The sequence below is a fragment of the Actinoplanes sp. GCM10030250 genome, assembly GCF_042666575.1.
In the GTDB taxonomy this organism is placed as follows: Bacteria; Actinomycetota; Actinomycetes; order Mycobacteriales; family Micromonosporaceae; genus Actinoplanes.
In genome coordinates this window covers 170,171-226,264 of sequence record NZ_JBHTDO010000001.1, presented here as the reverse complement: position 1 = coordinate 226,264, position 56,094 = coordinate 170,171, and the positions used below count along the sequence as shown (strand labels likewise).

At 70.8% G+C, this 56,094-nt stretch carries 55 protein-coding genes and 1 riboswitch (1 of these 56 running past the window's edge); of the genes, 21 read left to right on the top strand and 34 right to left on the bottom strand.

The annotated features are described in order from the left end of the window. The 4 genes from ACFQV6_RS01080 to ACFQV6_RS01065 all read left to right on the top strand — a co-directional run. On the top strand, window positions 1–503 hold the end of the coding sequence (locus tag ACFQV6_RS01080; protein ID WP_378025357.1) for an 8-amino-7-oxononanoate synthase. 631 nt of this gene lie to the left of the window's left edge; only the last 503 of its 1,134 coding nucleotides appear in the window; the start codon falls outside the window, past its left edge; its stop codon occupies window positions 501–503. A 404-nt stretch (window positions 504–907) separates the two neighbouring features. Then, window positions 908–1,618, top strand: a complete 711-nt coding sequence (gene bioD / locus ACFQV6_RS01075; protein ID WP_378025760.1) for a dethiobiotin synthase — start codon at window positions 908–910, stop codon at window positions 1,616–1,618. 211 nt (window positions 1,619–1,829) lie between these two features. Beyond that, complete coding sequence (locus ACFQV6_RS01070; protein WP_378025356.1) at window positions 1,830–2,585, top strand: ROK family protein; 756 nt, start codon at window positions 1,830–1,832, stop codon at window positions 2,583–2,585. Then, window positions 2,585–3,301 (top strand): HAD family hydrolase, encoded by a 717-nt coding sequence (locus ACFQV6_RS01065; RefSeq protein WP_378025355.1) that lies wholly within the window; start codon window positions 2,585–2,587, stop codon window positions 3,299–3,301. The genes ACFQV6_RS01070 and ACFQV6_RS01065 overlap by 1 nt, the downstream gene beginning before the upstream one ends. 225 nt (window positions 3,302–3,526) lie before the next feature. Here ACFQV6_RS01065 and ACFQV6_RS01060 read toward each other — a convergent pair whose 3' ends face one another. Further along, window positions 3,527–4,162, bottom strand: coding sequence for a class I SAM-dependent methyltransferase (locus ACFQV6_RS01060; protein WP_378025354.1), 636 nt, complete (start codon window positions 4,160–4,162; stop codon window positions 3,527–3,529). Window positions 4,163–4,251: 89 nt separating this feature from the next. Between ACFQV6_RS01060 and ACFQV6_RS01055 the strand changes: the two genes are divergently transcribed. Next, on the top strand, window positions 4,252–7,281 hold the full coding sequence (locus ACFQV6_RS01055) for a putative bifunctional diguanylate cyclase/phosphodiesterase (RefSeq protein ID WP_378025353.1): 3,030 nt from the start codon (window positions 4,252–4,254) through the stop codon (window positions 7,279–7,281). 152 nt (window positions 7,282–7,433) lie between these two features. Here ACFQV6_RS01055 and ACFQV6_RS01050 read toward each other — a convergent pair whose 3' ends face one another. From ACFQV6_RS01050 to ACFQV6_RS01040, 3 genes are all read right to left on the bottom strand, one after another. Beyond that, the gene (locus tag ACFQV6_RS01050; RefSeq protein WP_378025352.1) at window positions 7,434–8,510 is read right to left on the bottom strand and encodes an NAD-dependent epimerase/dehydratase family protein; all 1,077 of its coding nucleotides are present in this window, start codon (window positions 8,508–8,510) and stop codon (window positions 7,434–7,436) included. A gap of 161 nt (window positions 8,511–8,671) precedes the next feature. Next, complete coding sequence (locus ACFQV6_RS01045) at window positions 8,672–9,082, bottom strand: hypothetical protein (RefSeq protein WP_378025351.1); 411 nt, start codon at window positions 9,080–9,082, stop codon at window positions 8,672–8,674. After that, on the bottom strand, window positions 9,079–9,429 hold the full coding sequence (locus ACFQV6_RS01040; protein WP_378025350.1) for an Lsr2 family protein: 351 nt from the start codon (window positions 9,427–9,429) through the stop codon (window positions 9,079–9,081). The genes ACFQV6_RS01045 and ACFQV6_RS01040 overlap by 4 nt, the downstream gene beginning before the upstream one ends. A 708-nt stretch (window positions 9,430–10,137) precedes the next feature. On the opposite strand from ACFQV6_RS01040, the gene ACFQV6_RS01035 reads away from it, so the two are divergent. The 3 genes from ACFQV6_RS01035 (at window position 10,138) to ACFQV6_RS01025 (ending at window position 12,260) form a co-directional block, all read left to right on the top strand. Then, complete coding sequence (locus ACFQV6_RS01035) at window positions 10,138–10,689, top strand: hypothetical protein (RefSeq protein ID WP_378025349.1); 552 nt, start codon at window positions 10,138–10,140, stop codon at window positions 10,687–10,689. Between the two features lie 483 nt (window positions 10,690–11,172). Next, on the top strand, window positions 11,173–11,898 hold the full coding sequence (locus ACFQV6_RS01030) for a HipA family kinase (protein ID WP_378025348.1): 726 nt from the start codon (window positions 11,173–11,175) through the stop codon (window positions 11,896–11,898). Next, window positions 11,895–12,260: a DUF3037 domain-containing protein gene (locus tag ACFQV6_RS01025; protein ID WP_378025347.1), complete on the top strand. Its 366-nt coding sequence runs from the start codon at window positions 11,895–11,897 to the stop codon at window positions 12,258–12,260. The genes ACFQV6_RS01030 and ACFQV6_RS01025 overlap by 4 nt, the downstream gene beginning before the upstream one ends. Window positions 12,261–12,302: 42 nt before the next feature. Here ACFQV6_RS01025 and ACFQV6_RS01020 read toward each other — a convergent pair whose 3' ends face one another. Together ACFQV6_RS01020 and ACFQV6_RS01015 are read right to left on the bottom strand one after the other, a co-directional pair. Further along, window positions 12,303–13,340, bottom strand: a complete 1,038-nt coding sequence (locus tag ACFQV6_RS01020; RefSeq protein ID WP_378025346.1) for a transglutaminase domain-containing protein — start codon at window positions 13,338–13,340, stop codon at window positions 12,303–12,305. A 5-nt stretch (window positions 13,341–13,345) separates the two neighbouring features. Next, a complete protein-coding gene (locus tag ACFQV6_RS01015; protein WP_378025345.1) occupies window positions 13,346–14,179 on the bottom strand; it encodes a MerR family transcriptional regulator in 834 nt (277 codons plus the stop codon). 87 nt (window positions 14,180–14,266) lie between these two features. Between ACFQV6_RS01015 and ACFQV6_RS01010 the strand changes: the two genes are divergently transcribed. Together ACFQV6_RS01010 and ACFQV6_RS01005 are read left to right on the top strand one after the other, a co-directional pair. Continuing rightward, on the top strand, window positions 14,267–15,334 hold the full coding sequence (locus ACFQV6_RS01010; protein WP_378025344.1) for an ATP-dependent DNA ligase: 1,068 nt from the start codon (window positions 14,267–14,269) through the stop codon (window positions 15,332–15,334). Window positions 15,335–15,366: 32 nt separating this feature from the next. After that, a complete protein-coding gene (locus ACFQV6_RS01005) occupies window positions 15,367–16,935 on the top strand; it encodes an alpha/beta hydrolase (RefSeq protein WP_378025759.1) in 1,569 nt (522 codons plus the stop codon). Here the strand turns inward: ACFQV6_RS01005 and ACFQV6_RS01000 are convergent. Further along, window positions 16,886–17,344 carry a potassium channel family protein gene (locus ACFQV6_RS01000; protein WP_378025343.1) on the bottom strand — a complete coding sequence of 153 codons (459 nt, stop codon included), beginning with the start codon at window positions 17,342–17,344 and terminating at the stop codon, window positions 16,886–16,888. The two genes, ACFQV6_RS01005 and ACFQV6_RS01000, sit on opposite strands and share 50 nt — an antisense overlap. A 56-nt stretch (window positions 17,345–17,400) precedes the next feature. On the opposite strand from ACFQV6_RS01000, the gene ACFQV6_RS00995 reads away from it, so the two are divergent. Continuing rightward, entirely contained in the window at window positions 17,401–17,856 is a 456-nt protein-coding gene (locus ACFQV6_RS00995) for a GNAT family N-acetyltransferase (RefSeq protein WP_378025342.1), read from the top strand. A gap of 18 nt (window positions 17,857–17,874) precedes the next feature. Here ACFQV6_RS00995 and ligD read toward each other — a convergent pair whose 3' ends face one another. The 3 genes from ligD to ACFQV6_RS00980 all read right to left on the bottom strand — a co-directional run bounded on the left by ligD (window position 17,875) and on the right by ACFQV6_RS00980 (window position 20,088). Next, window positions 17,875–18,900 carry a non-homologous end-joining DNA ligase gene (ligD, locus tag ACFQV6_RS00990; RefSeq protein ID WP_378025341.1) on the bottom strand — a complete coding sequence of 342 codons (1,026 nt, stop codon included), beginning with the start codon at window positions 18,898–18,900 and terminating at the stop codon, window positions 17,875–17,877. Between the two features lie 72 nt (window positions 18,901–18,972). Beyond that, a complete protein-coding gene (locus ACFQV6_RS00985) occupies window positions 18,973–19,500 on the bottom strand; it encodes an LPXTG cell wall anchor domain-containing protein (protein ID WP_378025340.1) in 528 nt (175 codons plus the stop codon). A 99-nt stretch (window positions 19,501–19,599) separates the two neighbouring features. Further along, window positions 19,600–20,088 (bottom strand): hypothetical protein, encoded by a 489-nt coding sequence (locus ACFQV6_RS00980; RefSeq protein ID WP_378025339.1) that lies wholly within the window; start codon window positions 20,086–20,088, stop codon window positions 19,600–19,602. A 62-nt stretch (window positions 20,089–20,150) separates the two neighbouring features. Here ACFQV6_RS00980 and msrB point away from each other — a divergent pair, with 62 nt between their 5' ends. Further along, entirely contained in the window at window positions 20,151–20,555 is a 405-nt protein-coding gene (msrB, locus tag ACFQV6_RS00975) for a peptide-methionine (R)-S-oxide reductase MsrB (protein WP_378025338.1), read from the top strand. Here msrB and ACFQV6_RS00970 read toward each other — a convergent pair. The 6 genes from ACFQV6_RS00970 to ACFQV6_RS00945 all read right to left on the bottom strand — a co-directional run bounded on the left by ACFQV6_RS00970 (window position 20,533) and on the right by ACFQV6_RS00945 (window position 26,304). Next, window positions 20,533–22,914 carry a hypothetical protein gene (locus ACFQV6_RS00970; RefSeq protein WP_378025337.1) on the bottom strand — a complete coding sequence of 794 codons (2,382 nt, stop codon included), beginning with the start codon at window positions 22,912–22,914 and terminating at the stop codon, window positions 20,533–20,535. The two genes, msrB and ACFQV6_RS00970, sit on opposite strands and share 23 nt — an antisense overlap. Continuing rightward, entirely contained in the window at window positions 22,914–23,894 is a 981-nt protein-coding gene (locus tag ACFQV6_RS00965) for a glycosyltransferase family 2 protein (protein WP_378025336.1), read from the bottom strand. Before ACFQV6_RS00965 ends, ACFQV6_RS00970 begins: the two co-directional genes overlap by 1 nt. A 159-nt stretch (window positions 23,895–24,053) precedes the next feature. Further along, window positions 24,054–24,533 carry a dihydrofolate reductase gene (locus ACFQV6_RS00960; protein WP_378025335.1) on the bottom strand — a complete coding sequence of 160 codons (480 nt, stop codon included), beginning with the start codon at window positions 24,531–24,533 and terminating at the stop codon, window positions 24,054–24,056. Continuing rightward, window positions 24,530–25,327 (bottom strand): thymidylate synthase, encoded by a 798-nt coding sequence (locus tag ACFQV6_RS00955; protein ID WP_378025334.1) that lies wholly within the window; start codon window positions 25,325–25,327, stop codon window positions 24,530–24,532. The genes ACFQV6_RS00960 and ACFQV6_RS00955 overlap by 4 nt, the downstream gene beginning before the upstream one ends. A 28-nt stretch (window positions 25,328–25,355) precedes the next feature. After that, window positions 25,356–25,961, bottom strand: coding sequence for an NAD(P)H:quinone oxidoreductase (gene wrbA, locus ACFQV6_RS00950; RefSeq protein WP_378025333.1), 606 nt, complete (start codon window positions 25,959–25,961; stop codon window positions 25,356–25,358). Window positions 25,962–26,028: 67 nt separating this feature from the next. Continuing rightward, window positions 26,029–26,304, bottom strand: coding sequence for an isoamylase early set domain-containing protein (locus tag ACFQV6_RS00945; protein WP_378025332.1), 276 nt, complete (start codon window positions 26,302–26,304; stop codon window positions 26,029–26,031). 81 nt (window positions 26,305–26,385) lie between these two features. On the opposite strand from ACFQV6_RS00945, the gene ACFQV6_RS00940 reads away from it, so the two are divergent. Beyond that, window positions 26,386–26,829, top strand: coding sequence for a GNAT family N-acetyltransferase (locus ACFQV6_RS00940; RefSeq protein ID WP_378025331.1), 444 nt, complete (start codon window positions 26,386–26,388; stop codon window positions 26,827–26,829). Window positions 26,830–26,835: 6 nt separating this feature from the next. On the opposite strand, the gene hemQ is transcribed toward ACFQV6_RS00940, so the two are convergent. The 3 genes from hemQ to hemE form a co-directional block, all read right to left on the bottom strand. Further along, complete coding sequence (gene hemQ / locus ACFQV6_RS00935) at window positions 26,836–27,543, bottom strand: hydrogen peroxide-dependent heme synthase (protein ID WP_378025330.1); 708 nt, start codon at window positions 27,541–27,543, stop codon at window positions 26,836–26,838. Further along, the gene (gene hemG / locus ACFQV6_RS00930; RefSeq protein ID WP_378025329.1) at window positions 27,543–28,931 is read right to left on the bottom strand and encodes a protoporphyrinogen oxidase; all 1,389 of its coding nucleotides are present in this window, start codon (window positions 28,929–28,931) and stop codon (window positions 27,543–27,545) included. The genes hemQ and hemG overlap by 1 nt, the downstream gene beginning before the upstream one ends. Before the next feature lie 64 nt (window positions 28,932–28,995). Further along, window positions 28,996–30,030, bottom strand: coding sequence for a uroporphyrinogen decarboxylase (hemE, locus tag ACFQV6_RS00925; protein WP_378025328.1), 1,035 nt, complete (start codon window positions 30,028–30,030; stop codon window positions 28,996–28,998). Window positions 30,031–30,112: 82 nt separating this feature from the next. Here hemE and ACFQV6_RS00920 point away from each other — a divergent pair, with 82 nt between their 5' ends. Then, window positions 30,113–30,685, top strand: coding sequence for a DUF3000 domain-containing protein (locus tag ACFQV6_RS00920; RefSeq protein WP_378025327.1), 573 nt, complete (start codon window positions 30,113–30,115; stop codon window positions 30,683–30,685). A 461-nt stretch (window positions 30,686–31,146) separates the two neighbouring features. Here ACFQV6_RS00920 and ACFQV6_RS00915 read toward each other — a convergent pair whose 3' ends face one another. Further along, a complete protein-coding gene (locus ACFQV6_RS00915; RefSeq protein ID WP_378025326.1) occupies window positions 31,147–32,268 on the bottom strand; it encodes a trypsin-like peptidase domain-containing protein in 1,122 nt (373 codons plus the stop codon). 144 nt (window positions 32,269–32,412) lie between these two features. On the opposite strand from ACFQV6_RS00915, the gene ACFQV6_RS00910 reads away from it, so the two are divergent. The 3 genes from ACFQV6_RS00910 (at window position 32,413) to ACFQV6_RS00900 (ending at window position 37,161) form a co-directional block, all read left to right on the top strand. Then, the gene (locus ACFQV6_RS00910; RefSeq protein ID WP_378025325.1) at window positions 32,413–33,708 is read left to right on the top strand and encodes an HRDC domain-containing protein; all 1,296 of its coding nucleotides are present in this window, start codon (window positions 32,413–32,415) and stop codon (window positions 33,706–33,708) included. Between the two features lie 199 nt (window positions 33,709–33,907). Next, complete coding sequence (locus ACFQV6_RS00905; RefSeq protein ID WP_378025324.1) at window positions 33,908–35,104, top strand: thiolase family protein; 1,197 nt, start codon at window positions 33,908–33,910, stop codon at window positions 35,102–35,104. After that, a complete protein-coding gene (locus tag ACFQV6_RS00900) occupies window positions 35,101–37,161 on the top strand; it encodes a 3-hydroxyacyl-CoA dehydrogenase NAD-binding domain-containing protein (protein ID WP_378025323.1) in 2,061 nt (686 codons plus the stop codon). The genes ACFQV6_RS00905 and ACFQV6_RS00900 overlap by 4 nt, the downstream gene beginning before the upstream one ends. Here the strand turns inward: ACFQV6_RS00900 and ACFQV6_RS00895 are convergent. Genes ACFQV6_RS00895 through dxs form a run of 6 tightly spaced genes read right to left on the bottom strand, consistent with a single transcriptional unit; the run spans window position 37,158 to window position 45,134 of the window. After that, on the bottom strand, window positions 37,158–38,402 hold the full coding sequence (locus tag ACFQV6_RS00895; RefSeq protein ID WP_378025322.1) for a sensor histidine kinase: 1,245 nt from the start codon (window positions 38,400–38,402) through the stop codon (window positions 37,158–37,160). The two genes, ACFQV6_RS00900 and ACFQV6_RS00895, sit on opposite strands and share 4 nt — an antisense overlap. Further along, a complete protein-coding gene (locus tag ACFQV6_RS00890) occupies window positions 38,399–39,073 on the bottom strand; it encodes a response regulator transcription factor (protein WP_378025321.1) in 675 nt (224 codons plus the stop codon). The genes ACFQV6_RS00895 and ACFQV6_RS00890 overlap by 4 nt, the downstream gene beginning before the upstream one ends. Before the next feature lie 40 nt (window positions 39,074–39,113). Beyond that, window positions 39,114–40,409, bottom strand: coding sequence for a PQQ-binding-like beta-propeller repeat protein (locus tag ACFQV6_RS00885; RefSeq protein WP_378025320.1), 1,296 nt, complete (start codon window positions 40,407–40,409; stop codon window positions 39,114–39,116). 34 nt (window positions 40,410–40,443) lie between these two features. After that, window positions 40,444–41,799, bottom strand: coding sequence for a PQQ-binding-like beta-propeller repeat protein (locus tag ACFQV6_RS00880; protein ID WP_378025319.1), 1,356 nt, complete (start codon window positions 41,797–41,799; stop codon window positions 40,444–40,446). A gap of 23 nt (window positions 41,800–41,822) precedes the next feature. Further along, window positions 41,823–43,148 carry a PQQ-binding-like beta-propeller repeat protein gene (locus ACFQV6_RS00875; RefSeq protein WP_378025318.1) on the bottom strand — a complete coding sequence of 442 codons (1,326 nt, stop codon included), beginning with the start codon at window positions 43,146–43,148 and terminating at the stop codon, window positions 41,823–41,825. Between the two features lie 54 nt (window positions 43,149–43,202). After that, window positions 43,203–45,134: a 1-deoxy-D-xylulose-5-phosphate synthase gene (gene dxs / locus ACFQV6_RS00870; protein ID WP_378025317.1), complete on the bottom strand. Its 1,932-nt coding sequence runs from the start codon at window positions 45,132–45,134 to the stop codon at window positions 43,203–43,205. A 229-nt stretch (window positions 45,135–45,363) separates the two neighbouring features. Beyond that, window positions 45,364–45,447, top strand: a riboswitch (ZMP/ZTP riboswitch). Between the two features lie 11 nt (window positions 45,448–45,458). Between dxs and ACFQV6_RS00865 the strand changes: the two genes are divergently transcribed. Further along, a complete protein-coding gene (locus tag ACFQV6_RS00865; protein WP_378025316.1) occupies window positions 45,459–46,319 on the top strand; it encodes a bifunctional 5,10-methylenetetrahydrofolate dehydrogenase/5,10-methenyltetrahydrofolate cyclohydrolase in 861 nt (286 codons plus the stop codon). Between the two features lie 278 nt (window positions 46,320–46,597). On the opposite strand, the gene ACFQV6_RS00860 is transcribed toward ACFQV6_RS00865, so the two are convergent. Beyond that, window positions 46,598–47,872 carry a class I SAM-dependent RNA methyltransferase gene (locus ACFQV6_RS00860; protein ID WP_378025315.1) on the bottom strand — a complete coding sequence of 425 codons (1,275 nt, stop codon included), beginning with the start codon at window positions 47,870–47,872 and terminating at the stop codon, window positions 46,598–46,600. Continuing rightward, window positions 47,869–49,899, bottom strand: a complete 2,031-nt coding sequence (locus ACFQV6_RS00855) for an APC family permease (RefSeq protein WP_378025314.1) — start codon at window positions 49,897–49,899, stop codon at window positions 47,869–47,871. The genes ACFQV6_RS00860 and ACFQV6_RS00855 overlap by 4 nt, the downstream gene beginning before the upstream one ends. 206 nt (window positions 49,900–50,105) lie before the next feature. Here ACFQV6_RS00855 and ACFQV6_RS00850 point away from each other — a divergent pair, with 206 nt between their 5' ends. Beyond that, complete coding sequence (locus ACFQV6_RS00850) at window positions 50,106–50,771, top strand: potassium channel family protein (protein WP_378025313.1); 666 nt, start codon at window positions 50,106–50,108, stop codon at window positions 50,769–50,771. After that, the gene (locus tag ACFQV6_RS00845; RefSeq protein ID WP_378025758.1) at window positions 50,768–51,436 is read left to right on the top strand and encodes a potassium channel family protein; all 669 of its coding nucleotides are present in this window, start codon (window positions 50,768–50,770) and stop codon (window positions 51,434–51,436) included. The genes ACFQV6_RS00850 and ACFQV6_RS00845 overlap by 4 nt, the downstream gene beginning before the upstream one ends. On the opposite strand, the gene ACFQV6_RS00840 is transcribed toward ACFQV6_RS00845, so the two are convergent. The 4 genes from ACFQV6_RS00840 to dut all read right to left on the bottom strand — a co-directional run bounded on the left by ACFQV6_RS00840 (window position 51,433) and on the right by dut (window position 53,949). After that, on the bottom strand, window positions 51,433–52,332 hold the full coding sequence (locus ACFQV6_RS00840) for a DUF3159 domain-containing protein (protein ID WP_378025312.1): 900 nt from the start codon (window positions 52,330–52,332) through the stop codon (window positions 51,433–51,435). The two genes, ACFQV6_RS00845 and ACFQV6_RS00840, sit on opposite strands and share 4 nt — an antisense overlap. Then, entirely contained in the window at window positions 52,329–52,706 is a 378-nt protein-coding gene (locus tag ACFQV6_RS00835) for an OB-fold nucleic acid binding domain-containing protein (RefSeq protein ID WP_378025311.1), read from the bottom strand. Before ACFQV6_RS00835 ends, ACFQV6_RS00840 begins: the two co-directional genes overlap by 4 nt. Before the next feature lie 117 nt (window positions 52,707–52,823). After that, the gene (locus tag ACFQV6_RS00830; RefSeq protein WP_378025310.1) at window positions 52,824–53,465 is read right to left on the bottom strand and encodes a DUF3710 domain-containing protein; all 642 of its coding nucleotides are present in this window, start codon (window positions 53,463–53,465) and stop codon (window positions 52,824–52,826) included. Then, entirely contained in the window at window positions 53,452–53,949 is a 498-nt protein-coding gene (gene dut / locus ACFQV6_RS00825; protein WP_378025309.1) for a dUTP diphosphatase, read from the bottom strand. The genes ACFQV6_RS00830 and dut overlap by 14 nt, the downstream gene beginning before the upstream one ends. A gap of 93 nt (window positions 53,950–54,042) precedes the next feature. Here dut and ACFQV6_RS00820 point away from each other — a divergent pair, with 93 nt between their 5' ends. Further along, window positions 54,043–54,555, top strand: a complete 513-nt coding sequence (locus ACFQV6_RS00820; protein WP_378025308.1) for a DUF3093 domain-containing protein — start codon at window positions 54,043–54,045, stop codon at window positions 54,553–54,555. Here the strand turns inward: ACFQV6_RS00820 and ACFQV6_RS00815 are convergent. Next, window positions 54,521–55,405, bottom strand: a complete 885-nt coding sequence (locus ACFQV6_RS00815) for a hypothetical protein (protein WP_378025307.1) — start codon at window positions 55,403–55,405, stop codon at window positions 54,521–54,523. The two genes, ACFQV6_RS00820 and ACFQV6_RS00815, sit on opposite strands and share 35 nt — an antisense overlap. A 145-nt stretch (window positions 55,406–55,550) precedes the next feature. Next, entirely contained in the window at window positions 55,551–55,847 is a 297-nt protein-coding gene (locus ACFQV6_RS00810) for a DUF4193 domain-containing protein (protein WP_378025306.1), read from the bottom strand. Between the last annotated feature and the right edge of the window lie 247 nt (window positions 55,848–56,094).

Here is a 56,094-nt window from a genome sequence, read left to right as displayed (position 1 = left end):
TCGCCGCCGCCGGCCTGAGCGGGCAGCCCGACGTGCTCGTCACCGCGACCCTCTCCAAGTCGCTCGGCGGCGCCGGCGGCGTGGTGGCCGGCCCGGCGCCGTTCCTGGCGCACCTGGTCGACACCGGCCGCACCTTCATCTATGACACCGCGCCGCCACCGGCCGTCGTCGCCGGCGTGCTCGCCGCGCTCGGCGTGGCCAGGGCCGCCGACGACCGGCGGGCCGTGCTGAGCAGCCGCGGCACCGAGATCGCCGGCAGACTGCGCGAGGCCGGGTTCCCGGTCTCCCCACCGGCCGCCGGAGTGCTCTCCGTTCCCGCACCGGGTCCGGAGGCCGCCCTCGCGTGGGCCACCGACTGCCGCGACCGTGGTGTCGCGGTGGGCTGCTTCCGTCCGCCGTCGACGCCGGACGGCAGCTCGCGACTGCGACTGACCCTGAACGCGGGCGTTCCCGCGGCCGACTTCGCCCGGGCCCTGAACGTGATCGTGGAGTGCGCACCATGACCGCCGACCCCCCTGAGGTGTCCTACTCCTACTACGCCGGGGTCTCGATGGTCCCGCCACCCCGAGGCGCGGGCAGCCGCGGGCACGGCCTGCCCCTCGGGCCACCACCACGCCGATCCGCGAGCGCCGACCCCCTCCGGGGCCGGGGCAGCGGCAGGACGCTGCCGTCCGCCACCGCGCCGGCCACCGAGCCTCCCCTCGACCCGCCCGTCGCTCCCCCGGCCGAGCCGCCGTTCGAGCCGGTCATCCCCCCGGTGGAGGTCCCGGCCGAGCCGCTCGCCGAGCCCATCGTCGAGTCCGAGGTCGACGGCGAGGCCCTGGCCGCGGAGATCGACACCGAGCTCGCCGCCCAGTCCGCGAGCCAGCCCTCGCCCAGCCGCCCCGATCCGAACGAGTGGCACGGCATCGTCCTGGTCACCGGCACCGACACCGGTGTCGGCAAGACGATCGCGACCGCCGCGATGGCCGCCGCCGCACAGGCCGCCGGTCTTCGCGTCGCCGTGATCAAACCCGGTCAGACCGGCACCCTCACCGGCGAGCCCACCGACGTCGAGGTGATCACCCGCCTCGCCGGGCCCGCCACCGTGCGCACCCTCGCCGAATACCCCGAGCCGCTGGCGCCCCTGGCCGCGGCGAAAGTCGCCGAGCTGCCCCCGCTCGACCTCTTCGACGTCGTCGACGCGATCCGGGCGGAAGCCGAGAAACACGACCTGGTTCTCGTCGAGGGCGCCGGCGGCCTGCTGGTCCCGATGGGCCTCCGCCCCTCCGGCGAGGCGTGGACCTTCGCCGACCTGGCCACCACCCTCGGCGCCAACATGATCGTGGTGGCCCGCGCCGGCCTCGGCACGCTCAACCACACCGCGCTGACCATGGAGGCCCTGCACCGCCGCGGCGTACCGGCCCGGGTGATCATCGGCGCCTGGCCGGCCGACCCGGAACTCGTCCACTGGTCCAACCTCAGCGAACTCGTCCCCCACCTGGTCGGCGCCTTGCCCTCGGGCGCCGGTTCGATGGACCCCGGCGTGTTCCGCCGCTCCGCGCCCGGCTGGCTGACCCCCGCCCTGCACGGCGTCCTCGACAACTGGCGCGTCTGGGCCGAGGAAGCCGGCTACTGAGCCCAGCAACTGGGGCCAGCAACTGGGGCCAGCTCCTTGAGGCCAGCAACTGGGCCAGCTCCTGAGGCCAGCAACTGGGGCCAGCTCCTGAGGCCAGCTTGGGAAACCGCCACGCAAACCGAGGCAGCGCCCCACGAACCAGGGCAGCGCCCGCACGCCACACCCGGCACAATTGCTGTGCCGGGAGGTGGTCCACATGCAGACTGGCGGCGTGGCTTTCACCCTGACGATCGACTGTGGCGGCGGCGGCATCAAAGGCTCGGTGCTCGACGAGGCCGGCACGATGCGGGCGCACCCGATCCGGGTCCCGACACCGTATCCGCTTCCACCCGACCTCTTCGTCAAAACGCTCGTGAACCTCGGTGAACAGCTGCCGAACGCCGACCGCGTCACCGTCGGCATGCCCGGGATGATCAGGCACGGCGTTGTCGTCGCCACCCCGCACTACGTGACCCGCAGCGGCCCGCGCACCAAGGTCGATCCGGAGCTGGTCGAGGCGTGGCGGGGGTTCGACGCGCGGACCGCCCTGGCCGAGGCGTTCGGCCTGCCCACGCTGGTGCTCAACGACGCCGAGGTGCACGGCTGCGGCGTCGTCGCGGGGACCGGCTGCGAGCTTGTCCTGACCCTCGGCACCGGCCTGGGCTGCGCGCTCTTCGACGGCGGCGAGCTCGCACCGCACCTGGAGATGTCGCAGGCGCCGGTGCGGTGGGGCATGTCCTACGACACGTACATCGGTGAGCACGAACGCCGCCGCCTCGGCGACGCGCTCTGGTCGCGCCGGGTCCGCAACGTCATCGACGGCCTGCGGCCGGTCTTCCTCTGGGACCGGGTCTATCTGGGCGGCGGCAACTCCCGGCTGATCACGCCGGCCCAGCTGGCCCGGATGGGCGACGACGTCGTGGTCGTGCCGAACACCGCGGGCATCGTCGGCGGCGTGCGCGCCTGGACGCTGGGTCAGGTCCGCTGATGCCGGCCCGCCCCGAGGCCGTGCTCCTCGATTTCGGCGGTGTGCTCGCCGACGCCCCGTTTCGCGCCGATCCGCCGGAGCTGGTGCTGCGCCTCTACAACCAGATCAAAGGCCTGATCACTCCCGGTCAGATTCAGCGGTCGCTGGTTGAGGGCGCCGCCGCCTACGCGCGCTGGCGCGACGAGGACTGGCCCGACGAGATGCCGCAGGCCGAGGTCTGGGAACGCTTCGTGATCACCGATTGGCCGCCGCTGGCCCAGGCCCGGGTGCGCGGCGTGATTCCCAAGCTCAGCTACGACTGGGCGTGGCGCGAGAAATGGGCGCTGCGGCCGGGCATCACCGAGGCGCTCACCGCGTTCGCCGAGGCCGGCATCCCACTCGCCGTCGTCAGCAACACCCTCTGCGGCGCCGCGCACCGCGATTACCTGGCAAAATCCGGTGTCGGCCGCCTTTTCGCCGCGCAGATCTACAGCGACGAGGCAGGCGTACGCAAACCCAACCCGCAGATGATCTGGGCCGCCACCGACGCCCTCGGCGTCTCACCCGCGGGCTGCTGGTTCGTCGGCGACAGCCGCCGCCGCGACGTCCTCTGCGCGCGCCGCGCCGACGTCGGTACCGCGATCCTGATGCCCTCCAGCCGCGCCGACGCCGGCAACGACTGGCCAGAACCGGACATCACCGTTGCCGACGGTCACGCTCTCCGCGCCCTGATCTAACTGCTTCATCGTACGGTCGACGCAAAGTCACCACCTCCGGCTCGGGCCGGCCAGTCGTCCCTCCCGGCCGTCGCCCGCCGCCGGCTCATGAACCCACCCCGCCGCACAAGACCCCCCGCCGGCTCATGAACGCACCCCGCCGCACAAGACCCCCCGCCGGCTCATGAACGCACCCCGCCGCACGAGACGGCCCGCCGGCTCATGAACCCACCTCGCCGCACGAGATCAGCGGGGAGCGGTCACCTGCCACACCGTCGTGCGCCGAACCGGAACGCTCTCCAGCTCCTCGGAAACCGGCACCTCGTAAACCGCCCTCTCGATCAGCCCCTCCGGCAGGTACGCCCGCCCCGGATCGCCGACCAGAACGAGCGACCCCCGCCCGGCCGCCCGGTGCAGGAACGGCAGGACCCGCCCGGCCATCTCCCGGCTGTAGAAGACGTCACCGGCCAGAACGACCCCGTACTTGTCGTCGGTGTCGAGCAGATCAGCCTCGACCGTCTCCACCTTCACCCCGTTCGCCTCGGCGTTGGCCCGAGCCGCCGCCAGCGAGTACGGGTCGATGTCGTTGGCGATGACCGGCGCCGCCCCGGCTCGGGCCGCCGCGACCGCCACCAGTCCCGATCCGGTGGCCAGGTCGAGCACGCTGCGCCCGGCAACCAGGTCGGGGTCGTCGAGCAGGTGACGGGCCAGCGCCTGCCCGCCCGCCCAGGCGAACGCCCAGAACGGGGGCGGCTGCGGCGTACCGGACGCCTCGGTGGCCTCCCAGAGGGCGATCGGTTCCCGGGCCTGGCTCAGCAGGAGCTCCGGGACGAAGGGCACGGGCGCCAGGGTGGTGTGGGCGCGGACGAAGTCGAGTGGCACCACCCGATTGTGCCGCTTTCGCTCAGATCAGCGGCTCCCGGGCCGATCAGGCCGACATCGGGGTACCTCGGGAGGGGAGCACAAGCAGGATGCCGACACGGTGGCCCGCCGCCCTCTTCGGAGCCTGGATGGCGGTTCTCGCCGTGACTGTGGCGTGGCTGCCGGGCCTGGAGATACCCCTGCGCCTGGTGGCCGGCGTGACCGCGGTCGCGGTCGTCGCCGCCGGGATCCGCCGCAGCCGGCCGGACGACGCACGTCCCTGGTGGCTGCTCGCCGCCGCGGTCGCGCTCTCGGCAGCGGGTGGCGGCACCGCCGAGGCGCCCTCCTGGATCACCAACTGGCTGACCTGGCTGGAACCGGCCGGTACCGCGCTCCTGCTCCTCGCCTACCCGGTGCTGGCCGTCGCGCTCGCCGGTTTCGTGAGCCGCCGCACCAGCTCGGTACGCGACTGGGCGGGCCTCTTCGACGCACTCACCGTCACGGCCGGTGTCGCACTGCTGATCTGGACCTTCGTGATCGGCCCGCGGATGGACGGCTCGGCCGGCGAGGGCTGGATCGGCCTGGCGTTGCCGGTGGCCGACCTGCTCTGCCTCGGCCTGCTGATCCGGCTCGCCACCATGCCCGGCCGGCTGGTGGCGCCCGGTCACTGGCTGGGTGCCGGGGTGTTCGCGATGCTCGTCGCCGACGTGGCCGGCCTGCAGGTCCTGGGCCACCTGGCGTTCTACACCGCCGCCGGCCTGGCCGCGCTGATCCCGTCGATGGCCGAGCTGACCCGGCCCTCCGAGGTGCCACCGGCCGAGACCAGCCGGAGCAGGCTGGCCCTGCTCGGCCTGGCCGCGCTCGTGGCGCCGACCGTGCTCGTGGTCAAGATGTTCCGGGACGGGCAGGTGGCCGGCCTGACCTCGGTGGCCGCGCTCAGCACGGTGATGCTGCTGCTGGTGCTGGCCCGGATGGCCGGGATCATGGCGAGCCACCGGCAGGCGATGGCCCGTGAACGGGCGCTGCGCGAGGCTTCGGCCGCGCTGGTCTCGGCGGTCGACACCGAGAGCGTCGGGCTGGCGGTACGCACCGCCGTGGCCCAGCTGCTCCCCGCCGACGTGCCGCACGGTGTGGTGCTCGCGATCGCCATCGCGCAGATGGAGCCGCAGGGGCACGAGGCCGCCTCGCAGGCCGCCGTTGACCGCGCCACGGGTACCGCCGCCCGGCTGGTGACCACCCGTGACGTCGACTGGGCGGTAGCCGTACGCCTGACCCAGTTCACCGAGACCCTGCGCTGCCCGATGGTCCTCAAGGACCGCCCCGGCGGCGACCCGCTCGTCGGTGTCCTGCACGTCGGCGCACCCACCTGGGCCCTGCTGGAGTTGCAGCGCTCGGTCGAGGTGCTGGCCGGCCAGGTGGCGCTGGCGCTGGAGCGGATCGCGCTGGGTCACGAGGTCGCCCGGCGCAACAGCGAGACCTACTTCCGTACGCTGATCCAGAACACCGCCGACGTCATCCTGATCGTCGACGACACGGACCAGATCCGTTATGCGAGCCCGTCCGCGCTCGATGTCTTCGGCGGCGACCCGACCGGTGCCCTGCTGCCCGAGGTGATCCACCCCGACGAGGGGAACCGGCTGGCCGAGGTGCTGCTCGCGGTGCGTGGCGGCGAGCAGTTGCAGCAGCAGCTGGACTTCCGGGCGCAGGGTAACCGGCGTACCGAGGTGCTGCTCGAGCTGCACTGCCGGGACCTGCGCCACGAGCCGACGGTGGCCGGCCTGGTCATCACCATGCGTGATGTGACCGAGCCGCGGCGCCTGGAACGCGAGCTCACCCACCAGGCGTTCCACGACTCGATGACGGGCCTGGCGAACCGGGTGCTGTTCAACGACCGGCTCCGGCACGCCCTGGCCCGCAGCGCCCGGGACGGCTCGGTGGTCGGCGTGCTCTTCATCGACCTGGACGACTTCAAGATCGTCAACGACACCCTCGGCCACGCGATCGGTGACCAGCTGCTGATCGCGGTGGCCGGCCGGATCGCCGGGGCGCTGCGGGCCGACGACACGGCCGCACGGCTCGGCGGTGACGAGTTCGCCGCGCTGGTGGAGAACGTCAACGACCCGGGCGCGGTCGAGGAGACCGCCAACCGAATCTTCGCCGCCCTGGCCGCCCCGATCGACACCGACGCCAAGCCCCTCTACGCGGCGGCCAGCATCGGCATCACCACCACGCCGGAGGCGAACGACGCCGACGAGCTGCTCCGCCAGGCCGACCTGGCCCTGTACGTGGCGAAGGGCGCCGGCAAGAACCAGTGGCGGCGCTATCAGCAGCACCTGCACGACGACATGGTGGCCCGGCTGGAGCTGCGGTCGGCGCTCGACCACGCGGTCAACGAGGGCCACTTCCTGCTCCACTACCAGCCGATCATGGACATGGCAGCCGGTACGGCAGTCGGCTTCGAGGCGCTGGTCCGCTGGCACCACCCCCGGCAGGGGATCATCACGCCGGACCAGTTCATCGAGGTCGCCGAGGAGAGCGGCCTGATCGTCCCGATGGGCCGCTGGGTCCTCGAGGAGGCGCTGCGTACCGTTGCCGAGTGGCGGCGGATCCTCTCCCCCGGCCAGGCGCCCTACATGAGCGTCAACGTCTCGGTCCGGCAGATCCGCGAGGCCAACTTCGTCGACCAGGTGCGCACCGCGCTCCAGCACACCGGTGTGCCGCCGCAGTCGCTGATGCTGGAGATCACCGAGACCATGCTGGTCAAGGACGACGAGCGGATCTGGGCGGACCTCGCCACGCTGCGCGACATGGGCATCCGGATCGCGATCGACGACTTCGGCACGGGCTATTCGTCGCTGGGCTATCTACGGCAGCGCCCCATCGACATCGTGAAGATCGACAAGACCTTCATCGACGACATGGTGGCCAGCCAGCAGGCGCTCGCCCTGGTCAGCGGCATCGTCAGCCTGGCGCAGTCGCTGGGCCTGACCGTAGTGGCGGAGGGCATCGAGGACCCGGCCAACCGGGATCTGCTGGTCCGGATGAGCTGCCCGCTCGGCCAGGGCTTCCTCTTCTCCAGCCCGCTCGGGCCGACCGAGGTGCTGGCCTGGATGCGCAGCGCCCAGTCGATCGCCGTCTGAGGCCGGCCACGGCGCCGCGATCAGCAGCGGACACTCGACAGCGTTTCGACGTCCACGGGAGTTCCGACGTCCACGGGCGCTTGACGTCCACGGGCGTTTCGACGCCCCTGTGGCGTTATGACCATCCCTTATCGGGAAGCTTTGGCCGTACCCTAATAGGGGTTGCCTGTGCCTGGCAGCCGACCTCGCAGCAGGCCACCCATCCGCCCCGGTTTGCCGGAATCCGCCGACAGCGGCGGACTGTCCGTGTGCGCCCGCGCGGCCATGCCCGCGACCAGCTCGCGCAGCGCACTCACCGCATCGGTCTCCGGCCGCCAGCCCAAGTCGGCCGCGGCCCGGTCGCAGCTCATCAGCGGCGCCTTCAGCGCCAGCCGGACCCATCCACGATCCACCGGCTGCAGACGCAACCACCAGGTCAGCGCGGCGGCACCCTCCAGGGCAAAACCGGGCACAGGCAGGGGTACGCCGTGAAACGCACTCGCCACAACCTCGGGATCGAGGACCGGCCCGGCCGCCAGGTTGAAGGCGCCCCGAACGTCGGCCCGGACAATCCGCAGGTAGGCCTCGGCCAGGTCGTCGGCGTGCACCGCCTGCATCCGCAGGCCCGGGTGAGCGGGGAGCACCGGGATCCAGCCCGGCCGCAGCAGGCGTGCCGGAAGCAGCGGCCCGGCGAAGTAACGGCCGATCTCGGTTCCGGCGTCCCGCTGAAAGATCAATCCCGGACGCACCCGCACCACCCGCAGCGTCGGATGGTCGCTCTCGATCTCGTCGAGCATCCGCTCGACGAGCACTTTGTGCCGGCTGTAGGACGACTCCGGTACGCCCGTGCGCAGCCACGTCTCCTTGACGAACGCCCGCTTGGGGCCGGGCGCGTAGACGCCGACGGACGAGGCGTGCACCAGCGTGGGCACCCCGGCACGCAGCGCGGCGCGGAAGACGGCCCGGCTGCCGAGGACGTTGGTTCGGTAGAGGCGGCGCTGATCGTGGCTCGGCTGGATCTGCCAAGCTAGGTTCACGACGGCGTCGGCACCGGCGAAAATGCTGGCCAGGCGCTCGGCCGCGTCGTCGTCACCGACGTCGAGCGAGTGCCAGGGAAGATCGGCGTAGGGCCCGGCCGGATCGGGCGCGCGCCGGGAGACGCCGACGGGCTCGATGTCGGACTCGGTACGGACGCGGCGCAGCAGGGCGGTGCCCGCGTTGCCGCTGGCTCCCACGATCACCAGACGCATGGATTTCGCGTACCCGGAGGCGGGCGCTTGAATCGCCGGGAAGCCCCTCCGTTTTCCCACGGTCCCGTTCCGGCGTTTCGTCATCGACTTCGATCGCTTGCTGAGCGCAGCGGAATGCCTACCGACAGCTCCGGCCGCTATTCGACCCCGGCGGGTTTTCGTCATCGGTGCCGTGTTTCCGGTCTGCCCCGGCCGGTGTTTCCGGTCTGCCCGGCCGGTGTATCCAGCCTGGCTCCGGCCGGTGTTTCCAGCTTGGCTCCAGCCTGCGTTTCCAGCTTGGCTCCAGCCTGCGTTTCCAGCTTGGCTCCAGCCTGCGTTTCCAGCTTGGCTCCGGCCTGCGTTTCCAGCTTGGCTCCGGCCTGCGTTTCCAGCTTGGCTCCGGCCTGCGTTTCCGGCCGGGCTCCGGCCTGCGTTTCCCGGGGCCTGGTCAGTGCGGCCGGCCGCACCCTCAGCGTTTCCGGAAGCCTGGTCCCGCCCGGCTTCCTGCTCGTTTCCCGCCGCCCCCAACGGAAAACGGCGCTGCCGAGGGCTGTCCCGGCAGCGCCGTTTTCCCGGCGTTCGTACCAATTCACCGCTTGCTGTGGTACGCCTCCACCACGTGGCTCGGGATCCGGCCCCGCTCGGACACGTTGTGCCCGTTCTTGTTGGCCCATTCCCGGATAGCCTGGTTCTGGTCGCGGCTGGAACGGCTCGTCGCAGCGGGCGCGGCACGCCGGGCAGCGGCAGCCGGAACGCTGCCGTTGCGGCCCAGCCGCGTGGCGGCGGAGAGGAACGGCTCCAGGACCTTGCGCAACTTGCCGGCGTTCTTCTCGGACAGGTCAATGGTGTAGTTCACGCCGTCGAGCCCGAATTCGACGGTGCGGTCGGCTTCGCCGCCATCGAGGTCGTCGGTGAGAAGGGTAATAATCTGCTTGGCCACGTGTTCACTCCTACAGCGATGTCATTCGGGTGACAGTACCCCCGCGCGGAGTCTCGGCCGCGAATGGTCGTTGTCGCATTCATTCTGTCTCGACCAAGGTATCCAGTGCAAATTGCCGCTCCTTGCATGTCGCAATTACTGACCGCGATCCGCCCGCCGACCAGCGAAGCCGATGCCGAAAACTCTTTTCGGGAACGTCAATCCGCGGTAACGTCCCGACGGGGAGCGCTCCCAGATTTCTTGGGAGTACCGATGAGACGCGCCATCACCGCCGTTGTCCTTGCCGCACACGCAGCCTTCGCCGTCGCCACTGCGGTCACCACCGCGGTAGTCGCCTCCCACCCCACCGGCCACGGTTGACACCCCGCCACACTTTTCGATCACCACCAGGGCCACCCCTTGTCGCTGATCCAAAGTGGACAGTTTCGGAATGCCGCGACGCGAACCCCCCTCGCACACCGACTCCCCGCCGCCCCCTGCTTGGCGCCGCCCACGCCGCCCTGTCTGACGCCGCCCACGCCGCCCCGTTTGACGCCGCCCACGCCGCCCTGTCTGACGCCGGCGCGTTGCCAGCTTGCCGCCGCCCGCGCCGTCTGCTGCCGCCGCTCCCTTGCGCGCCCTAGCCGCAGTTCGCCCACTGCGAACACTCTGTCATCCGTCGGCGCAACGGTGTAAGCATGTAATCAAGTAAGCCATTGGGAGGTTGGAATGCGTATCCGAGTCGCTCCGCCAGGTGGGCGGGCCGAGCCACCCAACGCCGACGACGCCGCTGCCTGGGTGACCGGTGCTGTGCCGGACGGTTGGTTCACCGAACCGCCCGAGGTCATCGTCGACCGTGACGAAATCATCATTTGGGGCCGCCTGCCACGGCCCGAACTGGCTGCCGAGGCCACCGAGGCCGACAACGCCGCGGGCCAGGCCGGCCGGATCACCCAGTTCCGCGAGGACACCCGCGACGCCAGGATTCGCGTCGCTCGCCAGGTCGAGCACCGCTACCAGCGCAAGGTCGCCTGGGGCATCCGCTGCGGCGACACGTCAGAACTGTTCACCCACCTGGCCGCCCCGGTCATGACGCGCCTGCGCCAGCCGGAACGCCAAGTACTCGACACCCTCGTCGACGCCGGCGTGGCCCGCTCCCGCTCCGACGCGCTCGCCTGGTGCGTCAAGCTGGTCGGCAGCCACACCGAAGACTGGCTCGGCGAACTCCGCACCGCCATGACCCGCGTCGACGAACTCCGCCGCCAGGGCCCCACCACCTGAACCCCACCACCTAACCCTCACCACCTGAACCCGCACCACCTGAACCCCACCACCTAACCCTCACCACCTGAACCCGCACCATCTGAACCCGCACCACCTGACCCGGAACGCCTGACCCGGACGCCTGGCCCCCACCGGATCAGGCGAGCGAAGTCAGCAAGTCACACCGCCACGGCGCAACGAGTGAGCAAGCCAGGTCACCGCAACAAGATCCGGTGGCCTGGCAAGCGGCCGAGCGGAGTGGTGGGTTGCGCGGAGTGGGTAGGTTGCGCCACCCGGAGTGGTGCCCCGCCCGGAGTGGTGCCCCGCCCGGAGTGGTGCCCCGCCCGGAGTGGTGCCCCGCCCGGAATGGTGCCCCGCCCGGAATGGTGCCCCACCTGGAATGGTGCCCCACCCGAAGTGGTGGGTTGCGTGGAGTGGTGCCCCACCCGGAGTGGTGGGTTGCGCGGAGGCGGTGGGCTGCGCGGTCGTAGGGTGATCGGCGTGCTGCGTCAGGTCATCGCCATCCGATATGTCACCCCACTCCGCGAGGGCGGCTCGCTGCCCGGCGTCGTGGAGGCCGATGACCTGGGTACCTATGTGGTGAAGTTCCGGGGTGCGGGGCAGGGGCTGCGCGCGCTGGTCGCCGAGGTGATCGCCGGGGAGTTGGCGCGGCGGCTGGGGCTTCCGGTGCCGGAGCTGACGCGGGTGGAGCTGGACCCGGTGGTGGCGCGGGCCGAGCCAGACGAAGAGGTTCAGGAGCTGATCAAGGCCAGCGCCGGCGGGAACCTGGGGATGGACTTCCTGCCGGGCGCCCTCGGCTACGACCCGAACGCGCACCCGGTCGAAGCCGGCCTGGCGAGCCGGGTCCTGGCCTTCGACGCCTTCGTCGAGAACGTGGACCGGAGCTGGCGCAACCCCAACCTGCTGATCTGGCACGGCGGCCTCTGGCTGATCGATCACGGCGCGACCCTCTACTTCCATCACAACTGGCCCCGGGCGGCGAACGTCGTGCACCGCGCCTACCGATGGGACGACCACGTCCTCAAGCCCTACGCCACGGCATTGACCGACGAGGGCCCGAAACTTGCCGAGCGGCTCACCCCCGGCCTGCTCAGCGAGGTGCTCGCTCTCGTACCGGATGAGTGGCTCGACGACGGTGACCGCGACGCCTACCTGAATCACCTGTCGCAGCGGGCGACCCAGCCGGAAGCGTGGTTGCCGCGATGACCCCCTACGAGTACGCGATCATCCAGGCCGTGCCGCGGATCGAACGTGGTGAACTGATCAACGTCGGGGTGTTGCTCTACTGCCAGCGCCACGACTTCCTGTCGGCCCGCACCCACCTCGCCGAAGACCGCCTCCGAGCTCTGGACCCGGCCGCGGACGTCCCAGCGATCCGGACCGCCCTGGACTCCTGGGCGAAGACCTGCGCGGGCGGCGGCGCCTCCGAGGGCATGCGCCTCGGCGAACGTTTCCGCTGGCTGGTCGCCCCGCGCAGCACCATCCTCCGAGCCGGCCCGGTCCACATGGGCTTGACCACGGATCCCGCCGCCGAACTGGAAAGGCTCGTCGACCTGCTGGTCCGCTAACGGCCACCCCCAACCGCGCTCACGGAGCGCCGCCATCCACGCTCACGGAGCGCCGCCATCCACGCTCACGGAGCGCCGCCGCAGATCGACATCGGAGACGACCCCGCGAGGCGAGTAACAGGTGATCACATCGCCGGGGTGCAGCCCAGGATCCTCCGCATAACGAGCTGCCAGCTTGCTCTCGGCGGCCCTGTCCCCGGAGTCCGCGGCCAGCAGCATCTCGGCGATCTCGTCGATCACCGCGAGCTCGCCCGGCTCCCAGGGCGGCAGGTCGCTCCACGCCTCCTCGGGTGGGCGCCGGGCCAGCTCGGCGCTGAAGTCGGCCGCGAGCCCCCAGACGTCCCAGAGGAGCAACTCGTCACCCCTGCGATGGGCGAGCTCCGTCAGCAGCTGACCGCAGATCATCCGCGAGCCACGAATGGGATGGCCGGGGGCGACCCCGAACGTCTCGGGATCCTCGCCGTCGCACCGAAAAGCAAGCCACGATTGCGCCGCCGACCGAAAGCCACCCGGACCAAGCGGCAGATCCGTGACGTCGAGGCCGGAGCCGGGCACGAGGCCGGGACCACGGCCGGAGCCAGCGACGGAGCCAGCGCCAGAGCCGAAGCCAGCGACGGAGCCAGCGACGAGGTTGGGATCGCCCGCCGGATCGAGCTGAGAGTCGAGCAGGATCCAGCGGTTGCCGTCCTGGTATTCCGTGACGACGTGGTCGATGTGGAAGCCGGGCTCGAAGTAGTCGGCGAACCCGACCCGGCTGCGCGCCGGAATGCCCTTCGCCCGCAAGGCCGCCACGGTGAGCAGGGTGAAGTCGCGGCAGCACCCCACGATCCGCTGCTCGGCAGGCCGGGGCGCTTCGAGTGGCTCGGTGAAGCGGGAGGCGTCGGCATCCAGCATCCGGTCCACCCAGCGGCTGTCGATCTCGGCCAGCCGGTCGGGTGGGAACTCCAGGCCCGAAGCGCGGTAGTGCACGACGAGGTTGCGCACCACCGCCGCGATCCCCGCTGGATCGTCCGGCAGGGCCGCCAGCCGCTGCCGGTGATGCCGGGGATCGGAATAGATGGTCTGTCTCGTGTAGTCCATCAAGCTCACCCTTCGATCGGTTGTGCGACGTGCACGAACGGGTCGGACCCCTCGAGCCGGTCCCACCAGTCGAGGTAGATCTCGCGGGGTGGACCGGCGAGCAGGTGACCCGCCGCGGTCACGTGCTCCCACACCGCCTCGTAGGCCTGGGTGATGCGCGGGTAGAAGCAGTCGTCGCGGGCCACCGACACATAGGCCACCAGGTGCTCCGGCTCCATCCGCAGCGTGAGCCGATCCACCGGCTCCACCGAGCCCGCATAGGGCACGCACACCTCGATGGACCCCTCACCGTCCGTCGGGACCGGACTGGAATAGATCACCCAGTGCTCGGCCGTGGTCGTCGCGCCCTGCTCGTCGAGATGCCGGCGGATCTCCCACTCGGCGGCTCCCATGGCCGTGACCAGGTTCTGCTGGTCGACCTCGGTCCGCATGGTCGCCACTTTCCGCGCGGGTCGCAGCATCGTCCGCACCGCATAGGCCCGGTCGGGCTCCTCGCCGTGCGCGAGCTTGGTCCGCAGCCAGGTGCAGCTGTCCCGCCGGGCCGCGAAGGCGGCCTCCTCGGTGCTCCACCAGCGGTCCAGGCGCCGCACCGCGGCGGGATCGGGCAGGTCGATCACCTCGGTGATCACGGACAGCGGCATGCCGAGCCGGCGGAGCAGGCTGATCCGGCCGGCCCGATCGAGTTGAGCCGCGGTGTAGCGCCGATAGCTGCTGGCGGCATCCACCTCGGCCGGTGGGAGCAGCCCGGAGGCCTCATAGAGCCGGAGCGCCTTGATGGACAGACCTGCTCGCCTGCCGAACTCCCCGATGGTCATCGACCCGATCCCCCGCATCACCATGGGATCGATGATGAAGTCTGCCCCTGGGGACGAGTAAAGGCCCCCGAAGGGACTTCCGCGAACGAAGTTTGCGGGCACACTGAGCGGATGCAGCTGCCGCTCAACCCTCCGGTCAAGCCGATGCTCGCCAAGCCCGTCGCGGACATCCCGCCCGGCCAGATCTACGAGCCCAAGTGGGACGGGTTCCGGTCGATCGTCTTCCGGGACGGGGACGAGGTGGAGATCGGCAGCCGCAACGAGAAGCCGATGACCCGCTATTTCCCCGAGGTGGTCGAGGCCGTCCTGGCGAACTTCCCGGAGCGGGTGGTGATCGACGGCGAGGTGATCGTCGCCGACACCGGGCGCAACACCCTCGACTTCGAGGCGCTTCAGCAGCGCATCCATCCCGCGGCCAGCCGGGTCAAGCTGCTCTCCGAGCAGACTCCGGCGAGCTTCGTGGCCTTCGACCTGCTGGCGATCGGCGACGAGGACCTGACCGAGCTGCCCTTCAGCGAGCGGCGCCAGCGCCTCGACGAGGCTTTGAAGGACGCAAAACCTCCGGTGTACGTGACTCCCGCGACCGACGACCTGGATACCGCCCGCCGGTGGTTCTCCGAGTTCGAGGGCGCCGGGCTGGACGGCTTGATCGCGAAGTCGCGGGATCTCGCCTATCAGCCCGACAAGCGGGTGATGGCGAAGATCAAGCACAAGCGGACAGCCGACTGCGTCGTCGCCGGCTACCGCGTCCACAAGTCGGCCGAGAACCGGATCGGCTCGCTGCTGCTCGGGCTCTACGACGAGCGGGACGTCCTGGTCTCGGTCGGTGTGATCGGCTCGTTCCCGATCAAGGTGCGCGAGGAGCTCTTCGAGGAGATGCAGCCGCTGGTCACCGAGTTCGAGGGCCACCCGTGGAACTGGGCGGCCCACGTGCAGGGCGAGCGGACCCCGCGCAAGAACGAGGTCAGCCGGTGGAACAACGGCAAGGACCTGTCGTTCATCCCGCTGCGTCCGGAGCGGGTCGTCGAGGTGCGTTACGACTACATGGAGGGACTCCGGTTCCGGCACACCGCACAGTTCGAGCGCTGGCGGCCCGACCGCGAGCCGCGGACCTGCACGTACGAGCAGTTGGAGCGGCCGGTGCGGTTCGACCTGGCCGAGGTGCTGACCAGCCGTTGACCGGCGTACCCGGACCGACCGGATAGGGTCGTCTGGTGGATCGTCGCTCCCGTTTGGCCGTTGTACTCCTCGTGATGGCTGTGACCCTCGCCGGGTGCACTCTGCCGACGTTCGCGCCGAACGGCGCCGACGAGCCGGCCAAACCGGGCGGGGGCAAGGGCACCGCCTCGGCCCCCGGCGCACCGGCACAGTGGAAACCGTGCCCCGAGGTGCCCCGTGAGCTGGTCGGTCAGGGCGCGAGCGGTATGACGTACGAGTGCGCCACGGTGGCCGTCCCGCGCGACTGGGCGACACCGGCGAGCGGCGAGACGTATGACATCAGGATGATCCGGATCCGGTCGAAGAGCCAGAAGAACCGGATCGGGTCGCTGCTGCTGAACCCGGGCGGTCCGGGCGGCTCCGGGGTCGACGTCGCGGTCTACCTGTCGTTCGGGCAGGCGCTCGGTGGTCTGCCCGCCGAGGTCACCGACCGGTTCGACATCGTCGGGTTCGACCCGCGCGGTGTGAGCCGCTCCAGCCCGGTGAAGTGCATCTCGGACCGCGACCAGGACGCGAGCTTCTCCGCCGACCCCGACCCGGTGAGCCAGGCCGACTTCGATCAGGTCGCCGCGCTGAACAAGAAGATCGCCGACGGCTGCGCCGCGAAGTACGGTCCTCAGCTGCCCTTCTTCTCCACCGAGCAGGCCGCCCGCGACCTGGACGCGCTGCGTGGCGCCGTCGGCGACCCCAAACTGACCTACCTCGGCTATTCGTACGGCACCCTGCTCGGTGCCACGTACGCGCAGCTCTTCCCGCAGAACGTGCGGGCGCTCGTGCTCGACGGCGCGGTGGACCCGACCGAGGGCTACGTGCAGGGTTCCGAGGCGCAGGCCAAGGGCTTCGAGCGGGCGTTCACCAACTTCACCAAGTGGTGCACCCAGACCCCGGCCAAGTGCCCGATCGCGCCGGATGCCCGGGGAGCGGTCACCGACGCGCTGGCCAAGGCGGAGAACTCGCCCGTCCGCGGTGCGGACGGCCGGGAGGCGACACCCGGCTGGATCTTCGTCGGGCTGATCTCCTCGCTCTACACCGAGTCGGGCTGGGCCAGCCTGGCCAACGCCATCGACGGCCTGGAGCGCGGCGACGCGAAGGGCGTCTTCGAGCTCGCCGACCAGTATGCGGAACGCAAGCCCAACGGCTCCTACACCAACCTGTTCGACGCCAACCTCGCGGTGAACTGCGCGGACACCGAGGGCGCGCCGAGCGTCGAGGAGATCCGCCGGTTGCAGTCGGAGTGGCGGCAGAAGTACCCGTTGTTCGGTGCCGCCCTGGCGATCGGCATGCTGCCCTGCACGTACTGGACGGGCAAGCGGGACCCGTACCCGGCGGGCCCGGCCACCGGGTCGCCGGAGCTGCTGGTGGTCGGCACGACGGGTGACCCGGCCACGCCGTACGAGAACACCGCCGACCTGGCGAAGATGCTCGGTGTCGGTCAGGTGCTGACGTGGGAGGGCGAGGGCCACACCGCGTACCCGACGACAAGCTGCATCCGCGAGGCGGTGGACGGTTACCTCATCGATCTGAAGATGCCTCAGGAGGGCCTGCGCTGTCCGGCACGGTGACGCCCTGACGGGTCGCCATCTCCTCCAGGAGCGCGCGGACCCGGCGCAGGTTCGCCTTGAGCTCCTCCTGCTCATCGTGGCGGAAGGCGTCGGTGTCCACGATCAGCTTGCTGGCGAAATGCGCGGTGATCAGCGGGATCACCAGCAGGACCATGATCGAGATGAGCAGGCCGGCCATCACCCGGGCCTGCCAGGTCTCCGGTGAGATGTCGCCGTAGCCGACGGTGGACGCGGTGACGACCGCCCACCAGATCGAGTCGCCGAACGACGTGTCCGGCTCGAACCTGTCGTAGAGGGTGCCGCAGACGACGATCAGGATCGAGTACGACAGGAGTAGCTTCCTCGGCGAGTTCGCCAGCCAGACGAGGACGCGGTAGAGCAGACGAGGCACGATGAGCAGCGCATGCATGTCGTCATCGTGCCCGAGGCGCGCACCTCGCGACAGGCCGTGACAAGCTTTCGATCATGCAGATCCGTACCGCCACCCGCGCCGACGTCCCCGCCGTCCTGGGCCTGCTCGCCGACGACGACATCTCCCGGCAGCGGGGTTGGGGCACCGTGCCGGAGGAGGTGGACGCCGCGATCTGGGCCGCTTTCGAGGCGATCGACTCGGACGACCGCAACGAGCTGGTGGTCGCCGCCGAGGACGGCGAGGTGATCGGCACCCTCCAGCTCACCTTCATCCCGGGGCTCAGCCGCGGTGGCGGCGAGCGCCTGCTGATCGAGGCCGTACGGATCCGATCCGACCAGCGCGGGCGCGGCCTCGGCGGTGAGCTGATCCGCTGGGCCGTCGAGCGCGCCCGGGAACGCGGCTGCCGGATGGTGCAGCTGACCACGGACAAGCGGCGCACCGACGCACAGCGCTTCTACGCGACCCTCGGCTTCGTCGCCTCCCACGAGGGCATGAAACTAGCGCTCTGATCTAAGCGAGTCATGAGGCTAGCGCTGTGACTTGAGGTCACGGTCCTTGGAAGGCTGCACCCGCTTCGGCTCGCCGGGCATCTTCGGGTGGTCCGGCGGGTACGGCAGATCGCCCTGTCCCGCCTTCTCGTCCCGCTCGGACCACTCCAGCAGCGGGGTGATGTCGTGGGCCACGTCGTCGATACCGGCGTGCGGATCCCCGATCGAGGCGATCCGCGGCGGCATCGTCCGCAGGTCGAAATCGTCCGGCTCCACCCGGGGCAGCTCCTCCCAGGTGACCGGGGCGGAGACGGTGGCCCGGGCGTTGGCCCGCAGCGAGTAGGCGCAGGCGATGGTCCGGTCCCGGGCCATCTGGTTGTAGTCGAGGAACACCTTCTCACCGCGCTCCTCCTTCCACCAGGAGGTCGTGATGCCGTTCGGGTTGCGGCGCTCCACCTCGCGGGCGAGCGCGATCACCGCACGGCGCACCTCGACGAACGACCATTTCGGGGCGATCCGCACGTAGACGTGGACGCCGCGCCCGCCGGAGGTTTTCGGGTATCCGGTCCAGCCCAGGTCGGCGAGCACCTCACGGACCACGCCGGCGGTGGAGATCACGTCACCGAAGTCGGTGCCGGGCTGCGGGTCGAGGTCGAGGCGCAGCTCGTCCGGGTTGTCGGCGGCGGCGGCGCGCACCGGCCAGGGGTGGAAGACCACGGTGCCCATCTGGGCGGCCCAGGCCACATGGGCCAGATCGGCGGGGCAGAGCTCGTCCGCCGTACGCATGCTGGGGAATTTGATCGTCGCGGTCTTGACCCAATCGGGGACGCCGCGGGTGGGGATGCGTTTCTGGAAGAACGTCTCCCCCTCGATGCCGTCGGGGAAGCGTTGCAGGGTGGTGGGCCGGTCGCGCAGTGCCCGCAGGATGCCGTCGCCGACCGCGCGGTAGTAGTCGAATACGTCCCGCTTGGTGTATCCCGGCTGCGGGAACATGATCTTGTCGGGACTGGACAGGCGCACGGTGTGCCCGGCGATCTCGAACTCTTCCGCGGCTGCTTTCGGCATGCCCTTGACCATAGGCCCCGCAGCGACCGAAGGCCGCCCGGCGAACCGGACGGCCTCCTTCGCGAGCGACGATCAGGCGGTGCGGCGACGGCGGGTGTACCAGACCGCTGCGACGCCCGCGGCGACCATCACGCCGCCGGCCACCAGGGTCCCGGTGAGCGGTGCGCCGGTCAGCGGCAGGGTCTTGGCGTTCAGGAGACCGGTGCCGCCGGGGCCGTTGCTCGCCGGCGGCGCAACCGCGTCCGAGACGCTGCCGGACGGGGCCGGCGAGCTCGGGGGCGTCGAGGTCGGCGGGGTCGAGGTCGGCGGGGCGGTCGTGGTGGCCGTGTAGCCCGGGTTGCCGCGGTCGTCGCCCGGGACCTCGTCGGCCGGAGCCGCCGGGGTGGTCGCCGCGGCGGTACCGCCGGGCACCTCGGAGACGTCACCGGTGTAACCGTCGTTGCCACGCGTGTCCGCGCTCGGGGTGGTCATGACCGCCGGGTAGGCGACCTCAACAGTCGTTTCGGCGGCCGTGGCCGGGGAGCCGGCAAAGGCCAGGGCAGCGAAGACAGTGACGCCGACCGCAGGCAGTCCAGCGGCCAGCCGACGCGAAAAGCTCATGAGGAGTATCCGTTCTGTTGCTGAAGGTACGGTTCCATGGTCGCACGGGAGCTTAGCGGTAATTGCCCGATTTACCCGAAAACATCCCCCGGCGGGTCTTCAACTCGGAAGACCACCGAAACGGTGACTTCGCCACAAATGGGACAGGGCGAACACCTTGAGCTCGAACTGCGGATCCGCGGCGAAGAGACCCCCGTCGTACGGTGCGTGCAGTTGCACGCTGGCACCGGAATCCAGGTAGACCGAGACCACGTTGCGGCTGCCCCGGCGCTCGGCGCGCAGGTCGACCACCCGGTGCCAGTCGGCCTCGCCCTCGCCGAAGACCGACGACGTCCGGATGCCCCGCGCGCCCACCACGACACCGGTCCGGCGCCCGGTCAGCAGGCCGATCACCGTGCCCAGCAGCATCGGCACGCACATCAGCAGCGGCCACATCCACCCCGGCGGCCCGCCCGGCCGCTGCCAGGCGAGCTCCACGATCACCCCCGTGGTGACACTCGCCACGGCGCTGAGCGCACCGAGGTAGAGACCGTGGCCGAGGACCTGCTGCCAGGTGGGCCGGAACGTCGCCGGTGATGCAGCTTCCATAGATGGTCCAACGGCCTCACCAGCGCGTCAGGCGCACCCGGCGTGCGACGTACCGTTGGAGCATGGCAACTGATGAGTCGACCCTGCCCACTACCGAGGACGAGTGGCGCGTGCGCCTCAACCCGGCCGAGTTCCGGGTTCTGCGGGAGGCGGGCACCGAGGCGCCGTTCAGCGGTGAGTATGTGGACACCAAGACCGAGGGCATCTACAACTGCCGGGCGTGCGGCGCACAGCTCTATCCCAGTGACACCAAGTTCGACTCGCACTGCGGGTGGCCGTCCTTCGACGACGCCATCCCGGGTGCCGTCAAGGAGATCGAGGACAGCGGCCACGGGATGGTGCGTACCGAGATCAGGTGCGCCCGCTGCGACTCGCACCTGGGCCATGTGTTCCGGGGTGAGGCCTTCACCCCGAAGAACACCCGGCACTGCGTGAACAGCCTGTCTATCCGGCTGGACCCCGCGTGACCTCGTAAACCGTCACGTTCCCGGACTTGAAGCGCTCCGTCGCGTACCGGCCCAGCTCGGGGCTGGCCGACGTCTCGCCCTTGCGCAACGGGTCCGGGATCGGCGTGGGGCTGACCGCGACGAGCCACCGCACGTTGTGCTTGGCGGTGAAGGCGGCGACCCGCTCCGCCGTCGGGTCGGTGAAGACCTTGTCGTTGGCGGCCAGCAGCTTCGGCTTCCAGAACTTGCTGCGGTACAGGGTGCGGTCCCACAGACCGCCGGTGGCGAAGGCCGGCTCGGTGTAACTCCAGCCCTCCAGGATCACCTGGCGCTCGGAGTACGCGGCCAGCCAGAAGTCCCGGCTGTCGCAGAAGTTGAAGCCGGTACGGCAATGGCTGTTCGTCGCCACCAGGTCCCGCGGGTCCGAGTGGTCGCGCACCCAGCGGGAGGCCGCGATCGCACCGGGCGGCATGGCGAACACGTTGCCCGGTGCGACGATGTCCTTCTGCGATTCGCCGGACACCAGCCGCTCCCAGATCGGCTTGCTGTTGATCACCCCGGTGGTGACCGCGAGGCTCGCCACCGTCAGCGCCAGCACCGCCACCGTCTGGGGCCGGCCGAGCCGGATGAACCGGGCGGCCACGGCGATCGCCAGCACCAGGCCGGCCAGCCCGGCGAACAGCACCAGGTAGGGCCGGATCGCCTCCGGCAGCGTCAGGCTGCTCAGCGGCTCGGCCGGCCCGTCGGCACCGGCGGTCGCGCGGACCACCAGCAGCAGCACGACGCCTCCGGCCACACCCGCACCGGCCGTCACGACGAACTTGCGGGAGAGCCGCTGACCGGCGGGCAGCAGGGCGGAGATCCCGATCGCGGCGAGGATGCCGAAATACGGCGCTGCCGAGCGGCCGAAGTAGGACTGGCTCAGCCCCGGGTGAGCGAGGGCGTAGAGCGCGGCCAGCCCGGAGAACGCGAAGCCGGCCATCACGTGCACGATCGGGTCGGTACGCCACCCGCGGCGCAGCAGCCCGGCCATGCCCGCCCAGCCGAACAGCACGGCGATCACCGCCACCCCGGTCAGCACCAGGATCGGCACCCACGAGTTGGCCTCGGTCTGCGAGCCCATGACCGCCCGGCCGAGCACTGTCCACTTCACCGTCTGGAACGGGTTGACCTCGGTGCCCTGCGAGCCGGAGCCGTAGAGCACGATCTGCGCGAAGCCCATCCAGCCGGCGCAGATCAGCAGCGCGTACAGCTCCGGGCCGGGCCGCTGCCGGCGCAGCAGCAGCCGCAGGACCATGGCCAGGCCCAGGCCGCAGATCAGCATCGGCAGGAAGGTCGCCTTGGCTCCGGCAAGAGCACCGACCAGGGCGATCAAAATCAGCCACGGTACGGGGCGGCGCAGCTCACCGGGCTCGGCACGCAGCAGGTCGCACAACACGTAGATGACCGCGACGCAGAACAGCGCGGCGAACGTCTGCGACGCGCTGACCCAGAGGTTGTCGAGGAAGTACAGCGGATCCATCGGCCGGGTCGTCCACGCCAGCGGGATCGTCACCGTGCCGAGCAGCATCAGCGGTACGGCGAGGTTCCCCGGCCACCAGCGGCCGGTGACACGGTGCACCAGGGCAAGCACGAGCACGAGGAACGCGGCGAAGATCGGCACCGGCATGAGCCGCATGATCATCGTCTGCGCCTCGATGCCGGTGACCCAGCTGGCGGCGGCACCGTGGGCGTACGCGTACCAGTGGTAGAGCAGTTCCGTCCCGTATACCCACGGCGTGTTCAGCGGCACGTCGTGCTTGAAGACGCCGACCAGGGCGAACTGGAACGGGAAGTCCATGTGCATGGTGGCCGAGTACGGCTCGTCCAGTGAGTTGTACCGGAACACGGCGAGCGCGGCGGTGAGCATCGTGAACGAGCTGCCCAGCGCCGCCGTCCAGGACGTGCCGAGCGGCAGCCGCTCCCCGTTGCCCCGCCAGAACCGGCGCAGGCGCGGGATCGCGGCGAACACGACGAGGGTGGCGGCCGGCCAGGCCAGCACCGCCAGCGGAAGCCCGATCTCGCGGGCCACCAGATACACCGGAAGCTCCACCACGAAGCCCACCGTCGTGCCGAAGGCGGCGTCGAACGGCAGATAGCCGGCCCGGCCCTGCAGCGCCCGCCAGATCAGCGTGCCGGGCAGAGTCACACAGCCCACCGAGTACGCGGCGAACATGAACTGGTCCCGGTCGGAGACTTCGTAGTACCGCATCGCCACGTAGACGACGGCCAGCGTGAAGATCAGGGCGAGCCAGCCCGCCGACGGCAGCCGCCGCGACCGGTCCGTCCCGGTGGCGCTGCCGGAATCGGCCCGGGTGTGCTCGGCTACTTCTGTCACCATCAGCCGTGCGTGACCAAATGCGTCGGCGCAGCCTCGGTGCTCGGCTCGGCCGTCCGGTTGATCACCGGCTCCTCCTGATCGGTGTCGAACGCGATCAGGAACTGGGGACGGCGCTGGGTGGCCGCATAGATGCGGCCCACATACTCCCCGAGCAGGCCCAGGCAGATCAGCTGCACCGCGCCGAGCAGCAGCACGGCGATGTAGAGGGACGTCCAGCCGGGCACGGTGACGCCGAAGGCCCACGCCGCGACGCCGCTGACGATCAGGCCCATGCAGACCATGAAGGTGACCAGGCCCAGCCAGGTGGCGACCTTGAGCGGCGCCGCCGAGAAGCCGGTGATGCTGTCCACGCTCAGCTTGATCATCTTGGTGAGCGGGTACTTCGTCTCGCCGGCCACCCGCTCGGCCCGGACGTAGCCGACCTCGCCGCTGGGGAAGCCGAGCGACGGCACCACCAGGCGATAGACCGGCTGCTGCTCGGGCAGGTCGTTGAGGGTGTCCACCACCGGGCGGCTCATCAGCCGGAAGTCGCCGGCCTGGCCGCTCACCCAGGGTCCGACCAGCTTGCGCATCAGCCAGTAGTAGACGCCGGCGGTGTTGCGCTTGAAGGAGGTGTCGGTGCTGCGGTCGTTGCGGACGCCGTAGACCACGTCGAGGTCCTCGTCGCGGGCCTTGGCGAGCATCTCGCCGATCACCTCGGGCGGGTCCTGCAGGTCGGCGTCGATGCTGACCACGTAGTCGCCCCGGGCGGAGGCCAGACCGGCCGCGAGCGCGCCCTGGTGGCCGACGTTGCGGCGCAGCTTCACGATGCGCAGCTGCTGCCAGTCGGCCCGCAGCTCCAGAAGCCGCGGCACGGTCTCGTCCCGGCTGCCGTCGTCGACGGCGACAACCTCGTAGCTCACACCCAGCCCGTCCAGCACCGGGCGCAGCCGGGCGACGAAGTGGTCCACCGCTTCACGCTCGTTGTACATGGGAGTCACAACCGACAAGGTCAGAGCGCTCAGCGCGAAGTCACGCCGCATGTTCCTGTCCCCCAGTGAGAAGGCCTGAGATGGGCTTCCGCCGGAATGCGAGCGATCCTCGCCAGCCCAACGGGTGAGAAGGATACAGACCGCCCGTCAATACCGGGTTTCGCCTCCCTACGTGGATGCGCGTATCAGATCCTCGACCACGTAGCGCTGCCCGTCCGCCACGGTCAGCCACCCCGTGGATGCCGAAACGGCCCACTCCGGGCCGAGGTCCGGCGCGTGGGTGTCGCCCTGCACATCGAAGTCTATGGTCGTGCGGACGATGTGTGCCGCCCGAGGCAGAAAGGCCTGGTAGATCGTGGCGCCACCGATCACCCAGAAGTCGTCGTCGAGCACCTCTTCGGTGGAGTGGGCCACCACCGCACCGGTTGACTTCCAGTCCGGATCGCGGGTGAGCACCACGTTGCGCCGTCCCGGCAGCGGGCGCCACCGCTCGGGCAGCGAGTCCCAGGTGGCCCGGCCCATCACCACCGTGGCGTTCATCGTCCGTTCCTTGAACATTCGCTGCTCGCCCGGCACGTGCCAGGGGATCGCCCCGCCCGCGCCGATCACCCCGTTCCGGGCCTGCGCCCAGATCATGTGAACGGTCATACCGCCACCGGCGCCTTGAGCCCCGGGTGGTGGCGATAGTTCACGACAGTGAAGTCGCCGTACTCGTACTCGAAGAGGCTGGACCGAGGGGCGATCTCGAGTTCCGGAAACTCGTACGCCTCCCGGCTCAGCTGCTCGGTCACCTGCTCGACGTGGTTGTCGTAGACGTGGCAGTCACCGCCCACCCAGATGAAGTCACCGGGTTCCAGCCCCACCTGCGCCGCCATCATCCGGACCAGCAGCGCATAGCTGGCGATGTTGAACGGCACACCCAGGAACAGGTCGGCGCTGCGCTGGTAGAGCTGGCAGGAGAGCCGGCCGTCCGCCACGTAGAACTGGAACAGCGCGTGACACGGCGGCAAAGCCATGTCCGGGATGTCCGAGACGTTCCACGCCGAGACGATCATGCGCCGCGAGTCCGGATTCCGGCGCAGCGTCTCCATCACCTCGGAGATCTGATCCACGTCCCCGCGGGACGTGGGCCACGACCGCCACTGGTGCCCGTAGACCGGACCCAGCTCACCCTCCGGCGAGGCCCACTCGTCCCAGATCGTCACACCCTGCTCCCGCAGCCACGACACGTTCGTGTCGCCCCGGAGGAACCACAGCAACTCGATCGCGAGCGACTTGAAGTGCACCCGCTTCGTGGTGATCAGCGGGAAGCCCTGGGAGAGGTCGTAGCGGAGGCGTTCGCCGAAGAGACTGCGCGTACCGGTTCCGGTGCGATCGCTCTTGCGAGTACCGGTGTTCAGCACCCGCCGGAGCAGGTCTTCGTACTGGGTGTCGACGGCCATGGCCAGAACCGTATCGCCCGGGGCAAGGTCAGGCGCTCAGCCGTCCGGCGATGGTGACGATCCTCCGGGCGAGGTGGTCGAGTGCCGCGAACTGCACATCACCGAGTGGGGCGTCGTTGCTGCCACCCGTGACGTGTGACACACCGTAGGGATTTCCGTCCGCGAATTTCAGCGGATCGGTGTACCCGGGAGCCACCACGACGCCACCGAAGTGGTAGATCGTGTTGTAGAGAGCCAGCAGCGTCGACTCCTGGCCGCCGTGCTCGGTCATCGTCGAGGTGAACCCGGCGTAGGCCTTGTCCGCCAGCTGGCCCTGTGACCACTGCGGGCCCAGCGTGTCGAGGAACTGCTTGAGCTGGCTCGTCACGTTGCCGTACCGGGTGGGCGTGCCGAAGAGCACGGCGTCCGCCCACACCACGTCGTCGGCGGAGGCCTTCGGCTCGTTCTTGGTCCGGTCGAAGTGCTGGCTCCAGGCCGCGTTCGAGGCGATCGCCTCAGCCGGGGCGAGTTCCGCGACCTGACGCAGGCGAACCTCGGCCCCGGCCTTCTCGCCGGCTTCCCGCAGCCGTTCCGCCATGCTGTGCACGGTGCCCGTCGACGAGTAGTAGATGATCGCCAGCTTGACGTCAGCCACGGGTCCTCCTTCGAGTGAAATTCCCTGATTGCTCAAGCAAATCTCCTCGGAGGACTCCGCGAAACACTTATAGGCGGAGTTCGCTGCCCCGGGGCCCGACGCCGTCGGCCTGCTCGTCGTCGAACCAGACCCCGTCGGTGGCCAGGTAACGGAACGCGTAGTTGCCGGGCTCCAGCGGGACGCTCACGGTCCGCGTACCGTTCTTGCGGGCCTGCATCTCGTGCTTGCCCGGCTCCCAGCCGTTGAAGTCACCGACCACGCTGACCACCCCTTCCGGCTCGTCCGCCGGCAGGCAGAACGTCACCCGGGTCTTGCTTCCGAACAGCTTGCTGCGCTTGATCATGCATCCTCCACGGATCGGCCCCCATTCGGTATAACGGCAAGATCGGCTCAGAGGTGAGGACACGCCGCGTATCTTGTGGCGATGCATCCGGAACCACACGACGAGCTGCGAGTCGCCTCGTTCCGTGACCTCGACACCACGACGCTCTACGGCATCCTCAAGCTGCGTTCCGACGTCTTCGTCGTCGAACAGGAATGTGTCTACCCGGACCTGGACGGACGGGACACCGAGCCCGGCACCCGGCACCTCTGGTTCCAGCAGGACAAGACGGTCCGCGCCTACCTGCGGATCCTCTCCGACGGTGACACGGAGCGGATCGGCCGGGTCGTCACCGCACCGGGCGCCCGCGGCCGGGGCCTGGCCGGCCGGCTGGTCGCCGAGGCGCTCACCGTGATCGGCAGCCGGCCGAGCGTGCTGCACGCGCAGGCACACCTGGCGGCCTTCTACAGCCGGTACGGCTTCCAGCAGACCGGCCCGGAATATGTGGAGGACGGCATCCCCCACATCCCGATGGCGCGCGGCTGAAGCCCGTCAGGGCAGGTGGGCGACCAGTTCGGTGACCGACCGGCGGCGTCCGGTGTAGAACGGGACCTCCTCGCGCACGTGCCGCCGGGCACCCGACGCCCGCAGGTCACGCATCAGGTCGACGATGCGGTGCAGCTCGTCCGCCTCGAAGGCGAGCATCCACTCGTAGTCACCGAGGGCGAACGACGCCACCGTGTTCGCCCGCACGTCCGGGTACGGCCGGGCCATCTTCCCGTGCTCGGCCAGCAGCTGACGGCGCTCCGCGTCGGGCAGCAGGTACCACTCGTAGGACCGCACGAACGGGTAGACGCAGATGTACGACCGGGCCTCCTCACCAGCGAGGAAGGCCGGCAGGTGGCTGCGGTTGAACTCGGCCGGCCGGTGCAGCGCCATCTGCGACCAGACCGGCTCCAGGTGACGGCCCAGCGCGGTCCGGCGGAACAGCCCGTAGGCGTCCTGCAGCGCGTCCGGCGAGGCGGAGTGCCACCAGATCATGACGTCGGCGTCGGCACGCAGCCCGGAGACGTCGTATGTGCCGCGGATCGTCACGTCCTTGCCCGCGAGCTGCTCGAAGAGCGCGTCGACCTCACCGGCCAGCTCGTCCCGGAGCGCCGGCAGCGGTGACGAGGCACGGAACACCGACCACATCGTGTACCGGATGGTGGCGTTCAGCTCGTTGATCCGGGCCGCGTTGGACTGGGTCTCTTCGCTCATCATTCCTCCAAGTACTTACACAGATCGTCCGCCGCGCGCTCGCCACCCGCCACGCACACCGGGATGCCCACACCGTCGAACGCCGCACCGGCCAGCGCCAGCCCCGGCGGCAGAGCGGTCCGGGCGCACGCGACCCGGCCGGCGTGCCCCGGCGCGTACTGCGGCAGCCCGCCACCCCACCGCTGGATCCAGAACCCGAGCGGTTCCGGCACCCGCGCACCGATCAGCTCACCCAACTCCGTGCGGGCCTGGGCGAACAGCGCCTGGTCGCCCAGCTGGAGGCGCTCCTCCTCGCCGGCGCGTCCCAGCGAGGCCCGCACGATCACCGGACCGTCCGGGACGGCCAGGTGCGGCCACTTCAGTGTGACGAACGTCGCGGCCTTGACCAGCGTGCCCTCGCCCGGCGGCACGAGGAAGCCGGAGAGTTCCGGCAGGGCCGTACCGGGCGGCAGGGCCATCGCGGCCAGGGCCACGCTCGCGTACTCCAGCGCGGCGATCGCCTGCGCCGCCTCCGGCGCCACGTCGGACAGCAACCGGGCAGCCGGCTTCGCCGGAACCGCCAGAATCACCGCGTCGACGTCGTCGGTCTGCGGCATCGGCGCCGGGCCGAGGGTCAGATGCCAGCCCTTTCCGGTACGGGTGAGCTCGCGCACCGGCAGTCCCAGGCTGATCCGGGCGCCACTCGCCGACGCGGCGGCCGCCACCAGGCGGCTCATCCCACCGTCCACCGCCGCGAAGATCGGCCGCCCGGGAGTGCGCTTCGAACGCGCCTGCGCCGCCCGCACCGCGTCCCGCAGGGTGTGCTCGGTCTCCGCGGTGTGCGCGAGCTGCGGCATCGTGACCCGCAGCGACAGCCGGTCGGCGCGTCCGGCGTACACCCCGCCGAGCATCGGGTCGACCAGCCGGTCCACCACCTGGGCGCCGTACCGCGAGCGGACGAGCTCGCCCACCGCGATGTCCTCACCGGGTGCGAGCAGCGGCCGGCCGTCGTCGGAGTCCGCGTCGCTCTCCGGGAGCGCCACACCGTCCAGTGCCGAGAGATCGCCCGGAACGCCCACCAGGGTGCCCGCCGGGATCCTGGTGAGCCGGCGGTCGATCGCCAGGGCGGCGGGCCGGGGCGCCGGATGCACCAGCGAGCCGCCCAGCCCGAGCCGCCGGGCCAGCGCCACCGCGGCGGAGTCGCCGCCGTCCGGCGCGCCGAACAGGAACGACTCGGCGCCCCGCTCGACCGGAAGGCCGGCCAGCTCACCGGTGCGCAGTTTGCCGCCCAGGGTGCCGGCCTGCTCGTACACGATGATCTCGGTGTCCACCGGAAGGCGATCCCGCAGGCGCACGGCAGCCGCCAGCCCGGCGATGCCGCCGCCGATGACCGCGATCCGCTTCCGCACGTCCCTCACACTCCCAGAGGTCCCACCGGGCCCGCTCCTTCGGGGTCCGCCGCTGTGACGCGGGTCAGCGCGCCGACACCTCGTGCACCAATGCGACCAGGCGGGTCAGGATCTCCGGATCGGTCTCCGGCATGACGCCGTGACCCAGGTTGAAGATGTGCCCCGAGGCGGATCTGCCCTGCCCGAGGACCCGGCGGCCCTCCTGCTCCACCACGTCCCACCCGGCGAACAGGATGGCCGGGTCCAGGTTGCCCTGCACGGCGCGGTCCGGGCCGACCCGCTTGACGGCCTCGTCCAGCGGCGTACGCCAGTCGACACCCACCACGTCCGCACCCGCCTCGCCCATCGCCTCCAGCAGCACCGTGGTGCCCACACCGAAGTGGATCCGCGGCACACCGGCACCGGACAGGCCACGCAGCACGTCCGCCGAGTGCGGCATGACGAACCTGCGGTAATCAGCCTCGGACAGCGCCCCCGCCCACGAGTCGAACAGCTGAACCGCGCTGACCCCGGCGTCCACCTGGGTGCGCAGGAACGTCAGCGTGATCTCGGCGAGCCGGGACAGCAGGGCGTGCCAGAGGTCGGGTGCGCCGTACATCATGGCCTTGGTCTTGAGATAGGTCCGCGACGGACCGCCCTCGATCAGATAGCTCGCCAGCGTGAACGGCGCACCGGCGAAACCGATCAGCGGCGTGTTGCCCAGCTCACCGACCAGCTGCTTCACCGCCTCGGCGACGAAGTCCACATCGGCCGGGGTGATCGGCCGCAGCCGCGCCAGGTCGGCCCGCGTGCGCACCGGCTCGGCCACCACCGGCCCGGTGCCCGCCACGATGTCCAGATCGATGCCGGCCGCCGCGACCGGCACCACGATGTCGCTGAACAGGATGGCGGCGTCCACACCGTGCCGTCGCACCGGCTGCAGCGTGATCTCGGTGACCAGATCCGGTCGCCGGCAGGAGTCCAGCATGCCGATCCCCGCGCGGATCCTGCGATATTCCGGGAGCGAACGCCCGGCCTGCCGCATGAACCAGACCGGCGTGTGGGAGCCCTCCTGGCCCCGACACGCCCGAACAAACGGAGAATCCTCGAGAACGGTCACCGAGCCATGGTGTCACGTGAGTGAACCAGCCCGGCGGCGCGGCGAGCCGGACCAACCGGTAGATCGGCATAGGCTTCCTCTCATGGCGTCCCCCTCCGCTGCCCCCGAGACGTTCACCCGCGCGGTGGCCGGCTTGCGTGCGGAATCGCCGCGCCCGGAGATCCTCCTCGAGGAGATCGCCGCGCCCCAGCGCCTCGCGCCCTTCGCGTTCGCCCTCAGCGCCACCGTTCTGCGCGGCGACGACGAGGTGGCCAGCGGCCGGCTGATCCTGCTGCACGAACCCGCCGGCCACGACTCCTGGCGCGGCGACCTGCGCCTGGTCACCCTGGTCACCGCCGAACTCGAAGCCGACCTCGCCACCGACCCCCTGCTGCCCGCCGTCGCCTGGACCTGGCTCACCGACGGCCTCGAACACCACGCGGCAGCACACACCGCCATCGGCGGCACCGTCACACAGACCGCCTCCATCCGCTTCGGCGAGCTCGCCGGCCCGCCACCCACCGCCGACCTGGAAGTCCGCGCCTCCTGGACCCCGACGTCCGACGACTTCGGCGCCCATCTGCGCGGCTGGTGCGCGATGCTGGCCTCCACCGCCGGCCTGCCCCCGCCAGGCGTTTCCGCACTCTCCGACCGGCACCGCGCTTCAGCGTCCTGACTTTCTCGTACGCCTTCTCGCCCAGTCACGCCGCCTTCCCCAGCGACGTAGCCGCCCACGCAAGCCTTTGCCGCCCGCGCCGGGCGTAGCTGCCCACTCACCCTCACCCCACCCCGCGCCGCCACCCGGCCCCTGCGCCGCCACCCGAACCTGCGCCGCCACCCGGCCACCCGCCCGGCTGGGCTCCAGCGGTGCCCTGGCGCCCCCAAAGCACCACTCACGCCCAGCCGCTTTCCTCAGCTGGGCTCCAGCGGTGCCGTGACGCGCGAAAAGCACCACTCACGCCCAGCCGGGCGCCTGCCAGCGAGCCGGAGCGGTAGTGAGCGCACACGTTGGGGTTGCGTGCGAACTGACCCTCGCGATGGCCTGCACAGGCGCGCACGGACGGCTTACGTGTGCGCCTACATCCGCAGCGGCGCCGAGTCCACAAGATCCGCAGCGGGCGGGAGCGGGGCGAGGGGCTAGTTGTTGCCGCAGACGTCGAGGGTGTCGCAGGCGGTCTGGATGGGGATGGCGAGGCCGATACCTTCGGCGTCACGGGCCTTGGCGGTGGCGATGCCGACCACCTGCCGGCTCGAGTTGACCACCGGGCCGCCGGAGTTGCCGGGGTTGATCGGGGCGTCGAACTGGATGGTCGGGCCGTCGGAGTCGTCGGGACGATAGGCGCTGATCACGCCGGTGGTCACCGAGTCGTCCAGGCCGAGCGGGGCGCCCACGACGACCACCTGCTGGCCGGCCTTCACGTCGCCGGCCGCCGGTGCCAGGCCCTTGATCTCACGGTCCGCGCGGAGCAGGGCCAGGTCCCGGTCGGCGTCGACCTTCACGATGCGGGCCTCGATGCGGGTGTTGCCGCGTTCGAGGGAGACCTGCCGGTCGCCGTCCTTGAAGGTTTCCTCGATCACGTGGTAGTTCGTGAACAGGTTGGTCTTACCGTCGTCGGTCTGGCCCACGGCGAACGCGGTGCCGGTGAAGTCGCCGGCCCGGACGCGGAAGACGCTGGGGATCACGGCCGAGGAGATGCCCTCCGGGTCGAACACGGTGGTCAGCTTCTTCTCGAGATCCTGGGTACGGCCCTGCTCGGAGCTCACGGCGTCAGCGAGGTCCGTGCTGGTCTTGATCATGCTCTCGACCCGGAACGCCTGCCAGCCGGAGACCAGCAACAGCGCACCGACCAGGCCGATGATCACGAGTCGGCCGCGACCGGGCCGGGAGGACCTGGCCTCGGTTCGGGGCGACGAAGCTGCCGCCCACTGCTGCTGCTGCGGTGCCGGAGCAGCAGCCCAGCGCTGGTCCTGCTGCCACTGCTGCTGCGCCGGCTGAGCCCATTGGTCCTGCTGCGCCGGTTGAGACCACTGGTCCTGCTGCGCCGGCTGAGACCATTGGTCCTGCTGCGCCGGCTGGGACCACTGATCCTGCTGTGCCCAGGGATCCTGCTGCGGCCACCGCTCGGAGTCCTGCGAGCGAGAGCCCTGCTGGGACCACTGCTGATCGGATGACCCGTTCCAGGCCGGCTCCTCGTCCCAGGACGCCCTCCTCCGCGACGAACCGTTGGCTGGCGTGAAGGGCTCATATGTTGCGGACATCCGGCGCGGCCTCCCGGGGTTTCGGCGCTGCGACAGGTGATACGGACGAGAACCCCCTGCGGATGAGTCCCCGGAAAGATCGAGAAATGACGCGCCGGACCCCGGCTGCGCACGGCAAGGGTGCCACCCCCGTACGGTTACGGAGTGACCGACGAAGCACCCCTGCGCCGTCGGGACTCGCCGGACACTGCAGGGGACGGACCGCACGCAGTGCCGCCCGGCCCGAATTCTGGCGGTCCCGAGGCAACACCCCTGACCGCGCCCCGCGATGGCACCCCTCGCCCGGTGGAGACCGAGGCCGCACTGGCCGAGATGGTCGCCCGTCTCGCGGCGGGTACCGGACCCGTCGCCGTCGACGCCGAACGCGCCTCCGGCTACCGCTACACGCAACGCGCCTACCTGGTGCAACTGCGCCGCGCCGGGTCCGGCACCGCACTGCTCGACCCCCTCCCGCTCGACGATCTGCGCACCCTGGACGCGGCCCTGGCCGACACCGAGTGGGTGCTGCACGCCGCCAGCCAGGACCTGCCGTGCCTGGCCGAGCTCGGCATGAAGCCGCGCCGGCTGTTCGACACCGAGCTGGCCGCCCGGCTGGCCGGGTTCGAGCGGGTCGGCCTGGCCGCGCTCACCGAGCAGCTGCTCGGCTTCTCGCTGGAGAAGCATCATTCGGCGGCGGACTGGTCGACCCGGCCGCTGCCGGAGTCGTGGCTGACCTATGCCGCGCTCGACGTGGAGCTGCTCACCGACCTGCGTGACCTGCTCGCCGCGGAACTCGACAGGCAGGGCAAGACCGCCTGGGCGGCCGAGGAGTTCGCCGCCCTGGTGGCGAGCGCCGACCGGCCGCCCCGGGTGCGTCCCGACCCGTGGCGCCGCACCTCGGGTATTCATCGGGTGCGTGGCGCCCGGGCCCAGTCGCGGGTGCGTGCTCTCTGGTACGCCCGGGACGGTATCGCCGCCCGACGTGACTCCGCGCCCGGCCGGGTGCTGCCCGACTCCGCGATCGTCGCGGCGGCCGAGGCGGATCCGAAGGACGAGCGCACCCTGCTCGCCATCCCCGGTTTCGGCGGCCGTTCGGTGCGCCGGCTGGCCCGGATCTGGCTGGACGCGCTGGACCAGGCGCGGGCTCTGCCGGACGAGGCTCTCCCGGTGAACCAGCCGGTGGAGGGTCCGCCGCCGCCGCACCGCTGGGCCGAGCGTGACCCGATCGCCGCGGCCCGGCTGGCCCGGTGCCGTGCCGTGGTGGTCTCCACCGCCGAGAAGCACAACCTGCCGCCGGAGAATTTGATCAGCCCGGACTTCGTCCGCCGCCTCGCCTGGTCACCGCCGGACGAGATCTCGGAGCGGACGGTCGGCGACACGCTGCTCGGCTTCGGCGCCCGCAACTGGCAGGTCGGTCTCCTCGGCGAGCAGCTCACGGAGGCCCTCCCCGAACCGGCGTAGGCCCAGAACGCCGAGGAGGCCGAGCAGCGAAGCGCAGCAAGCCGCGCGAAGCAAGCAGCGTGGAGCGAGGCGGGCTGAGCAAGCGAAGGCAGCGGAAAGCGAACAGGTGTGACCTATTCGCGGATGCCCTGGCGACCCGTAGTTACTCGCGAGTAGCATTGCCGACACATTTGGGTTCACGCCCGCAAGGAGGCTTGCTGTGCCCCGTGAAGTACGCGAGGTCGTCTTCGTCGACGGCGTCCGCACCCCGTTCGGCAAGGCGGGCGGCATGTATGCCGAGACCCGCGCCGACGACCTGGTGATCCGCTGCATCCGAGAGCTGATCAAGCGCAATCCTCAGCTCCCGCCGGAGCGGGTGGACGAGGTCGCGATCGCGGCCACCACCCAGACCGGTGACCAGGGCCTGACCATCGGCCGGACCGCGGCCCTGCTGTCCGGCCTGCCCAAGACCGTCCCGGGCTACGCGATCGACCGGATGTGCGCCGGCGCGATGACCGCGGTGACCAACGTCGCCGGTGGCATCGCCATGGGCGCCTATGACGTGGCGATCGCCGGCGGTGTCGAGCACATGGGCCGGCACCCGATGGGCGAGGGCGTCGACCCGAACCCGCGGATCCTGACCGAGAAGCTCGTCGACCCGTCGGCGCTGGTGATGGGCTCGACCGCGGAGAACCTGCACGACCGCCTGCCGCAGATCACCAAGGAGCGGGTGGACGCGTACGGGCTGAACTCGCAGATCAAGACCGCCAAGGCGTACGCGAACGGAAAGCTCCAGCCGGACCTGGTCCCGGTCGCGATCCGCAGCGCCGAGCTGGGCTGGGGCCTGGCCACCGTCGACGAGGCGCCCCGCGAGACCTCGATGGAGAAGCTCGCCACGCTGAAGACCCCGTTCCGCCCGCACGGCCGGGTCACCGCGGGCAACGCGGCCGGTCTGAACGACGGCGCCACCGCGGCCCTGCTCGCCGACGAGGCGACGGCCCGCGAGCTGGGCCTGCCGGTCGCCATGCGGATGGTGTCGTTCGGCTTCGTCGGCGTCGAGCCCGAGATCATGGGGTACGGCCCGATCCCGTCGACCGAGAAGGCCCTGAAGAAGGCCGGCCTCACCATCGGCGACATCGGCCTGTTCGAGCTGAACGAGGCGTTCGCGGTGCAGGTCCTCGCGTTCCTCGATCACTACGGCATCGCCGACGACGACCCGCGGGTGAACCCGTGGGGCGGCGCGATCGCCATCGGCCACCCCCTGGCGTCCTCCGGCGTGCGCCTGATGACGCAGCTCGCCCGGCACTTCGCCGAGCACCCCGAGGTCCGTTACGGCCTCACCGCCATGTGCATCGGCATCGGCATGGGCGGCACCGTGATCTGGGAGAACCCGAACTGGGAAGGCGCGGCGAAGTGATCGAGAACCCGAACGAGGTAGTCACCAAGGCGATCGTCCGCCTGGTAACCGTCCCCGGGCTCGACAAGCCCGCGGCCCTGATCACGCTCGACAACGGTTTCGACCACAAGAAGCCGAACAGCTTCGGCCCGGGTGGGCTGACCTCGCTGGACGAGGCGATCACCAAGGCCACCGAGGCGGGCCCGTCGTTCATCGCGGTGACCGGCAAGCCGTACATCTTCTGTGTGGGTGCCGACATCACCGGCATGCCGCTGATCAAGGACCGTGAGCAGGCCGTCGAGCTGGGTGCGCTGGGCCACCGGGTGTTCGCCCGGCTGAAGAACAGCGAGATCCCGACGTTCGCGTTCGTGAACGGCGCGGCGCTCGGCGGCGGCCTCGAGGTCGCCCTGCACTGCCACTACCGCACCGTCTCCACCGGCGCGGCCGCGCTCGGCCTGCCCGAGGTCGCGATCGGCCTGGTTCCCGGCTGGGGTGGCAGCCAGCTGCTGCCGAACCTGATCGGCGCACCGGGCGCGGCGCAGGTCATCCTGCAGAACCCGCTGACCCAGAAGGTGCTGCGCCCGAAGCAGGCGAAGGAGATGGGCGTCGCCGACGCGCTCTTCGAGGCCGCCGACTTCCTGGAGAGCTCGCTCGCGTGGGCCGCCGGCGTGGTCAAGGGCGAGGTCACCGTCGAGCGTCCCGAAATCGACAGGGACATGTGGGACGGCGTGCTCTGGTTCGCCAAGCAGCAGCTCGACGAGAAGCTGCACGGCGCGGTCCCGTCCGCCAACAAGGCTCTGGAGCTGCTCGCCCTGGCCAAGGAGGCGTCCTTCGAAGACGGCACCGCGGCCGAGACCGAGGCCCTCGCCGACCTGATCATGGGTGACGAGTCCCGCGCCAGCCTCTACGCGTTCGACCTGGTGCAGCGCCGGGCGAAGCGACCGGTAGGCGTACCCGACAAAGCCCTTGCTCGTAAGGTCACCAAGGTCGGCATCATCGGTGCCGGCCTGATGGCGTCGCAGCTGGCCCTGCTCTTCCTGCGCCGCCTTCAGGTGCCGGTGGTTCTGACCGATCTCGACCAGGCGCGTGTCGACAAGGGCGTGGCCTACGTCAACGAGCAGATCGACAAGCTGGTCGGCAAGCGGCGGATGGACGAGGGCACCGCGGCCAAGCTGCGCGGCCTGATCAGCGGCTCGGTCGACAAGTCGGTCTTCGCGGACGCCGACTTCGTGATCGAGGCGGTCTTCGAGAACCTCGACCTGAAGAAGCAGATCTGGGCCGAGCTCGAGAAGATCGTCTCCGCCGAGGCGATCCTGGCGACGAACACCAGCTCGCTGTCGATCACCGAGATGGCCGCCGACCTGGAGCACCCGGAGCGGGTTGTCGGCTTCCACTTCTTCAACCCGGTCGCGGTCCTCCCGCTCCTCGAGATCATCAAGGGCGAGCGGACCGACGACCCCACGCTGGCCACCGCGTTCGAGGTCGGCAAGCAGCTGAAGAAGTCGTCGGTGCTGGTCAAGGACGCCCCGGCGTTCGTGGTCAACCGGGTGCTGACCCGTTTCACCAGCGAGGTCTTCAAGGCTGTCGACGCCGGCACGCCGCTCGAGGTGGTCAACGAGGCGTTCGACCCGCTGGGCCTGCCGATGCGCCCGATCGCGCTGCTCCAGCTGGTCGGCCCGGCGGTGGCGTACCACGTGGGCGAGACGCTGCACACGGCCTTCCCGGACCGCTACGTGGACTCCCCCAACCTCAAGAAGATCGTCGACGCCGGCCTGCCGCTGCTCGTCGACGACGAGGTCAACCCCGAGGTGGTCAAGGTCCTGGAGATCGGCTCGGCGCCGTTGACCGCCGATGAGGTACGGGCCAAGGCGCTCGAAGCTCTCGCACAGGAGATTCGGATCATGCTCGACGAGGGTGTGGTCGCCGAGGCACAGGACATCGACCTGTGCATGATCCTCGGCGCCGGGTACCCGTTCCACCTCGGTGGGATCACGCCGTACCTGGACCGCAGCGGCACCGCCGAGCGGGTCACCGGCAAGCGGTTCCTGCCCGACGGCATGGCGAACGTCCGCGGCTAGGTCTTCTGCTGGAGCCCCGTCCGATCCGGGCGGGGCTTCACGCTGGCGGTCGCGGCCACCACGGGCGTCGTGTCGGCGGCCGGCAGCGACACCGTGACCTCCAGCCCGCCACCCTCCTGAGCCACCGCGGAGACCGTGCCGCCGTGCGCGTCGCAGACCGCCCGGACGATCGACAGGCCCAGGCCGGAGCCACGCGACCCGGTCCGCTCCCAGCCGCCCCGCTGGAACGGCTCGAAGAGCCCCGGCACGTCCGCGGGCTCCACCTCGTACCCGGTGTTGCCGACCACCAGCACGGCCAGCCCGTTCACCGACCCGGTCCGCAGCCAGAGCCGCCCGAGCAGGTGGTTGTAGCGGATCGCGTTCTCGATCAGGTTGCCGGCCAGCCGGTCCAGCAGGCTCGGGTCACCGACCACGGGCGCCGGCTCCAGCTCCGTGGTGACCTCCAGCTTCATCCGCTCCGCCTCGACCCTCACCGCGGAGAGCGCGTTGTGGACGCTCGTCGCCATGTCCGCCGGGACCTTGCGGACCAGCCGCCGCCCGGACTGCGCCTCCGAGCGGGCCAGCACCAGCAGCGCGTCGACCAGGCCGTTCGCCCGCTCCGAGGCGTTGCGGACCACCTTCGCCATCCGCCGGTACTCGGCGACATCCGCCTCGTCGTCGCTGAGCGTCACGTCGATCTCGGTACGCATGACCGCGAGCGGTGTCCGCAGCTCGTGCGAGGCGTTGGCGACGAACCGTTTCTGCGAATCGAAAGCGGCCGCCAGCCGATCCAGCATCGCGTCGAACGTCCGGGCGAGGTCGGCCACCTCGTCGTCCGCACCGGAGTAGCGGATCCGCTGGTCCAGCGTCTCCTCACCGAGTCGCTGGGCGGTCTGGGTCACGTGGTGCAGGGGCCGCAGCGCGCGACCGGCCACCACGTACGCCCCGGCGATGCCGATGATCCCGATCGCGACGAGCGCGCTGAGTCCTTTGAGGAGCAGCTCGCGGGAGGCCTGCTCGACCATGTCGGTCTGCCAGGCCAGCGCCTCCCGGGTGTGGCCGTCGGCGAGCGTCACCGTTGACCCGGCGCGCAGCTCGTCGATCGGGTGCAGTGACTGCCCGACCAGCAGCCAGGCGAGCAGCACGAGCGCGACACCGGCCCCGACCAGCAGGATGCCGTTGAGCAGGGTGAGCCGCAGCCGCAGCGTGTTACGCGGCTGGAACCGCCGCCGGCTGCGGGTCTGCCCGAGATAGACGGTCACGAAGCCACAACCGGATCCGGCACCCGGTAACCGGCGCCGACCACCGTCTCGATCAGGGGCGGGTCACTGATCTTCTTGCGCAGCGTGTTGATGGTCACCCGTACGGTGGTGGTGAAGGGGTCGGTGTTGGCGTCCCAGACGCGTTCCAGCAGCTCCTCGCTGGACACCACGCCGCCCTTGGCCTTGAGCAGCTCCTCCAGCACGCCGAACTCCTTGTTGGTGAGCTCGATCGGCGCGCCGCCGCGGGTCACCACCCGCCGGGTCTGGTCCAGCACCAGGTTGCCGACGGTCAGCACCGGCGGCGCGGCCGGGGTGGCCCGCCGGCCGAGCGCCTGCACCCGGGCCACCAGCTCCTCGAAGGCGAACGGCTTCGCCAGGTAGTCGTCGGCGCCGAGTTCAAGACCCTCCACCCGGTCGGCGACAGTGCTGCTGGCGGTGAGCATCAGCACCCGGGTCAGCGCGCCGCGCGCGACCAGATCGGCACAGATGTCGTCGCCGTGCATCCCGGGCAGGTCCCGGTCGAGCACCACCACGTCGTAGCGGGTCACGTAGGCCATCTCGTGCCCTTCGAGCCCGTCGTACGCCACGTCCACGGCCATGCCCTTGCGGCGCAGCCCGCGCACGATGGCGTCGGCCAGGTTCCGCTCGTCCTCAACCACCAGCACTCGCACCGCGACCTCCACCGGCCAAACATGAATCCCGAGGTGAAGGCTACCGAATGCGCCACACCCCGACGGTGGCGTCGATCCGGCGGCACACCAGCGCGCCGGCGGAGAAGTGGCAGTCGCCGGAGACGTCGTCGGCCGCGCCGAGCACCCGGATCCGCAGGGTGGTCAGGTCGAGTACGCCGTACCAGATCCGATCCTGACCGGAAACGGTCCGCAGCACGTACGCGGTCTCCGGCTCCGGCCCCGGCCCGGCGCTCTGCCAGAGACCGGCGTCGCCGAGCACGTCACCGGTCGCCGGGTCGAGCACGTAGAGCCGGGGATACGCGGTGCCGGGCATGACGCTGAGCAGATGGCCGCCGACCCGGTCGGCGTAGTCCCAGCGGTCCGACGACCAGCGCTCCCGCCCGGTCAGCGGGTCGATCACCAGGATGCCGCGCTGTGGCAGGAACGCGCAGATGAACTCGCCGCAGGTGACCGGTCCGCGGTACCAGCTCAGGTTCATGCCGCTGCGCCAGCGCGGCTGGAGCCCGGCGTTCATGTCGTACCCGGTGGTACCGGAGCCGCCGGCGCCGACCAGCACCAGATTCCCCGCGGTCCAGAGCGAGGTGGAGCCGGACCGGCCCTCCGGCACGGTCACGGTCGCCGCCGGCCGACCGGTACGCGTGTCCCGAGCCTCCAGCCGCCCGTCACCGGTCAGCACGTAGAGCCACTGCGGATAGCCCTTGCCGTAGCTCGACACCGCCACGTCGTCCTGGCCGTTCTGGTGCACCGTCCAGCGCACGGCACCGGTGTGCAGGTCCACACCGTGCCAGTACGCCTCCCCGAAATCCGCGCCCTCCTCACGGACCAGGGCCAGGCCGTCGGCCGCCGAGACACCCTGGAGCAGGACCGGGCGCTGCCAGAGCGGCTGGTTCGACCCCGGGCGCAGCGTGATGGTGCCGAACCTGATGGTCCGCTCGTCCTGCACGGTGACCAGCATCAGGTCTCCCGCCACGTCGACGGAGAGCACGTCACCGTTGACCGTCAGGGTGTGTTCGGAGAGCAGGGTGGCGTCCGGCAGCTGGTAGGTCCGGATGGTCCGCCGACCAGTCGTCCGCGCGGGACTGATCACGAAGAGCCGGTCACCGGCCACCCGGATGGCGTCACCGAGCACGGCGGGGACCGGGACCGGCAGCACCGGCCGGTGCGGTGGCGCGGCGCCGCTGAGCGAGACGAGGAGCAGGGCGCAGAGCAGGACGAGCAGGAATCCGTAGGGCACCGGGGGCGCGGGGATCGCGGCAGCCCGCGGGCGCGGGGCACCCCGCGGCACCTCGCCGAGATCGATCAGGACACCGCTCATCCTGGCCTCCGGCTTCATTGTGCCGGGTCGGAGGTCAGATCCGGTACGCCCAGACGCGCAATCCCGAACTGTCGCGGCAGACCAGGCGGTGGTCGTCGGCGGCGCAGTCGTCGGAGTCCACGTCGGCCGTACCGAGGATCCGCAGCTCGGGGTGCCCCGGCCGCACCGCCGCGAAGATCTGCCCGCCGTCGTCGCCGTCGCGCCGGACCACCACCGTCGCGTCCGGATCCCCCGGAAGCACCCGGTCCCAGCCGGTCAGGACCACCCGGTTCGTACCGTCCCGGAGGTCGGCGAGCCGATCCGGCCGGCCGGTCCGGACCTTGGTCTCCAGCACGAAACCGGCCCGCACCGTGATGTCGATGTCCCCGTTCGCCGGCCAGGCCGGCTCTCCCGTGGCCGGGTCCAGGATGTACAGGTCGTTGCGCGGGCCCCAGCAGATCACCTGCCGGCAGTCCGGTACGTCGCCCGGCACCTCGGGCAGGTCCCGGCTCCAGAGCCGCCGCAGGGTCCGCACGTCGTACGCCACCTGCTGCCCCGGATCCCGATAGCTGATCAGGGCCACGTCACCGGCCACCGAGGCGGTCACCGGCCCGGAACCGTTCAGCTCGGGCAGGGCCACCTCGGCGCGGACGTCACCGGTGTCCCCGTCGTGCAGGGTGAGCCGGTCCGACGAGGTGATCAGGACGGCCGGCACGTCACCGTGCACCGGGTCGACGGTCACCGAGCCACCCGGCGTCGTGGTCCAGCGGACCTCGCCGGTGGCCAGATCCACACCGTGGACCTGGGTGCGGACGGGCGGTTCGGTGTGCGGTTCACCGGTCGCCGAGAAGTAGAGCGCCCCCGGGTCGCCGGAGGCCTGGTCGTAGACGGTGCCCGGCCGGAAGACCTGCTCCGCGGCCAGCCCGACGCCGCCGGTGCCGAGCAGCCACACCGCGAGCGGCAACGTCCAGCGGGTCTGCCCGGTGCGCTTGTCCAGCGCGGTGGTGGCGAAACCCTCGGACAGGAGCACGACGTCGCCCGCTTGCCGGACGGTGAACGCGCCGAAGTAGCCGCTGACCGGGTTGTAACTCATCCCGATCGGCGTCCGGGCGGTCCAGACACGGCGCGGCGGCCCGTCCAGCGCCCAGGCCGTCACCTCGTGGTATCGCTCGGACATACCCACCGTGTAGAGCCGCCCGCCGGCCAGTTGGATCGGGGTTTCCGGGTCGCCCGCCTGACCGATCGTGCCCAGCTCCCGCCAGAGCGTCGCGGCGTAGGGCGCCGCTCCGCCGAGGGCGAGCATCAGCACCGCGGTCATCAGCAGGCCGGCGTGCCGGTAGCGCCAGGGCGGGGGGCGCCGGCCGGGTGCCTGCTCGAGCGGGGCGTCGCGGTCCAGCTCGATCAGTGCCACGACCACCCCTTTTTCGTACGCCTTCAGCCCGCCACCGTGCTCGCCCGATGCTCCCAGACGATCAACTCGTCGTACATCGACCGGCAGACCAGGCGATCCGCGGTGGCCTGGCAGTCACCGGTGCCCTCCGGCAGCTCGGTGAAGAGTCGCGGCCGATCGAGGCCCGCCGCCACGACCGCGACCATGGTACGCGGACCCGGGTCGATCTCCCGGGTGACCAGCAGTTCCCCGTCCTCGGCCGTACCGGGAACCGGCTTCCACCCGGTCAGATCGGTGAGCACCTGGCCGGTCGCCGGGTCCACCTCGGCCACCGGCTGGTCGGTGCCGGTGGCCGTCGGCCCGTAGGCGACGGTCCGGCTGCCGAACCGCTCGATCGACCGCCAGGCCGGCTGCCGCCAGCGCTCGGCCCCGGTACCCGTCTCGATGGCCCGGACGCCGTTGCGCCCCGTCAGGCAGGCCAGCTCGCCGCACGCACGCACCCGCTCGGTCCCTCGCGCCAGCCTGGTCCACAACGGCTGGAGCGTCCCCGCGTCATAGGCGGAGACCTGGATCCCGTACGAGCCGGGGTGCCGCAGCAGCACCACACCACCGACGGCCACCGGGTTGTCGGGATCGTAATCGGTCATCGGAAGCTTCCGGCTGGCCAGGTGGGCGCCGCTCGTCACGTCGTAGAGGTCGGCGACCTGATCGTCGCGCACGAGCATGATCCAGGACGGCCCGCCGCCGGTACCGGGCACGCTGGTCAGCACTGCGGTGTTCGGCACCCGCACCCGCCAGCGGGCCAGGCCGATCGCCGGGTCCAGCACCTCGACCGTGTTCTGCACCCGGCGCCGGCCGCTGGACGAGCTGCGCACACCGTCCACCGCGAACAGCAGCGAGGCACCGGGGAAGGCGACCACGTTGTGCGGGGTGTGCCACTGCCGATCACCACTGGTCAGGGCCACGGCCGTGGTGCCCGGGTCCACGCCGCGGACCGTCGACGGTTGCAGCAGCAGGAGCCCGCCGGCCGTCCGCAGGCGATAGACCGGCTCGTTCTGGACCACCTGCCAGTGCCGCTCACCGTCGGCCAGCCGGTACGAGCTGAGCAGCCCCGCCGACTGGACGAGCAGACGGCCGCCGGTGATGGCGTACGGATCACCGGGCCCGATCGGAACCCGCAGCACCTCGGCGATCGGCGCGGGGGCCGGTGGCACCGAGGCCGCGGTGGTGAGCAGCAGCAGGACGGCGACGAGCGCCGGACCGAACCAGGACGGCGTCGTGCGCCGCCCCGGCCGGTGGTACGACTCGGGCTCTCCGCGTTCCAGGCCGAGGTCGATGACGGCGATGTCGCTGAAGGTGTCCGCGCCCATCCATCAAAGGTAACGGTTGCGTAACAAAAGCGCCCGTCGTGGCGACCCCCAAGATCAGATCGAGGCTTGCGACTCCCCGACCGGCGCGGATTCCTCCAGGCCGGACACCCACCCGGTCACGTCCCGGGCGATGTCCTGCGCGGTCAGCCCGACGCTGGTGAGGACCTCCGCCCGGCTGCCGTGCGGGTGGAAGCCGACCGGCACACCGAAGTCGCGCAGCGGCACGGTCACCCCGGCGTCGCGCAGGGCACTCGCCACGGCGTCACCGACGCCACCGGCGCGCACGCCGTCCTCGCAGGTCACCACATACCGGTGCCGGGCGGCCAGGCCGGTCAGCTCGATCGGGACCGGGCGCACCCAGCGAGGGTCGACGACGGTCACGCCGTACCCCTGCTCGGCGAGCCGCTCCGCGACGTCCAGTCCCAGCCCGGCGAACGAACCCACCGCGACCAGCAGGATGTCCTTGCGCTCGTCCTCACGCAGCACGTCCACCTGGCCGACCCGGCGCAGCGCCGGCATGTCCGGCGCGACGGAGCCGGTCGGGAACCGCACGATCGTCGGGCCGTCGTCGACGGCGACCGCCTCACGCAGCTCCTCGCGCAGCGTCGCGGCGTCCCTGGGCGCGGCGATCCGCATGCCCGGCACCACACCGAAGACGCTCATGTCCCACATGCCGTAGTGGCTCGGCCCGTCCGGCCCGGTGATCCCGGCCCGGTCCAGCACGAAGGTCACCGGCAGCCGGTGCATCGCGACGTCGAGCAGCACCTGGTCGAACGCCCGGTTCAGGAACGTCGCGTAGACCGCGACCACCGGGTGCAACCCGCCCATCGCCAGACCGGCCGCGCTCGTCGCCGCGTGCTGCTCGGCGATCCCCACGTCGTATGTCCGCTCCGGATACTTCTTCGCCAGGGCGGCGATGCCGGTCGGCTCGGCCATCGCGGCGGTGATGCCCACCACGTCCGGGCGCTCGTCGGCGATCTTCACCAGCTCCTCGGCGAAGACCTTCGTCCACTTCAGCGTGGGAGCGGCGAGCAGCTTGCCGGTCTCCACGTCGAAGGCGCTGCTCGGGCCGTGCAGGCAGTCCGCCTCGTCCTGCTCGGCGGGGCGGTAGCCGTAGCCCTTGCGGGTGACGGCGTGCACGATCACCGGTGCGTCGAAGCCCTTCGCCCGGCGCAATGCCGACTCCATCGCCTGCAGGTCGTGCCCGTCGACCGGCCCGATGTATTTCAGGCCGAGGTCCTCGAACATCGGCTGCGGGCTGACCGCGTCCTTGATGCCCCGCTTGACCGCGTGCAGCACCTCGAAGACCGGCTTGCCCACCACGGGCGTCTGGCCGAGCGCGTCCTTCACCAGGTCGAGAACCTTCTCGTAGCCCGGGTTGAGGCGCAGCGTGGAGAGGTGGTCGGCGAGCCCGCCGATGGTCGGCGCGTAGGAGCGGCCGTTGTCGTTGACGACGATGACCAGCCGGTTGCGGCTGGCGGCGATGTTGTTGAGCGCCTCCCAGCACATGCCGCCGGTCAGGGCGCCGTCACCGACGACGGCGACCACGTGACGGTCCTCACCGCGCAGCGCGAACGCCTTGGCCAGACCGTCCGCATACGACAGAGCGGTGGAGGCGTGCGAGTTCTCGATGAGGTCGTGCTCGCTCTCCGCCTGGCTCGGGTAGCCGGTGAGGCCACCCCGCTGGCGGAGCAGGTCGAAGCCGTCCTGCCGGCCCGTCACGATCTTGTGTACGTATGACTGGTGACCGGTGTCGAAGAGAACCTTGTCCCGCGGCGAATCGAAGACCCGGTGCATGGCGAGGGTCATCTCGACCACGCCCAGGTTCGGTCCGAGGTGCCCACCGGTGCGGGAGACCTTGGCAACGAGGAAGTCTCGGATCTCGGCCGCGAGCAGGGTCAACTGCTCCGTGGTCAGTCGCTTCAGGTCACCGGGGGCGGTGATGGTCGTCAGCAGGCCGGCCGGGCTCGAGGGGGAGTCGCTCATGAGGGTGGAGTCTATCCGGGCCGCGCCGCAACGCGACTGGAGCGAACGGCTGGAGCCATGCCCTCCACACAACCTCCACATCCCCCTTCCGGACAATCCGGGCGGTCGCCCGTCCTGCCGCCCCGCTTCCCGCCTTCCCGCCTTCCCGCCTTCCCGTCATCCCGTCATCCCGTCATCCCGTCATCCCGGAGGGTCCCGGCATCCCTCCCGTAGGGCCCTGGCATCCTGGAGGGTACGAAGCGACTGGCGGCACAGGGATGGTCGGAACCATCGGGGAGCTCGTCACGAGGAGTCGACCGCCTGGGCTCCCGGCTGAGGAGACACATGTCCAACGCTCGTTTGCTTCCCGGCGCACCCGTCGCCGAGGCCGTTCTCGACGACGTCAAGGCACGCGTCGCCCGCCTCAGGGAGCGCGGGGTCCAGCCCAGCCTCGCCACCATCCTGGTCGGTGACGACGACGCCAGCGCCGGCTACATCCGGATCAAGCAGAAGCAGGCGGCCGAGTTGGGCTTCGCCTCGCCGCACGAGCACCTGAGCGGCGACATCACCCAGGACGACCTGCTCCGCGTGATCGCCGGCTTCAACGACGACAAGGACGTGCACGGCGTCCTCATCCAGTACCCGATCCCGGCCCACCTGGACTACGACGCGGCCCTGCAGACCCTCGACCCCGACAAGGACGTCGACGGCATGCACCCGCTCAACATGGGCCGCCTCGCGGTCGGCCTCCCCGGCCCGCTCCCCTGCACCCCCGCCGGCATCGAGGCGCTGCTCGCCTTCCACAACATCCCGATCTCCGGCCGCGAAGTGGTCATTCTCGGTCGCGGCGCCACCCTGGGCCGCCCGCTGGCCATGCTGCTCGCCCAGAAGCGCCCCACCGCCAACGCCGCCGTCACCGTCGTGCACACCGGCGTACCCGACTGGGACCGCTACACCCGCCGCGCCGACGTCCTGATCGCCGCCGCCGGCGTACCCGGCATCATCCAGCCCGACCACGTGAAACCCGGCGCCGTCGTGGTCGGCGCCGGCGTCCGCTACGAGGGCCGCCGCCTCCTCCCCGACGTCGACGAGTCCTGCGCCGACGTGGCCGGCGCCATCACACCCCGAGTCGGCGGCGTAGGCCCCACCACAGTCGCCATGCTCTTCCGCAACGCCGTCTCCGCCGCCGAGCGCGCCACGCCCTGATCACCACCCTGCCCAACACCAACCCGTCCCCCGCCCCGCCCCGCCGCCAGCCGCCTTAAGCCCGTCGGCCCCGCCGCTCCGTCCGCGCCCGCCCGCCGCTCCGTCCGCGCCCGCCCGCCGCTCCGTCCGCGCCCGCCCGCCGCTCCGTACGCGCCCGCCCGCCGCCGCCCCTTCCCGCGATCTTGTGGAGTTACGGCTCACCGCCGCTGCGCAACCCCACAAGACCGCGGAGGGCGGAGGGCGGAGGGCGGAGCCGCGAGCGGCGGGGCGGGGACGTGTCAGGTGGGGAGGAGGAGGGCTACGGACTCGATGTGCTGGGTCATCGGGAAGCAGTCGAAGGCGCGTACCTCAGCGACCCGCCACCCCAGCGACCGGAACGTCTTCAGATCCCGCGCCAGCGCAGCCGGATCACAGGCCACATAGGCGACAGCCCGCGGCCCGGCCTCCGCCACCGCCCGAACCACCTGCGCGCCGGCACCCGTCCGCGGCGGATCGAGCACCACGAGATCGACCGGCCCGGCGACCCGCCGCCGTTGCAGCGCGACCTCGACCTTGGCCGCCACCACCTCCACCGAGGGCAGATCCGCCAGGTTGGCCCGAGCCGCCGCCACACCGATCGACGACGACTCCACCACGATGGTCCGCGCACCGGTCCGCGCCGCCAGGGCAGCCGCGAACAGGCCGGCTCCCCCGTACAGGTCCCAGGCGGCCTCGCCCTCGGCGGGACGCAACATCTCCAGGACGACACCGACGAGCGTGTCGGCCGCGGCTGGGTGCACCTGCCAGAAGCCCTCAGGCGGTACGCGGAACGCCCGCCCATCGGCAATTTCGGACACCTCGTCGGGCCCGGACAGCCGGACGAGTCCCCCCGACGCGGGCTCGCCGAGGTCGTCAGCCGGCTGTGGGGCGCGGCTGCCGGCCGGGCGAGCGAGGACCGCCACGTCCCCGCCCGTCGAGGCGACCGCCTGCAGTGCGTCGGCGTCGGTCCAGTCGCGCTGGAGCAGGTCGAGGTCCTGGATCGCCGGGTGGGCGATCAGGCACCGGTCGATCCGGACGACCTGGTGGGACCGGTGCTGGAGCAGGCCGGGGTGGTCGGCGGCGTCGACGGCGTAGCGGACCCGGCTGCGCCAGCCGAGCAGGCGTGTCGCGTCGTCCGGGCCGGGTAGTGCTTCCACCCGTACCGGATGATCTTTGAGACCGGCCAGACGCTCGAGCTGTTCCCGGACCACCGAGGTCTTCCAGCGCAGCTGTGCGTCGCCTGCGACGTGCTGGAGGTCGCAGCCGCCGCACCCGCCCGGATGGGCGTAGGGACAGGGCGGCGTGACGCGGTCCGGTGAGGCCTCGTGGATCTCCACGGCGTCACCCCGCAGATAGCCGCGGTGCAGCTCGGTGATCTCGACGGTGACCCGCTCGCCGGGCAGCGCGTGCCGGACGAAGACCACCTGGCCGTGCGGTCCGCCGATGCGGGCGACGCAGTGGCCGCCGTGAGCCGGGGCTCCGGCGGTCACCTCGACCCGGTCGCCCTGGACGAGTTCGGTGGGGTCGGCGGTCATTTTTCCTCGCTGGGTCGGGGTGGTTCGGGTGTCTCGCCGCGCTGGCGAGGTCCGCGGGCCGGTGCCCGGGTCAGGCCGCGGTCCAGGCGTTCGAGGTCGCGGTCCTGGCTGGAGCGCAGCTGCCACGGCACGCTGGTGACCATCACGCCGGGCTCGAAGAGCAGCCGGCCCTTGATCCGCAGGGCGCTCTGGTTGTGCAGCAGATTCTCCCACCAGCGCCCGACCACGTATTCCGGGACGAAGACGGTGACCACGTCGCGGGGCGAGGAGCGGCGCACGCTCTTGACGAAGTCGATGATCGGCCGGGTGATCTCCCGGTAGGGCGAGTCGACGACGGTCAGCGGCACCGGCAGCTGTCGCCGTTCCCACTCCTGCTGGATGTTGCGGGTGTCCTTGTCGTCGACGTTGACGGTGACCGCGGTGAGCGTGTCCGGGCGGGTCGCCTGCGCGTAGGCGAGCGCACGCAGCGTCGGCATGTGCACCTTGCTGACCAGGACGACGGCGTGGTTGCGCGACGGCAGCACCGGCCGTTCCTCGGTCGGCGTCAGCTCCTGGGCGACCCGCGTGTAGTGCCGGTGGATGGCGACCATCAGCCCGTAGATGACCACCATCATGGTGATCGCGATCCACGCACCCAGTAGGAACTTGGTGATCAGGACGACGATCAGGACGGCGCCGGTGAGGCACATGCCGAACGCGTTGATGGCCCGGGACCGGAACATGCGCCGGCGGCGTTCCGGATCTCGCTGATTCCGCAGCAGCCTGTTCCAGTGCAGGATCATGCCCAGCTGGGACAGCGTGAAGGAGACGAAGACGCCGACGATGTAGAGCTGGATCAGGCGGGTGACCTCGGCCTGGAAGGCGACGATGAGCACCATCGCCGCGACCGCCAGGAAGGTGATGCCGTTGCTGAACGCCAGGCGATCGCCCCGGGTGTGCAGCTGCCGTGGCAGGTACCGGTCCTGCGCGAGGATCGAGCCGAGCACCGGGAAGCCGTTGAACGCGGTGTTGGCGGCCAGGAAGAGGATCATCGCGGTGACCGCGCCGACCAGGATGAACATCACCGATCCGGCGCCGAACACCGTCTCGGCCAGCTGGGTGGTCACCGTCTTCTGCACGTAGTTCGGCGGGCCGGACAGGATCTGCAGTGCCTCGTTCTCGACGTATTGCAGGTGGGTGGCGCGAGCGAGCGCGATGATGCCGAAGAGCATCACGATCGCCAGGCCGCCGAGCAGCATCAGCGTGGTCGCCGCGTTCTTGCTCTTCGGCTTCTTGAAGGCGGGTACGCCGTTGGAGATCGCCTCGACCCCGGTCAGTGCCGCGCAACCGGAGGAGAACGTCCGCAGCAGCAGGAACACGAAGCCGATCTCGGTGAAGTGGTGCTCCTCGGCGTCGATCACCAGGCTGGCACTGGGCGCCTGCAGGTCCTGGCCGAGCACGAAGATCCGGATCAGGCCGGTGGCGATCATGCCGACGATCATGATGATGAACAGGTACGTGGGCACCGCGAACGCCGTACCGGATTCACGCAGCCCGCGCAGGTTGAGGGCGCTGAGCAGGATCACCGCGGCGATGGCCACGCCGACCTTGTTCTCCGCCACCCAGGGCACCACCGAGCCCAGGTTGCTGACCCCCGAGGAGACGGAGACGGCGACCGTGAGGATGTAGTCGACGAGCAGGGCGCTCGCCACACCGAGTCCGGCCCTGGGACCCAGGTTGACCGTGGCCACCTCGTAGTCACCGCCACCGGACGGGTACGCGTGGACGTTCTGCCGATAGCTGGCGACCACCGTCACCATCACCACGGCGACCGCGAGCGTCACCCAGGGCGAATAGACGTAGGCGGCGGTGCCGGCGATGGAGAGGGTCAGCAGGATCTCGTCGGGTGCGTACGCCACGCTGGAAAGCGCGTCGCTCGCGAAAACGGGCAGCGCGATCCGCTTCGGCAGCAGCGTGTGCTGCAGCCGGTCCGAGCGGAACGGCCTGCCCAGAAGCAGCCGCTTGGCTAGAGAGGTGGTACTCGCCACGAGTGCCAAGAGTACGGGCGCCCGGTGAGCCGCGGAGGGCGCCCCGGACACCGGTGGTGGAAGGCGCATGGCAGGCTCACACTGAGCAATTTTCAACCTGGCATCGGGCCTGAAGCTGCCGGGCCGTTGTCCGGTGCCGGCGGCCGAGGCCCTCGCCACGTTGAAAGAGGCTCACTCGTCCGTAGTGATTCGGGAGGGCACGAACCGTGCACGTGGTGATCATGGGGTGCGGCCGGCTCGGTTCCACGCTGGCTCAGAAGCTTGACGCGCAGGGTCATCACGTGGCCGTGATCGACAGGGACGCCGAGTCCTTCCGCAGGCTGGGCGACAATTTCGGCGGCGTCACGGTCAACGGGATCGGCTTCGACCGCGACGTCCTGCGTGCCTCCGGCATCGAGCGGGCGGACGCCTTCGCGGCGGTCTCCAGCGGCGACAACTCCAACATCATCTCGGCTCGCCTGGCCCGGGAGACGTTCGGCGTGAGCCGGGTGGTGGCCCGGATCTACGACTCCCGGCGTGCCCAGGTCTACGAGCGGCTTGGCATCCCGACGATCGCGACGATCCGGTGGGCCGCCGACCGGATGTTCCGCTTCCTCGTCCCCGAGGATCGGTACGAGGTGTTCCGGGACCCGACGAGCGTGGTCAGCATCGTGGAGGCGCCACTGCACCGCGACTGGATCGGGCAGCCGGTGAAATACCTGGAGGAGCGGACCGGAGCGCGCGTCGCGTACCTCACGAGGTTCGGTATGGGTCTGCTCGCCCAGCCCTCCACCGTGCTCCAGGACGGTGACCAGGTCTTCCTGCTGGTGACCGACGAAACCGTCGGCAACGTGCTGGACATCGCCGAGCGCGCCGACAAGGAAGGTCTCTGACCATGCGCATCGCCATCGCCGGGGCCGGGAACGTCGGCCGGTCCATCGCGCAGGAACTGATCGGCAACGGGCACGAAGTGATGCTCATCGAGCGGCAGCCCCGGCAGCTCTGCCCCGAGCGGGTGCCGCAGGCGCGGTGGGTGCTCGCCGACGCCTGCGAGCTGACCAGCCTGGAGGAGGCCGACCTGGCGTCCTGCGACGTGGTGGTGGCCGCCACCGGCGACGACAAGGCGAACCTGGTGGTCTCGCTGCTCGCCAAGACGGAGTTCGCGGTGGCGCGGGTGGTGGCCCGGGTCAACCGCGCCGAGAACGAGTGGCTCTTCAACGAGCAGTGGGGCGTCGACGTCGCGGTCAGCAAGCCGCGCCTGATGGCCGCGCTCGTCGAGGAGGCGGTGACGGTCGGCGACCTGGTCCGGCTGATGACCTTCCGGCAGGGCGAGGCGAACCTGGTCGAGATCACGCTGCCCCGCAACGCGCCCTACGAGGGTCAGCCGCTGCGCGAGGTCCCGATGCCCCGTGACGTGGCCCTGGTGGCCATCCTGCGCGGCAAGCGGGTGGTGGTGCCGACCCCGGACGACCCGCTGGAGGCCGGCGACGAGCTGATCTTCGTGTGCACCAGCGAGGTGGAGGACCAGATCCGCGCCGTGGTGATCGGCGACGCCTAGGCGTTGCCCTGTGCCTGCGTGTCCCCCACGGCCGGGGCAGTGTCGGCAGGCTCGGCATCGCGGCGCTGTGCCGAGGTCACCCGGTGGATCGCCCACGCGGTGTAGGCGAAGGTCGCGGCGTAGATCGGCCAGCTCACCAGGATCCGGACGATGCCGAGCGCGTTCGCCTCGTCGGCCAGATACAGGTAGTACTGAATGCCGGCGCGCAGGCAGAGGGAGACCACCCAGAGCAGGGTGAGCCACTGGAAGGTCCGGAAGAGCCGGGCGTTGCCGAACCAGTCCTGGTGCCCCTTGTTGGCCATGATGCCCCAGGCGTAGCCGATCAGCGGCTTGCGGAACACCACGGAGAGCAGCAGCACCGCTGCCTGCCCGAAGGTGAGCAGGATGCCGGGCAGGTAGAAGTTCTTGGCGTCACCGGTGCGCCACGCCAGCCAGGCGCCGATCGCGATGCCGAAGAGCCCGTTGACCGCGTGCCGGATCGGCTGCCGGCGTGCCAGCCGGACGGCTCCGATGACCAGCGCCGAACCGACCGAACCGATGATCGCCCAGAGCAGGGCCTGGCGCTTCTCCAGGCCCGCCACCGACTCGCCGAGCAGCACGTTCAGCAGGACGAAGGTGAGCACCGGGAGGCTCGACTCGACAAGACCGCGCACACCGCCGAGTTGCTCGGCGATCTGCTCGCTCATCGACGGGAAGGGCTCTTCCTCGTCGTCGTCCTTCGTCGTGCGCCCGGCCACCGGCGTCGCCGCCGCACCGGGAAGGGGCTTCGGGTTGAGCCCGCTCTCCTCGATGATCTGGTCAGCGAGCGGATGAAGATCGAGTTCTTCGACGATCTCCTCCGCGATCCGCTCCTCGACCGACTCGTGCGCGGCGTGGCGCGGATCGCTGCCAGTCACCGGGGCGCCTCCAGCTCGTAGTACGGGTTGTAGATCACCTTACGGTCGTCCCGGACGGCGATCCGGCCGCGCGCGGTGAGCTGGCGCCCCGGTTCGATGCCGGTGATCGACCGGCGCCCCAGGAAGACCAGCGTGACCACGTCGCTGCCGTCGTAGAGGTCTGCCTCCAGCGTCGGCAGATTCGTGCGAGGAGTGTACGCCACGGTCCGCAGTCGTCCCGACACCGAGACGACCTGACCCCGCTGACAATCCCCCGCCGGGACCGCACCGCACTTGGCGCTGTCCCGCTGCAACTGTTCCGCGTCGAGCTGCTCCTCGCTGGCTGTGAGCCGGCTGAGGAACTTGCGCAGACCGGTGCGCTCTTCGGTGGTCATGACTCCGCAGTCACCTTCCTGGACGCAACGCGGGTCTCGGACGGCACAGTGTGCGCGCGGGCCCGAACCCCACGGTACGCCCGAAGCGCATCGGTGACGTGGATCACTCAAGGTCGGTTATTCGGCCTGCTGGCCCTGCTCGGCCATCTCCTTCGGCAGGCGCAGCGGAAGCGGCTCGCGGACCGGGCGGGGTTCGTCGTCCCGCACCACCACGAGCCCGCCGAGCACCTCGCCGAGGATGCCCTCACGCGCCGGGTCGGAGGCCGCCGCGCCCTGGTAGAGCGCGCGAACCATCCAGCGCGGCCCGTCCACACCGACGAAGCGGACGTCGGCCGGCCCGTCCGGCGTGTTGACCCGGGCCTTCAGCTCGATGCCGTACCTGCCGTCGATCTCGAGCGGGCTCACACCGTCCGCGGCCATCGCCTCGGCGATCTCGGCGCGCACCTCGTCCCAGATCCCCTCGGTACGCGGTGCCGCGAACACACCCAACTGCAGGGCACTGTCGCCGTCCACCAGCACGATCTGCTCGACGCCGCCGTCCGGATTGGCCTGCACCCGCACCTCGACGCCCTCGACCGCGGGGATCTGGAGGCTGCCGAGATCGAGTCGCTGCACCCCGTCCGGAGCGTGCTTGACGTCCCACGGGCCGGTCTCGGGCGCCGGGGCCTCGCCGTCGGCGACGAGGCTGTCGGCGAGCGCCTTCGAGGGCGGCGCGTCGGCCGCGCGAACGTGCTTCGGCTCGCGCTTACGGGAGAACATCACTGACACCTTCCGTTGGAATCTGCTGCCCGGGCAGCGCTGCGTGGCCGCCGGTCGAACCGTGCCCGCCCGCTCCCCGAGCCGTGTCGTCGAGGCTGTCCACGACGTGGAACGACGCTCGCTCCACCCGCTGGACCACGAGCTGGGCGATCCGGTCCCCGCGGGAGATCTTGACGGTGTTCCGTGGATCGTGGTTGATCAGGATCACCAGAATCTCGCCGCGGTAACCAGCGTCGACCGTACCGGGCGCGTTGAGGACCGTCACGCCGAGGCGAGCCGCCAGCCCGGATCGGGGGTGCACCAGACCCACATACCCCTGCGGGAGGGCGATCGCCAGCCCGGTGCGCACCTTGGCACGGGCACCCGGCGCGATCTCCACCTCCTCGGCCGCGAACAGGTCCGCGCCGGCGTCACCGGGGTGGGCGTACGCCGGGAGGGGCAGATCCGGGTCGAGCTGCCGGACCTGGATCACCACGTCAGTCACAGGGACGATCCTCACTCTCTGCGGGCGTGCGGGCGGCACCTACCCTGCCATCCTGCCGCGCCCGGCAACGGAGGCGCGCCGTACCCTTCGAGGGTGACACCCGAGTCCCCGGCCCGTCCGGCAGCGGCACCTCCGGAAGCGGCCCATCAGGAACGGCTCAGCCTCCCGTGGTGGGCGTGGCCGGCCACGCCCACCACCGCCGCGATCCTCGCCACCGAGCTGATGCTGGGGCTGCCCGATCTGCCCGCCTGGCTGCCGTACGCGGTGCTGCTCCCGCTCAGCGTGCTGCTGCTGGTCCCGGCCGGCCGGCTGCCGGTGCGGGTGACCGCCGGCGAGTTCCAGGTCGACGACGCCCGCCTGCCGGTCGCGGTGATCTCGGACGTGGTGGCGCTGGACGCCGCCGGCAAGCGCGAGGCCCTGGGTGTCGGCGCCCACCCGCTCGCCTTCGTGATCCAGCGGCCCTGGATCGGTCCGGCCGTGCAGGTGCTGCTCGACGACCCGGCCGACCCGACACCCTATTGGGTGATCAGCACCCGTCACCCGGTCGAGCTGGCCACCGCGCTGCTCGAGGTCAGTCGCCGAGAGCGCGCCGCTCAGCCGTCGTGACCTCCGGGGGCCGGTTCTTGCGCAGGTCCTCGCGGAGCTTGTCGCCGAGCGCCCGGCTGGCCCGCCGGTTGAGGTAACTCGCCACCGCCGCACCGGTCAGCATCGGGCCCAGCGTGGTCAGGTTGCGCCCGAACCGCTTGAGCAGGGTCTTCTGCAGCTCCTTGCGGGCCGCCGTACCGAGCACGGTGGCCACACCCACGCCCGGGATCATCGGGTTCACCCCGCGCTGGCCCGACCAGGCCTCGACCAGCTTCATGGCCCGCTCGGGGGCGGGGCCGGTGATCGGGCGGCCGTACACCTCGTGCAGCTCGCCGATCAGCTTGATCTCGATCGCCACCACGGCGACCGTCTCGGTGGCCAGCAGCACCGGCGCCGAGAGCAGGGTCGGTGTCGCGACCCACTCGACCGAGGCGATCCCGCCACCCGCCGCGCCCACCCCGGCGGTCGCCCGCGCGGCGTTGCGGATCAGGCGCTCGGCCAGCTCCTCGTCGTCCATGCCGGGAAAGTGCCGCCGCAGCGTCACCAGGTCCCGGACCGGGACGTGCGGAGCCACGTCCGCGACCGCGTCGGTCATCCAGCGCAGCGCCGCCTTCGGGCGGAACAGCCGGCCGATGCCGCGGGCGCGTACGTCGCCGGCGAGACGGCCCAGCAGCCGCCGCCGGCCGGCCGGTTCCAGTTCGTCGGAGGTGAGGGCCGCGACGGTGCGGCCCAGCTCCACGTCGGTACCCGGGGCCTGGGCGGGCTCGGGCAGGGCAGGCTCGGATCGGGCCGGCTCGGATCGGGCAGGCTCGACCGCGTCGCCGGCGCCGGGTTCGGTGCCGGGCTCAGTCGTACGATCCGCGTAGTTCATCGTCGTCCTCCCCATCGGCCGTCACCGGACACAGTTCCCGGTCATGACCCAGGGTCAAACCCCCTGTCGAACCCCGTACGGCGAACGCCGTACGCCCGACCGCGTTCTCGCGATCGGGTGGTCGGCGCGCCGCGCGCGAGTGCGGTCAGGCGCACTCGCGGCAGATCAGGTCCCCATTGCGTTCCACCGCCAGCTGGCTGCGGTGGTGGACCAGGAAACAGCGAGCGCAACGGAACTCGTCGGACTGCATCGGCAGCACCTTGACGGTGAGCTCCTCGTCGGCGAGGTCGGCGCCGGGAAGCTCGAAGCTCTCCGCCACCTCGACCTCGTCGACATCCACTGCGCCCGACTGGGAGTCGGCACGGCGGGACTTGAGCTCCTCGAGGCTGTCCTCGCCGAGGTCGACCTCATCGCGACGCGGGGCGTCGTAGTCGGTGGCCATCGGTCTTCACTCTCCTGTATCGATGTGTCACTTGGCGTTAGTAACGCCGGTGACAAGGTTTCGGTTCCCGGATCCGCTGGACGATTTCTGACACCCGGAACTAGGCCGGCGAGCGCGGAACCTTACCGCTGCTGCGGCAGGCTTGTACGCGTTCCGGCGGCACATTGTTCCCGATGTGACTGAGGCGACATCAAGGTAGGGGCACCAGGCTCTGGATCATCGTCGGCGCGCCGGAAGCATTCCCTGT

Coding starts and splice junctions, on each gene's coding strand:
- ACFQV6_RS01065 (WP_378025355.1), top strand. CDS start 2,585: ATGCCGGCCCGCCCCGAGGCCGTGCTCCTCGATTTCGGCGGTGTGCTC.
- ACFQV6_RS01055 (WP_378025353.1), top strand. CDS start 4,252: ATGCCGACACGGTGGCCCGCCGCCCTCTTCGGAGCCTGGATGGCGGTT.
- ACFQV6_RS01050 (WP_378025352.1), bottom strand. CDS start 8,510: ATGCGTCTGGTGATCGTGGGAGCCAGCGGCAACGCGGGCACCGCCCTG.
- ACFQV6_RS01035 (WP_378025349.1), top strand. CDS start 10,138: ATGCGTATCCGAGTCGCTCCGCCAGGTGGGCGGGCCGAGCCACCCAAC.
- ACFQV6_RS01025 (WP_378025347.1), top strand. CDS start 11,895: ATGACCCCCTACGAGTACGCGATCATCCAGGCCGTGCCGCGGATCGAA.
- ACFQV6_RS01020 (WP_378025346.1), bottom strand. CDS start 13,340: ATGGACTACACGAGACAGACCATCTATTCCGATCCCCGGCATCACCGG.
- ACFQV6_RS01015 (WP_378025345.1), bottom strand. CDS start 14,179: ATGGTGATGCGGGGGATCGGGTCGATGACCATCGGGGAGTTCGGCAGG.
- ACFQV6_RS01010 (WP_378025344.1), top strand. CDS start 14,267: ATGCAGCTGCCGCTCAACCCTCCGGTCAAGCCGATGCTCGCCAAGCCC.
- ACFQV6_RS01000 (WP_378025343.1), bottom strand. CDS start 17,344: ATGCATGCGCTGCTCATCGTGCCTCGTCTGCTCTACCGCGTCCTCGTC.
- ACFQV6_RS00995 (WP_378025342.1), top strand. CDS start 17,401: ATGCAGATCCGTACCGCCACCCGCGCCGACGTCCCCGCCGTCCTGGGC.
- ligD (WP_378025341.1), bottom strand. CDS start 18,900: ATGCCGAAAGCAGCCGCGGAAGAGTTCGAGATCGCCGGGCACACCGTG.
- ACFQV6_RS00985 (WP_378025340.1), bottom strand. CDS start 19,500: ATGAGCTTTTCGCGTCGGCTGGCCGCTGGACTGCCTGCGGTCGGCGTC.
- ACFQV6_RS00980 (WP_378025339.1), bottom strand. CDS start 20,088: ATGGAAGCTGCATCACCGGCGACGTTCCGGCCCACCTGGCAGCAGGTC.
- msrB (WP_378025338.1), top strand. CDS start 20,151: ATGGCAACTGATGAGTCGACCCTGCCCACTACCGAGGACGAGTGGCGC.
- ACFQV6_RS00970 (WP_378025337.1), bottom strand. CDS start 22,914: ATGGTGACAGAAGTAGCCGAGCACACCCGGGCCGATTCCGGCAGCGCC.
- ACFQV6_RS00960 (WP_378025335.1), bottom strand. CDS start 24,533: ATGACCGTTCACATGATCTGGGCGCAGGCCCGGAACGGGGTGATCGGC.
- ACFQV6_RS00955 (WP_378025334.1), bottom strand. CDS start 25,327: ATGGCCGTCGACACCCAGTACGAAGACCTGCTCCGGCGGGTGCTGAAC.
- ACFQV6_RS00945 (WP_378025332.1), bottom strand. CDS start 26,304: ATGATCAAGCGCAGCAAGCTGTTCGGAAGCAAGACCCGGGTGACGTTC.
- ACFQV6_RS00940 (WP_378025331.1), top strand. CDS start 26,386: ATGCATCCGGAACCACACGACGAGCTGCGAGTCGCCTCGTTCCGTGAC.
- hemQ (WP_378025330.1), bottom strand. CDS start 27,543: ATGAGCGAAGAGACCCAGTCCAACGCGGCCCGGATCAACGAGCTGAAC.
- ACFQV6_RS00920 (WP_378025327.1), top strand. CDS start 30,113: ATGGCGTCCCCCTCCGCTGCCCCCGAGACGTTCACCCGCGCGGTGGCC.
- ACFQV6_RS00915 (WP_378025326.1), bottom strand. CDS start 32,268: ATGTCCGCAACATATGAGCCCTTCACGCCAGCCAACGGTTCGTCGCGG.
- ACFQV6_RS00885 (WP_378025320.1), bottom strand. CDS start 40,409: ATGAGCGGTGTCCTGATCGATCTCGGCGAGGTGCCGCGGGGTGCCCCG.
- ACFQV6_RS00875 (WP_378025318.1), bottom strand. CDS start 43,148: ATGGGCGCGGACACCTTCAGCGACATCGCCGTCATCGACCTCGGCCTG.
- dxs (WP_378025317.1), bottom strand. CDS start 45,134: ATGAGCGACTCCCCCTCGAGCCCGGCCGGCCTGCTGACGACCATCACC.
- ACFQV6_RS00865 (WP_378025316.1), top strand. CDS start 45,459: ATGTCCAACGCTCGTTTGCTTCCCGGCGCACCCGTCGCCGAGGCCGTT.
- ACFQV6_RS00860 (WP_378025315.1), bottom strand. CDS start 47,872: ATGACCGCCGACCCCACCGAACTCGTCCAGGGCGACCGGGTCGAGGTG.
- ACFQV6_RS00835 (WP_378025311.1), bottom strand. CDS start 52,706: ATGACCACCGAAGAGCGCACCGGTCTGCGCAAGTTCCTCAGCCGGCTC.
- ACFQV6_RS00830 (WP_378025310.1), bottom strand. CDS start 53,465: ATGTTCTCCCGTAAGCGCGAGCCGAAGCACGTTCGCGCGGCCGACGCG.
- ACFQV6_RS00815 (WP_378025307.1), bottom strand. CDS start 55,405: ATGAACTACGCGGATCGTACGACTGAGCCCGGCACCGAACCCGGCGCC.
- ACFQV6_RS00810 (WP_378025306.1), bottom strand. CDS start 55,847: ATGGCCACCGACTACGACGCCCCGCGTCGCGATGAGGTCGACCTCGGC.